This is a genomic window from Desulfogranum japonicum DSM 18378, from assembly GCF_000429945.1.
Lineage (GTDB): Bacteria > Desulfobacterota > Desulfobulbia > Desulfobulbales > Desulfobulbaceae > Desulfogranum > Desulfogranum japonicum.
Genome location: NZ_AUCV01000001.1, coordinates 1 through 57,671 on the forward strand (window position 1 = coordinate 1; position 57,671 = coordinate 57,671).

The window sequence follows — 57,671 nt, forward strand, 5'->3', positions numbered from 1 at the left end:
AAACATAAAGACTGCGAGTGGTTTCCTGTGCCTAAGTACTGTAACATAACATGTAAGACTTCGGCAAAAGACGACTGTTATTCTGGAGATCCAGGCTATAAAGAATTTGCTCTGTGCAGGATGCGCAGGCCTAAATGTGAGCTTGTAGCTGGAAGTCATCATTGCATATCTATACAACTAGTTGAGTATGAGATTGAAAAAATCAGAGCTTTGCAAGAAGAAACAGAGATTGTGTATGGTTTAGCTGTGGAAATTGAAAAGAAAACAGGAAGAAAAAATCATGTAACATATGATCATTTTCTTTTTAAAAAAACTCTTGATAATAATAGGATTGCTTTAAAGTATCTACGTAGAGCTATTAAAGTGGCTGAGTTAGGTATTAGAGATATGTCTGAAGGCTCTGGTTGTAAGGCTGAAGAGTTGCAAACTTTTTTTACAATGTGGATTCTTAGTAATGTTTCTTTTGCTCAGTTTTATCAGGATTGGTATAGGCTAGCCGCTTTAAATAATGCAAAGCAAATACATGATTTTGTTAGATCTTCTATAGGTATTCCAGATATAATAAATCCAGGAGAGTTTCCGATATGTACATACATGGGTCAATTATCTTTAAAGGAATCTACTATGGAAAAAGAATCTATAAAATTGTATAAAAAATGTTTGACGTTTCGTGGTTATGTGTATGATAAAATGTCAATGTATGGATATCATGAATTGCCTTTGGAGTAAAATAATTGAAGAAAGAGGACAGAGCTCTGTTTTAGTAGCATTAACTGCTGTTGTGCTCGTCGCATTGTTAGCTTTTGTTGCTAATATAGTGGAAGAAAGGGGGCAGAGTAAAAATAAATGGGCAGGCATTGTTCCAGAAGGGACCATCAATCTGAAAAATTCCAGGCTAATGTGGGCTACGAAAGGCTTGGAAAAGGCTGCGGCCAGTAGGGTGCGTCACACGCACCGCACAGGCTGACAGGGTTTGATCATGTAAAGTCCTCCGGTGTCTTAATAAGAGGTATGAATGCATCAAACCCAGATATTTCAAATATTTCTCTAACATGATCCTGGGCGCTGCAAATGGCAAATTTGCAACCTTGATCCTTGAGTCTGCGGGCAAAATTGAAAATTACCCTGAGGCCGGCACTTGATATGTAATCAAGTTCGGAGAAATCAATAAGCAACGATGTATCTTTCTGGAGTTCAAATGTTTCTATCCATTTATCTGCTTCCTCGGATGTTCCTGAATCAAGGCGGCCGGTTATACAAAGGGTAACATGGCCGTTACTTTCTGATGTGGTTATATGCATGGTTATTTTTTTAGGCCTGAGCGCCTCTCCTGTGAGCATTTACTAGTACGTAGTGTCAACCTGAGAATGTTTTTACTTCCCTCTCTACTGTAGATTGAACTCTCCGTAAGATGGCGAACCAGGTGTAAACCCAGTCCACCTGCACATCGTTTTTCAAAAGGAAGGTTCAGGTCGGGGGGAGTGACCCGAAGAGGGTTAAAAGGTGGGCCGCTATCCTTGTACTCAATAATAATTTCCGCGTCTTTTTTTTCCAGGGTTATTTCTACATTATCTGCTGAAGAGTATTTTATGGCGTTGGTATACAGTTCTTCGGCAATGAGAACTATTTTGCATACTATTTTAAGCGAAATATTCCAAATGTCAGCCAGTTCTTCGCATTGACAGCGAAGTTTTTCAAATGTTTCAGGTGATGAATTCAACAAAAAGTGTGTTTTCATTGTTAGTTCGCAACCTTTTGGCCCGTTATAAGCTCATGCAGCATGCCTTTGTTATTCATCAGCTCATCGTAGGTACCGTACTCCGCCAATTTGCCAGATTTCATGACGCCAACAACATCAAAAGTCTGTATGCTGTCCAGCCTGTGAACAACAGCGATCACCGTACGTTCTCCTTTCCAGCGAGTCATCAGGCGTTGAATCCTTGCCTGCGAGGCATTGTCCAGTGCAGAAGTGGCTTCATCCATCAGCAGAATTTTCGGGTCTTTCAACAGAACTCTGGCAATGGCAAGTTTTTGCTTCTGGCCACCTGAGAGTTTATCCCCCATATTGCCGACCTGATACTGCATTCCTGCTTCAGCGATATCTTCCAGGCAATCCTCCTCTATTAATACTCGAATAATTGCCTGATTGATTTGTTCATTGGCCGAGGTGGCATCGGTTTTCATGCGGCCAAAAAGAATGTTGTTAAAAATTGATTGGCCTTTTACAGGTGCATCATCACATAAAGGGCTTGATGCATCAATGTTTGCTGTCTGCAGGAAGTCCCGGCCATGGGGTCTTGTAGCCAAAATTTGTTCGGCCAGACCTGGTGGTATGGTGAAAGAAGAATGTTTTCCCGGTGTATAGAGTAGCGCGGGTATAAGCAGAAGTCTTTCCTCTTCTGTTGATAATTTGTAGCCAGGGGTTGCGTTCAACCGGCTAACCAGCGTGGCAAATTGCAGACTGCTCTCTGCAGAAAGTGGTGTGTTCAATACAGGCGTTTCATTGCGTTTCGGTGTGAGATAGTATTCCACAGACTCCTTGGCTATCGTGGTTCCAAGCCTGAGCAGAGATGCTTTAAGTTCATGTGCTGTGAGAAAATCAATGAAATGCGCACTGCTCAGCAGTGCGGGAATGGTTTGCTCGGGATGCAGCGAACGTGAAAAGGTTATATTATCCAGAAGGTTTGAGTAATACAGAAAGGCTGCCGGATCATACAGTTCAATGAAAGAATCCAGGGGGGGCATCAAGCTGTCCCTGAATTTTTTTCTCATTGTGATAATTTTGGAACTTACTTTCGGGACGGATTGTTCGTAGGGGGTCTCCAGACCGAATCGAATGACGTCCACAAAAAAGCCCGCCTGCTGGAGACTCAGTATCAGCTGATCGAGAGCAGGGGCGATATATGATTGTTGCTTTATCGTTTGCTCGTCAACGGTAGATTGTTGCGCGTAAATGAGATTGTCCTGTACTGTTCCTGAGAAAATAAACGGATTTTGAGAGATATACCCCACGTGTTGTATGAGCTCGTGGTGGGAAATATCTTTAACCTCCACGCCGTCGATTCGTATGGAGCCCGCTGTATACTCAAAGATTTTGGCAATACATTGAATAAGCGTTGATTTTCCGCTTCCTGAAAAACCGACCAAGGCCAGGTGCTCTCCCGGTTGCAGGGAGAAGTTTATCTGCTGCATGAGAGTCTTGCCTTCGGCGACTGTGTATCCGACGTTTGTCAGCTCCAGGGTTCCGTAACCGGGAATGGTAACATCTTTCTGTGCTCCGGTTGATGGCAATGAGGGCAGGGCAAAGGTCTTCATTGTTCTCTCGTAGCGAACAGAAGCATCCTGGTATACCTGATAAAAATCAATCAATTCTTTCCACGGATCGTACAGTTTTTCCTGGGCAGAGAGAAAGGCGACCATGGATCCCAGTTCCAACTGCCCATGCATGACCAGATACCCCCCGAAAATAAACACGATAAAGGGACCAAGGCCGACAAAGTAGTTGTTGGCGGTTTTGATACCGAAACGTAATAACGACCATTTGACGCGTATGGATCGAAGACGCTCGGTGAGTTGGCTGAATTTTTCTTTTTCTATGGAGTAGGCGCCATGTACATTGACTTCCTGAATGCCGGTAATTGATTCGGTTATGTGACTGGTGACAAGACGGGATTGATCCACTCGTTTTTTGTTGAACCGATTGGCTTTTTTCTGCAGATATGGAACGAGAAGGACAACGAGCGGATAAATGGACAGCGTTGAAAGGGCGAGCCGTGGGTTAAGCGAAAGCAGATATCCTGCAAATACGAGCAGAGTGAGTATGTTGGCAACAGGCACAGCCAGTGCCATGCCGGCAAAGGTACCTGCAGATGCCAGTTCTGTCATGAGGGATGCTACCACGACACCAGGCTGGGTATTGCGAAAAAAGGGCATCGGCAGGGAGATGATATGATTATAGAGTGCCTGCCGCATGGAAAGGATGGCCTGTTCACCTATTTTTGCCTGTAAAAAGTTGACTCCTAATTTACTCAGGCTGGTCAGGGAGACAGCAAAAATATAGATAGCACAGTACACAAAGAGCTGATCTAATTTTTTAAGAACTATGGCGTCGTTGATAATTCTTTTCTGCATCTCCAAGGGCACAACCCTTGTCGCGACCATCACGGCAATTACTGCCAGCAGAAGTACCTGTAAGTGCAGTGTATTGTGAAAAGCCCAGAACAGTATTCTTTTTTCAGTTACCGGACGTTCGGATTGAGAGTTCAATGCATTCACGATATATGTGTCTGTTCAGACGGTTGAAAAGTTATTGACAAAAGTCATGGGCAGTCGGTGCCAGTGCTATGATGACCAGGGTGATATCGTCAATCTGGTCGGCATTGCCTCGGAAAATGTGTATCTCTTCTGTGATTTTTCTCAGTATCTCCGAAGGCTCGAGGTGCATGTTTTCGCGAAGTATTTCTTTAACTCTTTCTTTGCCAAAAGCTTCCTGTTGTTCATTTTCCTGTTCCCAGACACCATCGCTGCCAATGAGAAGAAGATGTCTGGAATGGGTGAGAGGAAAGATGTTTTCAGTGTACTGGGTATCGCTGTCCAGCCCAAGTACCAGGCCAGTTCCCTTTAATTCCCTGAATGTGTTTTCAGCAGGGGTAAAGAGCAGGGCAGGTTCGTGTCCTGCACGAATCCAGCGGATAGCCTGCAGATCCGGTTCAACTTCCAGATAGAACAGAGTAGAAAAATTACCGTATTGCAGAGTATCCCAGCAGAGGTACCGATTAATGTCATTGATACATTCTGCAGCCGAACCAGGAGCCTGGACCCTGGCACGCACAAGGGCGCGTACGGTTGCCATGAGCAGAGCAGCACCTATGCCGTGGCCGACAACATCGCCCACTGCCACATGCAGTTTACCGGGATGTGTTTCGGATTCAATGAAGTCAAAATAATCTCCTCCTGTTTCGTCGCAATAGAGACTGATGCCGCTGGCAACTACGCCATTATCCGCATAGTCGGCCTGGGGCAAAAACGTCATTTGCACTTCTTTCGCTATTTGCATAGCTTTTTGAAGTTGCAGTCCCCGCTGAAGTTGTTTGGTCATGGTATTAAAGCTGTGAAGTAATTCTCCCACTTCATCTTTGCTGGAAACCAGAAAGGGTTGGCTGAATTCGCCGTGTGCCAGTTTTTTTGCCGCTGTTGAAACTTGTCTGATGGACTGGGTGGTTTGTTTGAAGCTTGAACGAATAAACCATAACAGTATGACGATGCAGGAGAGTGTAGTCAGGATATACGCCAGTCGGAATTTGATCAGTGGTTGAAGAACTTTTTCGCCTGGGGTTATGATAACCATGGTCCATGGGGCTTCGGACAGATGATAAAAGCCGCTTATTTCTTCAGGTGGGATTCCTTCACCAAAAACAATACCAGATGAATTTGCCAGCAATGCGGCCAATGTCTTTTTTTCAAGTTCATTGGATACCCCGAACCGCTGGGCGGAACCCTGGGCCGCCTGTTGTTTGCTATTGATGGTTTGGGTAAGGATATTGCCTTGATTATCTACGATGTAGGCTTTGTAGATATTCCACCATCGAGATTGGATGGTAGGGGCTATGAGCTGTTCAAAATCGAGTTGTACCTCTATGCTGCCTATGGAAATATCCTGCATATTCACCAGGCGGGTACTGAGAATGACATTTTGCTGATTGTATTCCACAGTATATAACGGCGGCGTCACTCCCAATGTTTTATCAGTTGAATCGTAAGTACGTTGTCCCATGTGCGAAAAATGCCGTCTCATCCGGATTTCTTGAGTTTTCATCTCACTGGGCCATTGGGTGGTAATTCCGGTGACCCCGGGAACCTGTTCCAGACGGCTTATAATGTACTGGTGGACTCCATTTTCAAAATCTTTTTTGGACATTCCGTCAAGAAGGGCAAGCAGATGTTTGGGACGATTCAACTCCATATCAATGATGTGCGCTGCTTTCTCTAATTGGGCCAGCGCAGTTTCTCCCCATTGTTCCACCAGTACCCGGCGAACTGCGAGAAAACCAAACACGCCTGTTACTGTCAGAAACAGGAAGATAGGCAGAATGATAAACACCACTGTTCGTTGATTGAGCGATTTGGGTTGGTACATGAACTCGTCTCAAATTAAGGATGGATGGAGAAACCTTGTGACCGGCGGTGCCGCACGTATTGTGTATTGCTCTCTTTTTTGTACATAGTTTATGAAGTTTTTTGCAGTTTTACCATGATCAGTTGAAAAAATGATGTCATCATCCTTACTTTGTAAACATCTTTGGCGAGGTGTGGGGGAAATACTAATCTCACCAGAATGTGCAGGATAAAATTGTGTTGAGGGGCAGGTGAGATTGGAGAAGCTGATTTTTCAGTCGCTCTTCTGACAATAAAGCATATCCATATGATGATTTTTTTTGCAAAACAATGGGTTCATGAAAAGGAGCCTGAATGTTTGAGTTGAATTTCAAGAGGTAGTGTCTGCCCATAAGTGGTTTTGAGAAGAATGAATAAAAAGAGATGTTTTCGGGAGCATAAAACATGTAAAATTATTCTGGGAATGGCGTGTGATATAGGTTGAAAAGAGGTAGCTACTCAGATGTAAGGGCCACGGGAAAAAATACATCATCCAATCTTGCTTGTCTTTCAACTCGGTAACGTCGTCGCGTCAATGTCTCAATACGGCCAGTATGGAACCATTGACGCGACGACGTTATCAAAACGATATTCTACGCAATTTTTGGATATGTATTATTTTCCGCGACCCTAAAGAAAAACAGGAATTGTTTTCTCTCAAGGATTACGAAAAAAGAAGACGTTTTTTTTATCAACGAAGAATGTTGATTGTATGGAAATTATAGAGCCAAAATACAAAAACAATGAGCTTCGTGGTCCATTCAGAAATGAAAATATGTAATCAACCTTAATGTATCGGATCAATCGTATACCATGAATGCTTTCACACATGCCGATTTACGATTACCTCCGAAAAAAGCACCTCTGAGCGCAACGTAAAAAATGCTCAAAAAACATTCAGTTCTGGATGTGCCCTGGCTCAGGGAGAAAGGTATGCAACATGGATTGAGATACGGATTGATAATTGCCCTTGTAAGTACGGTCAGTGCCTGCAGTTTAGGTACTCAACATGGCACGTACGATCCGCTTTTCTGGGATTCCGGGCTTTCTGACATGGAGGCTCGTTTTGAACTTGCCAAGCGTTCTGAGCCCGAACTTATTGCTTTTCTACGCCGTATGCCTAAAGGTTCGGATTTACACAATCACCTCAGCGGAGCCACCTATAGCGATTATTTACTTGATTCTGCAAAAGCAAACGGGCTGAACTATAATCTTGCCAATGACCGTTTTACCGACGAAAAGGTCGATGGACAGGTTATTGCGTTTGATACACTGGTTTCTAATAGTACCTACTATGCCCATTTTCTCGATACCTATAGTATGCGTGGCTGGTATTCTAATACGACCAATGGGCACGATCATTTTTTCAATACCTTTAATTATATGTCCAGCGCTCGTCGTTCAGGGGCGGAACAACTGGCAGAAGTAATACGCAGAAATCTGTATCAAAATATCGAGTACGCAGAGTTTATGACATCCACTGCTCCGCAAGAGCTCAGTGATGCCCTGGATAAAGCCATGGCCTCCTTTGATTCGGACGATTTCGGATTAGAACAACTGGAAGCCTGTTTTACCGCCACAGAGACAGTTCGCAAAGACCCTCATTGGAGCAAAGCAATCCGCGACTACATCGGAAAGCGTCAAGATGATTCGTATGCCTTGCTCGATGAGGCAACCCGACAACGGGTGACTGGTAAAAATCCAGAGTTGATCATACGCTATATACCTCAGCTTTATCGAACAGTTCCCCTTAAACGTTTTTTTCGCGACGCCGTGGCTGCAATGATGTCTGTCGAGGCAGATCCAAGGATTGTAGCGGTAAATATGGTTCAGGCAGAAGACGATCCGCATTCACGCTGGCAGTTCGATGCACAGATGAAAATTCTGGATTTTCTGTGGACACGCATGGGAAAACCGAACATAGCTCTTCACGCTGGCGAATTAGTTCTACAAGGTTCACCCGTGGAGCCTATGTGGAATAGGATACGAGACAGTATTGAAATCGGGCATGCCAAACGAATTGGACACGGAGTAGCTATTGCATGGTCTCGAGATGTTGTTGGCTTACTGGAAGAAATGCGCAGACGTCATGTTCTGGTGGAAATCTGTCTGTCAAGTAACGAATCTATATTGGGAGTAGCAGGTAAGGCCCACCCTTTTATGCTTTATCGGCGTGCTGGCGTGCCGGTGAGTCTCAATACAGATGACGAAGGTGTCTCGCGGAGCACACTCACAGAGGAATTCGTCAAAGCGGTAGAACGCTATCCTTTGAGTTACAGGGATCTTAAAGATCTGGCACGCAATAGTATTGAATATGCTTTTCTTCCCGGAACAGGCTTATATGAAAATCATGACTATACCAGATTACGACCTGAATTCCTTGATGTACGAAATCCTGAGTGGCAAAGCACTTCTTTGCAAAAGGAGTTATTAGCTGCTGATCCTAAACTTGAGCGAGAAGTCAGGCTTGAGCGGGCGTTTATTGATTTCGAGCGCAACCTTGCTCAGGGATTCCGTGAACCTGCTAATTGATATGTACCTGTAATTATTATGAAGAGTTACAGGGGGCTGTGTTTTTTCTTCTGTAACTCTTTGTATGTTGCTTTTGTTGACCAAGCTGAAATACAACTCATATCGTAGGCAATTTTATGTTGAGTTGAAATTCTCTTACATTTTTGCACCCAACAGGCCGACTGTATACCCACGTTTTTGTAGATAGGATGTTGCTTTCCCATTGATACGAAGCAGCACGAGGAGGTTTATTACCGGAATAAAAAAGAGCAACACCAGTAAGATGATTGCTGTTGTAGAATATTTCATTCCTTTTGACATTTGGATGAGCCCTGCAGTCGATAAACCAATTGCAAATAAATTTACGAGCGCGGCAATCTGTCCGATATATATCTGTAAAATATATGCAAGGATATTCACTAAAATGGCGTAGATGACCTTTTTTTGGCCCTTGGCAATTTTCAATGTTTCTTCATTGGCTGTATCTCTTGTCAGTAAGTCAGATTTTGGCGTTTGGTATGGGTTGTTTGTGTCCATGGGTTTCTCTGTTTTGAATTATGCTACAAGCTGAATCTTTGAGCATTCAGGTGCGGCTCTAAAGCATCAATGTTAATACATCCTGTGTCGAAAAAGCCAGGTCGCTGCAGTCAGAGTGAGGGCTGCGATAATGGTCATGGGCCAGAGCTGGTGGCCGAATTCTGTAAGAACTGCTCCCTCCAGATAGACCCTGCGCACAATGATCAGGAAATAACGCATTGGGTCCAGGTAGGTCATGGTTTGCATAAATTTGGGCATATTGGCAATGGGTGTGGCAAAACCGGAGAGGATGACCGCAGGAACAATGAAGAGAAACGCGCCAAGTAAGGCCTGCTGGAGCGTGGTTGACATGGAGGAGATCATCAACCCCACCCCGATGATGGCCAGAATATAGATGGTTAGCCCTGCATACAGTGCTGCAAGGCTGCCGAGTAATGGCACCTTGAACCAATAGACCGTAATCAGAATAATCAGGCTGGACTCGGCGACTCCCACAACCAGGCCGGGCATTGCCTTGCCTATGAGTATTTCCCACAGTCGCAGCGGGGTAACCAGGAGTTGATCAAAGGTACCGGCCTCACGCTCTCTGGCAACGGACAGGGAGGTGACCAGCAAGGTGACGATCATGCCAAGCAGGGCAACAATGCCGGGTACTATAAACCAGCGGCTTACCAGGTTAGGGTTGAACCTGGCACGCATTTCCAACTGAACCGGGAGAATGCGATTGGGAAGTTCTTCGAGAAGGTCTGCGTTATACGTGGAAATGATATCACGGACGTAATTTAAGGCCAGCATGGCAGTGTTTGAGTTTCTACCATCTATCAGAATCTGCACAGGGCAACTTTCTCCCTGGTGGTAGCTTTGAGAACATTGGGGACTGATATGCAAGACCAGCAAGGCCTGGGTCGTATTGATGAGTGTGGATGCCTCCTGGCCGTTGTCAACATGACCGACCAGCTCAAAGGCCGTGGAGTTGCTGAATCGAGCTGACAGCTCCCGCGATATGGGGCTGTGATCTTCATCCCAGATAGCCAGGTTGACATGTTCAAGGTCAAAAGTGGCAGCATAGCCAAAAACAAGCAGCTGGACAATGGGAGGAATGATAATGGCAAGACGACTTTTTTTGTCCCGGAAAAGGGCCAGGAATTCCTTGATGATAAGTGCATGCAGGCGGGCTGACATTACTGTTGTTCCAGGTTTCTGTTGGTTTTCAGTATTACCAGGGTGAAAAAAAGTACTCCCATAAAGAGCAGGGCGGCACTGTTTTTCAGCACGACCGGCCAGATATCTCCGGCAAGGAAAAGTGTCTGAAGAATCGCAACATAATATCTGGCTGCGATAAGATGCGTGAGTCCTTGTACAAGGGGTGGCATGGATCGGATATCAAAAATGAATCCTGAGAGAATAAAAGCCGGTAAAAAGGTGCCGATCATGGCTGCCAGGGCTGCAACGAACTGAGAACGTGCGATGGTGGAAATAAACAGGCCCATGGCCAGGGCAACCAGCAGATAGAGCACGCTGGCTGCGAGGATGATGGTCAGGGAACCCCGCATGGGAACTTCAAAAACAAACCTTCCCATGAGCAGTGAAATGGTCAAGCCTGTTATACCTAATCCAAAATAGGGGATCAGCTTGCCAAGCAACATTTCAATAACAGTCATTCTGGTTACCAGCAGGGTTTCCATGGTTCCCCGCTCCCATTCGCGGGCAATGATCAGGGCCGTGAGCAGGGAACCTATAAGAGTCATGATGACAGCAATAACCCCCGGTACCAGGAACTCCGTGGAACGTACCCCCGGATTGAACCAGATTCGCTGCTCCAGTTGCAAAGGGCTGTTCATTTTTCTGCCTGACAATCTGGCCTCCTGATTCAGCCAGTTGGCCCAGATACCCTGCACATATCCCTCTACAAGACGGGCTGTGTTGGCGTCCCCACCGTTGACAATCAGGTGTACAGGGGGAGACTGGTGAGCCAGATACTCCTGTTCAAAGGTGTGTTGTAGCCAGACAATGCCGTCGACCTCAGCGTTTTTCAGGGCATTCTCGGCCTCTTGTATGGAGCCCATATGTCTGGGAGTGAAATATGGGTTGGCCCCGAAACTGCCAATAAAACTGTCAGTAGCCTGACCATGCTGCTCCACAACAATGGCCAGGGGAACCTCTTTGGCATCCAGGGAAATACCATAACCGAAAATGAGGAGCAAAAAAATCGGCAGAAAAACTGCAATGGCGATGGCGGAAGGGTCACGGATGATCTGTAGCCACTCTTTGCGAATCATTCCTTTAAGCCTGAACAGGGATTCGATCTTCACTGTGCGGCTCCGTTGTGTTCCAGGAGGTGGATAAACGCATCTTCCATGGTGGCTCCCTCTCTGTCACTGTTGTCCGCTTTGATTTCCTCTGGTGTACCCTGAGCAAGCAGGTTGCCTTCTGCCATGATAACCAGTCGATCGCAATATTCAGCCTCTTCCATGAAATGGGTGGTGACCAGAACCGTGACTCCCTGCTCAGCCAGGCTGTTGATGTGGGTCCAGAATTCACGTCTTGCCAGGGGGTCTACCCCGGAGGTGGGTTCGTCTAAAAACAAGACGTCCGGTTCATGCATCAGGGCAACGGCCAGGGCCAGTCGTTGTTTATATCCCAGGGGAAGCATGCCGCTCTCTGTTTTGAGATATTGATCCAGATCAAAAGTTGATATCGCCCATTGCATTTGTCTTTTCTGATGTTTGCCTCGCAGGCCATAGGCACTGGCAAAGAATTTCAGATTCTGGCCAACGGTCAGGTTGCCGTACAGGGAAAATTTTTGAGCCATATAACCAATCCTCGATCTTGCCTGGGCTGATGCGGTACGCAGGTCCATGCCTGCCACCCGGCAACTGCCAGATGAGATGGGCAGTAGCCCGCAGAGCATGCGGAAGGTGGTTGTTTTTCCCGCTCCATTGGCACCAAGCAGACCGAAAATTTCACCTGTATTGACATGGAAGGAGACGTGATCCACGGCCGTAAAACTCCCGAATGTACGCACAAGATCCTGGACCTGTATAACGGCACTGTCCGATTCCTGTATTGCTGTGTGCAGGGTTATGGCCTGGCCGCCTTTCTGGTGTTTTGTTTTGAGGGTGGCTACAAAGTAGTCTTCAAAACGAGGAGGAACGGCGTGAACCTGCACGTCATGCCCGGGAAAGTCCTTGCTGTCCAGGGTTTGGCCTTTTTCGGTGACCACCCGCAGGGATTTGCCGAGTATAAGGGCGTCCTGAACCTGGTTCATCCGGGCAAGCTTTTTTTGCATGACCCGTTTATGTTCCCCTTCCGCCTGTACCTGAAAAGTACGGCCTTGTACCTGGTTGCTGAAAGAGGATGGGGTCCCCTGGCCTATAACTTTGCCCTGGTGGAGCAGGATCACTTCTCTGCACCGTTCCGCTTCATCCAGGTAGGCGGTGGACAGCATGACAGCCATGCCTTCTTCCTCAACCAGGTGATAGACGATATTCCAGAGTTCTCTTCGGCTGACCGGGTCGACACCCACCGTTGGTTCATCAAGGAGCAGGAGTTGTGGCGGGCGGATCATGGTACATACCAGACCGAGTTTTTGTTTCATACCTCCGGAAAGGTTACCGGCAAGTCGCCTGGTAAACGGAGTCAGGCCGGACATGTCCAGTAATTGTGCATAACGCTCACCCCGCTGTTGCAGCGCAACCCCCTGGAGATCGGCGTAGAGGTCCATATTCTCCTGGACCGTGAGATCCTGGTACAGCCCAAAGCGTTGGGGCATGTACCCCACTTTGGCAAGCACTGTGTTTCGGTCCCGAAGGGGATCAAAACCGAGCACGGACAGGGAGCCTGCAGATGTCTTCAGCAGCCCCATGCAGAGGCGCATGAGAGTAGTTTTACCTGCACCATCAGGCCCGATAAGGCCGGTAACCATATTTTTTTTGAGCGTGAAGGATACCTGTTCAAGGGCCTTGATACCACGTGCCTCAACAGTAAACTCTTTACTTACACCTGTACACTCCAGTGGGGCAACAGTCTGTTTTGAACTATTTTCAGCTGGCATGGAATCTGACAGCTTATTGGTGGCCACTGCAGAAAGATTGCGGATCTGTAACGACGCTATTCCCCAGTGTGACGGTGACCGGCATGCCTAAGCGAAGTTCCTGGTTGTCGTTACATGCAAAGATTCTTGTCCTGTAGACCAGCTTGGTACGCAATTCAGTGGTTTCAACGGTTTTAGGGGTGAATTCAGCTGTGGGAGATATAAAGCCAACCCATCCGGTGTAGACTTTATCGGGAAAACTGTCGCTGTGGATTCTGGCTTCCTGTCCCTGCTGTATTTTACCAAGATCAGGTTCGCTGATATACGCTCTCACCCATAAGGGATTGCTGAGGGCCAGGGTCAAAACAGGTGAACCGGCTGTGGCCATTGCGCCGGGCTGGAGTATGCGATTACGGATGATTCCGTCATCAGGGGCCACGAGTCTGGTGTCTTGCAGTTTCTGCTTTGCCAGTTCCAGGGAAGCGTTCAGGGCGCGCAGCCCAGCTTCTGCCTGGGCAATGTCTTCTTTACGCGGTCCCTCCTTGGCCAGGGAAAGTTGTTGTTCAGCTTCCTGCAGGGCAGCCCTGGCAGACTCGGCTTTGGTCTGGGCATTTTCAACTTCCTGTTCTGATATGCGGACGGTTTTGATGAGCGTACGTTTACGTGCCAGCTCGCTTTCTGCAAAACGCAGGTCTGCCCTGGCCGCTTCCACAGCAGCCTGTGCCATGCGAATTTCCTGTGGCCTGCTACCCTGGCGGAGACGCAGTACATTTTGTTCCTGGGCAGCATGTTCAGCTTCCAGTTGTCTGACAGCCAGTGCATACCGGGTAGGGTCAAGCTCTGCCAGCAGATCACCCTGTTTTACGTGGCTTCCTTCTTCCACGTTAATCCGGGCAATACGTCCTCCATCCTGGAATGCCATCTGCACTTCACGGATATCCACATTACCGTAGAGCGAAATATCTTTGTTCGCGTCATTTTTCTGCTTACATGCAGAAAGAAACAGAGGAAAGAAGAGAATACACAGGACAAATGCTGTGCGCAAGAGGTTGGCGAAAGGCAGGTATTTGCAGGGGACTTTCATAAGATATTTACCCATGGGGTGTTGTATTAGGCGATATCTGCATCTCAACTGTACGTGTTTGCAGGTGCTCCAGGACTATCCTGGGCCTATCGTTCTGATGGTTGAAGAATCTGTATGATATCCAATACCTTTTACACAGTAACACCGTTGGAAGGCAGCTGTCAAATGGAGCTTTGAGCTCTCCTGGTATTTATGGCGGCCAGCCGTATCGCCTGCAGGGTGACACGTGAATTCTCTGTAAATTCTTTATTAGTGTTGAACCCTGGATCAAATCGCTATATATCATGGGAAGTTATAGTATTGATTGAAAGTAACTACTCACAGGGGAGACGGATACAGCTTAAAAGTGTTCGTTTTTGTAACTGGTTACGATTGAAAAATATATCTGGCTGCCTAAAATCGGCTTGTTTTAACAGAAAAGGGGATTCATGGGGAAGCGAGGAGTATGCCTGGCCATTCTCGGCACAGGCTCTGACGTGGGGAAATCAATTGTGACGACAGCTGTCTGCCGTCTTCTGCTTAATAGAGGCTTGCGGGTGGCTCCGTTCAAGGCCCAGAACATGTCCAATAACTCAGGGGTCACTCCCGAAGGACTTGAGATGGGAAGGGCGCAGATTGTCCAGGCGGAGGCCTGTCGTATTCCACCGCACGTGGATATGAATCCGGTGCTTCTCAAACCTACCAGTGATGTAGGTTCCCAGGTGGTGCTGAATGGCAAGGCCTGGCTGGAAGCTTCCTCCCGTGGATACTATCAGAAAAAAGAGTACCTGTTTAAACAGAGTTGTGCCGCTCTGGACAGGCTGCGTGAGCAATACGACGTCATTGTCATGGAGGGTGCCGGATCCTGCGCAGAGGTAAACCTCATGGACAATGATATTGTGAATCTGCGTGCAGCCAAATATGCGGAGGCACCTGTTATTCTGGTGGCAGATATCGACAGGGGAGGAGTTTTTGCACAGATTGTAGGTACGCTGGCCTGTGTCAGTCCTGAGCAACAGGAGCAGATCAGTGGATTCATCATCAACCGATTCAGGGGAGATCTTTCTCTGTTCAGGAGTGGGGTGGACTGGATTGAAGAGAAAACCGGCAAAAAAGTGTACGGAGTACTCCCCTGGTTCAAGCATTTTCACATTGAAGCAGAAGATGCCGTGGTTATTGAGAAAGCTCCAGGCTATCGTCCAGCCACGGGAGGAAAACCGGCGATTGCGGTGGTAAAACTTCCTCACATATCGAATTTTACTGATTTTGATCCTCTGCTGCACTGCGACGATCTTGAACTGGTCTATCTTTCCCAGCCCCAGAGTCTGAAAAATTTTCAGGCGGTGATATTACCCGGATCCAAAAGTACCTGCAGCGACCTGGAGTGGCTTGAAAGCACAGGCTGGAAGAAAGAAATAACGACTTTTGCCGAGGCAGGAGGCCATGTGCTTGGCGTGTGTGGCGGATACCAGATGCTTGGTTCCCATGTGCATGATCCCGATGGCATAGAGGGGGCACCCGGTTCAACCAGGGGACTTGATCTGTTGCCGGTTGAAACCATTCTCAAGGCTCCCAAGACTACCACCCTAACTGATTTTAACTGGCAGGGAATCAAAGGAAGGGGGTATGAGATTCACATGGGCCAGACCCATCACAGTGGAGGTGCACCATTGGTGCAGGTCGAGCAACGCAATCAGCAGGCCTGTGAGGATACCGATGGATGCATCAGTGAGAATCACCGGGTGATCGGGACCTATATGCATGGTTTGTTCGATACACCGGCCATCACTGAAAAATGGTTGCAGTCCATTGACTTGAGCCATGTGAAAGTTGACCAGATTTACGGGCCGGTAGCCCGGGATAAAGCCTATGATCAGCTTGCCGAACATGCCGCCGCCAATCTGGATGTGGAGGCAATTTTTCAGCTGCTGGAGCAGCTCAGAAAGGAGCAGACGAAATGATTATCGGTCACGGCGGCAATAAAGTAGCTGCAGCCAGCAAACTTGGATGCAGGCCTGAGGATATTGTTGACATGAGCAGCAATATTAATCCGTTGGGTATGGTTCCGGGCCTGATGGAACATCTCGGGCAACGCCTGGAGCAGGTCATGTCCCTCCCCGAGGTCGATGCCGGAGAAGCTATTGCATCCATGGCACATCTGCTGGATATTGATCCATCCCGGATGCTCATGGGCACTGGTACCACCCAGTTCATTTATACTGTCTGTCCAGCCTTGCAACCTGAACGCGTGCTGGTCGTCGGGCCAACCTATGCCGATTACTCTTCTGCCTGCACCATGCACCAGGTGGAGCAGAAATATTTTCTGGCAGGTTCGGAGGATGGATTCAGGCTGGATTGCCAGCAATTAGCCATACAGGCCAGAGAATATGATGTGGTGTTTCTCTGCAATTCCAACAATCCCACCGGTCAATGTGTTCCCCACGATGATCTGGTCCAATTGTGCCGTTCTCTACCAGATACAACTTTTGTGATTGATGAATCGTATCTGCCTTTTGCTCCAAAACAATATGCTCGCAGTATGACTGCGTCAGGTCTGGAAAATGTAGTGGTCTTGTGGTCTATTTCCAAAATTTTCGGGATTCCCGGACTCAGGGCAGGTTTTTTGGTTGCAGAACAGCCGGTGTTGGAACGCTTCCGTGCCTTCATGCAGCCCTGGTCTGCCAATAGCCTGGCCCAGGAGGCAGCTGTTTTTCTTGGTGCGCATAAAAAGGAAACATTGGAATTCATAGAGCAAAGTGCAGATTTTGTTCGCTTGCAGGTGGATGTTTTCCAAAGCAGCCTGGAAGATCTTCCTTTGCAGATATATCCAACCCTTACCCCCTATATGCTCATTGGACTACCGGAAAACCTGCGTGCAGAATCCCTGTGTGAAGCTATGTTGCAGGAACGTCTGTTGATCCGTAACTGCAGTAATTTTTACGGGCTAAACGATCAGTATGTGCGTATTGCATTAAAAAACTCAGATATCAACGAGAAGGCTGCACAACAGTTGCGAAATGTTATGATACGCTACAGAGAAGAGGGGTAAACGGGAAATGGAATGGCAGCTGTGGCTTACTTCTATCATTATACCGCTCGGATTTCTGCTGGACCGTTTGATCGGAGACCCGCTCTGGCTGCCCCATCCCATTCGATGGATGGGGAATGCCATTATGTGGAGCGAGCCCAGGTTCAGGCGCTATATCTCCCGTGAATTGCTTGCAGGGGGATGTTTTGCTCTTTTTCTTATTTTTTCCTGCTGGCTCCTTTGTTTCCTTGCCTTAAAAATTGCAGCGACAATCTCTCCATTGCTGGCTCTTGTGCTGGAAATAGTTATGGTGTTTTACTGCCTGTCAATTCAGTCTTTGAAACAGGCTGCCATGGATATCTACAAAGAATTGCAGCGCGGAGATACTGATCAGGCCAGGGAACAGGTCGCCATGATTGTCGGGCGTGATGTGCAATCCTATCAGGGCAAGGATATTGCCCGGGCAACGGTTGAGACTGTTGCAGAGAATTTTGTGGATGGAGTGGTTTCGCCGCTTTTTTATGCAGCGCTTGGAGGCGGGCCTTTGATGCTCACCTATAAGATGGTAAATACCCTGGATTCCATGGTAGGATATAAGAACGACAAGTATCTTTATTTTGGCCGTGCTGCAGCAAAAATAGATGATCTGGCTAATTGGATTCCTGCCAGGTTGTCTGTCGGCATTATTGCCCTGGCAGCAGCTATCCCGCCTTTTACAACCAGTGGGCGTGCCTGGAAATTGGCACTGCAGGAAGGACGGGAACATGCCAGCCCCAATGCAGGTTATCCTGAGGCTGCCTTTGCCGGTGCCTTGGGGGTGAGGTTGAATGGACCTAATTATTATGGCGGTATCCTGGTGGAAAAACCTTATATCGGGAGACAGTTTGAGCCGCCAAAAGTCGAACATATCGAGTTGGCCTGCAATCTTATGGTACGTTCTGCCCAGTTGGCAGTTTTTCTGGCCTGGGTGGTGTGCTTGATACTTCTTTTTTGTAAGTTATTGTAAATATTGAATAACTGTTAACTTTAATCATTTCTCCACGAGCAGGTGCTTTGTGAAAAGCTATCACTGAAAACCATGTTTTTTGTAGGAAAGCTTGCACGTCTGCTGTGGATAATTTATGTAATATGAGTTGGTTATCTGAATTTTGATCTTGATTCTATACTGATTCAGGTCATAACATGCAAGGTGACATATGCGTAAGGTACCCTGTGAACTGACCCTGGGAAATGGTGGGGATGTTATTGCCATGGTTGAACTGGATGATGACGGAACTCTAAAAGTGCCGAGAAAAGGTATGTATGGAACTTTTCAGGAAGGGGTTATCTCCTATAGGGTAATGAAGCCGGAGGATCAGAAAGATGTGGTTCGTGAGGTGTGGGTGGATGTAGATTAGTCCGTGCCTGCCCTACATTGTCTGTTCGGAGTTTTTGTTGCCCTGCTCTCGAGTGTAACTTTTCATATATGGACTGACTCTATCCCGCATTTCCAGTGATTTTTTAAAGCAATGTTTATCCACTGAAATAATAGGGTACCTTGAAAAAATAAAAGATTTGTTCAAGTTCGAGGCGCACGATACATTTTGCCGCAGGTATTTAATATTCCAAGGATAAAATTTGAATGCAACGATGAAGTTGAACAACTTAGCAAATTTTCAAGGTGGCCGGTAGTTTATCGTCGAGCATACATACCATAAGGAGCCTGCCATGTTTAAAAAAAGTATTTTGTTGGTTTTGACAGTTGTTTGTCTGATTACTGCTGAACAGGGGTGGGCATCGGTTCGATCGCCAATAAGTCGAGACAGTGTAACTGCTCCTGTTGTGATACAAAATCAGGGACTGTACAACCTGGTTATAGGCATACAGTTTCTTGACGCTCCTTCAGGGGCCATGGTCTATCATTCTGAAGAATATGAAGATCTTATGCAGAGGTTGAAGGTGGAATGGGCTGGTTTGGCCAGTGGGATGGTGCTGCAGAGCAAGGAACATAGCATCAGTGATCTTGCAGCCCTGAAAAATAAAATGGAAAAGGCGATACAGGCGTTGGCGGAAAACCTGAAGCCACAATATGGCTTGGACGCAAATGTTGATGTCGTATTTTCCCTCACAGATTTTTTCCTTCTTGATCCCCATGAAGAGGATTGAGAAGGGCTGCTGTTCCACATGTGCTTGCGTTTTTGCCAAAAAGGAAAAAATATGAATATTGCGTTGTCATCCACTGATTCAAGTCTTGATAGTTCTGTTTATCATGAGTTTGCCCAAACCCCCTGGTTGCTGATTGTTAATTTTGAGAACATGGAATGTCTGCCCATTGCCCATACCTGTGCTCCGGAATCTGATCAGGAACTTGCCCGTATCATTGTGGAACACCGGTGTGAAGCGGTCATAACAGGAAAGTTGGCTGAAAAAGCCTTTGATATTTTGGCTGATGATGGAATTACCCGCTATGCAGGCCCGGATATGGGGATCCGGGAGGCTCTGGATGCCATGGACAAGAAACTGCTGCAGGTTATTCGTAATCCTGAAGGCTCGGACACCTGTTCAGGGGACCATCATCATTGATTTGAATGCCAAAAGAAATGAAAAAACGTTTCCGAAAGGTAACAGCTGTTAACCTGTTATAAAGGTAGTGTGACGTTCCTTATTATTTCCTTTTTTTTGAGTAGCTCGATGACTTCATCTGCAAGTATATCAGGGCTTTTTTCTCCTCCTGAAAGGGTCAGTTCCGGAGACAAAGGAGGTTCGTAGGGAGCGTCAATACCGGTAAAACTTTTAAGTTCACCTGCTCTTGCCTTTTTATACAAACCCTTTGGATCTCTTTCTTCACATACTTCTAATGGGGTATCCACAAAGACTTCTATGAATTCTTCCGGGAGAAGTGTCTCCCGAACACGCTCCCGGTCCCTGCGATAGGGACTGATACATGCCGTAATAGCTATGATTCCATTCTGCGAGAATAATCGGGCAACCGTGCCTATGCGTCTAATATTCTCTTCGCGCTCAATTGCAGAAAAGCCCAATCCGAAACGATGGGCAAAATCATCACCGTGCGTTTTTCGAAGTATCTGAGGACTTGCATTGAGTCCATGACGGATGTTATCACCGTCCAAAACAGCAATGTGGGCACTGTATTTGTGATAAAGCTTGTGATCAAGTAGGGCTGCAATGGTGCTCTTTCCCGATGCGCTTAATCCGGTAAACCAAATCACGCAACCTTTATGTCCGGTTAATGACTCCCTTTGTGCACGTGATACTATATGATCGTGCCAGTATACATGTATCTCTTTCTGCATCTTTTTCTCCCTGTTCCTGTTTGATGGGGTGAACAATTTTTTGGGTTCAATGTCACCCAGGGGAGGCTGTCCGAGAAAACCCTTTTTCCCCAGTTCACTGGTATTTCGGCGAAATAATACTCGTGATGTTAGGTATATGACGGTGTTCATATTCTCTGGAATATCTTGACCTGAGAAAAAATGTCTATGTTCGGAGATCTTCCTGGGTTTTCTTTTGAATAACGGTCACCTAAAAGGTTTAGGAATATAGGTCTATTATATAAATAAAAGTGAACATTTTAAACAATTTTATTTATAAATTGGTGTGCAGTTTTTTAGCCTAGGGGGCGTAGCAGGTTTTGCAGGTGCTGAAACTATGGAATATCTTTGAACCTGAATGAAAATGCCGGCTTGTATATTGTCAAAAGCCGTGACGAGGTACATTGGGAAAATTGTTTTTAGAGGTCCGTATTTGCAGGGTAGCTTTGTAGCTATTTATTTTATCATGGTATTTCAAGACAAACAGTAGGAGTTCGTATGATTTATACAATTCATCCATTGGTTGTGGGTACCAAAGTGTTTGACAAAAGCATGATGACATATCAGCACGGAGGGGGGCAGACCTATACCATCCCAATATATTGCTGGTATATCAAAGGTGGAGATAAGAACATCCTCGTTGATACCGGGGAATTGAGCCCTATTCAATCTGAGGCACGGGAAAAGGCAATTGGTGGTAAGATTTATACATTTGAACAGGGATTGAATACGTACGGCTTGACACCCGAAGATATTGATATCGTCATCCATACCCATTTACATAATGATCACTGCGAGAATGATTTCAAGTGCAGTAATGCCAAGATCTATGTTCACGAAAAAGAATTACAGCGAATTCACAACCCCCATCCCCTAGATTTTCGATACTTGGCTGATTTTATTGAGGAGGTGGAACAGAATGGCCAGATTACCATAATGACTGACGATACAGAGATTGTTCCTGGAATTACCTGTATTCATACCCCTGCACATACCGATGGAGGGATGAGTGTGGCCATTGCGACGGAGAAAGGAACAGCCGTGATCACCGGATTCTGTGTAATCAGAGAAAATTTTGAACCGTCCATTGAAGTTCGGGCTATGGAAATGGAGGTTATTCCACCTGGAACAGTGGTTAATACCTTTGACGCCTATGATATCATGCTGAAAATCCGAGATATGGCAGATATTCTTTTGCCTCTTCATGAGCCGGAGTTTGCGTCAATAGATTGCATTCCATGATATAAGGGGTATTGCTTACAGGTGCCAGATCAACCTCGGTGCACTTCTCAGGTTCACTGGGTTTGATCGTACCTGATGAACCTGAGAGACGATATACTTAAGAGAGTATAAATGGAGTAACTTTTCATCCCGCCGCACACATTTTTTCTATGTCTAATGATAATACAATGAGGAGCTGTCCTGCTACGCAGGATCAGGTCTCTATTTCAACACCATAACACAATATCTCTTCCCATCTCTGCTCCAGGACATACAAAGGTGGGAAGCTTAAAAAAAGTTTTACCTTGCAGGCATACGAGCACAGGGCTTGTGCTATAATGCATTATAACTTGATATTTCTTGATCATATATCCCCTGTGTCTGCACGATTGAAGTTTGGCTCGAAGTGTATTCTCATTTTGTTGAGAACGGTTTCTGTCTGCAGATTCTTGAAAGAAGAGACTGTTACCTATGAATACCGTATCCCTGTTTTCCATAGGCATCATACTTGGCGGTGCCGTTGTCATGGTGTACAGCCTGACCTACAGTATCAAGTCCTATCGTATTTTTAACGAATTCACCAGGGATGAACTGACAACACTTAATCGATTCAAGAATGTCCATAACGTATTGATGGTGTTTTTTCTCCTTGGATATCTGAGTGTTGCCTGGGCGATATATGAACAGATAGATTTTGTCAGTGATCTTTTTGTCAGTCTTATTTTTTTCTTTGGTGCCATTTTTGTTCTCCTTGGACTTCGTCTGCAGAATGCCATGAATAACATGCTTCGAGATCGCTATTATATAGCACGTGAAGCCGCTGATGCCCTGGTAAACGAACAACAGGAACTTCTGACAACCAATACACTTCTTGCCGCAGAGGTCAAAGATCGCGAACAGGCTGAAATTCTAGCCAGTGAGCGGGAGAAAAATCTCCAGCAGATTTTAGGTAATCTTCCCATTGGAGTACTCATTGTTGATGGGGAGTCTCTGCGGATTAAAGAGATCAATTCCATGGCGGAAGTCATGATCGGAGCGTCAAAAGGAGATATCGTCCACTGTCCATGCCAGAAGTTTATCTGTGGTTCAAGCAGGGAAACATGTCCCATGTTGTTGGAGCCAGGAAAACAACGTCATCAGGGAGAACATGTTCTCATGCGTGGAGATGGTACTGAATTACCGATTTTAAAAACCGTCAGTCGAATAGAGTTGGAAGGCAGGCCGCATTTTCTGGAGGCTTTCCTGGATGTGAGTGAGAAAAAACGGCTTGAGGAACAGTTGTTGCGGTCTCAAAGCATGGAGGCAATAGGTATTTTAGCAGGTGGAGTAGCCCATGATCTGAATAATATTCTGGCAGGACTTTTAAGTTATCCTGAACTGATTCTTATGAAAGTGGATGAGTCTGATCCGCTGCGTAAGCCCCTGGAGACGATTAAACGTTCCGGTGAGAAGGCCGCTGTAATAGTGCAGGATCTCCTGACTCTGGCCAGGCAGAATGTCGCTTCAAAAGAGACTCTCAACCTTCGTGTAATTGTGGAGGAGTTTTTAGAGAGTCCTGAATTCGAACGATTACATGCCAGTTATCCGGATGTCAAATTAACCACATTGTATGAAAAAAATCTCAAACTCATTGAGGGGGCACCTGTTCATTTAAGCAAAGTAGTGATGAATCTGGTATCAAATGCCGTCGAAGCCGTTTCTGGAACAGGGCTTGTGCAGGTCACCATTGAAAATGCATATGTGGACACCCCCATCGCCGGGTATGAAAGCTTTGTTGAGGGTGAATATGTGGTGCTTTCCATTCAGGATGATGGCTCAGGCATATCCCCTGAGGACATTACTCGAATATTTGAGCCGTTTTATTCTCAAAAATCTCTGGGCCATAGTGGGTCTGGGTTGGGGATGGCCATAGTCTGGAATACAGTCAAAAGCCATAATGGATATATACAGGTTGAAAGCACTTTGGGAACAGGTACCCTGTTTAAGGTATATTTCCCGGCAACCAGAAGGCAACTCCGTCAGATCGAGAAACACAAGCAGGCTGATTATTCAAAGGGTCACGGTGAACGGGTACTGGTTGTGGATGATATTGAAGAACAACGGGAAATTGCCGGTTCAATGCTGGAATACCTGAATTATATCCCTGAAATTGCAGCAAGTGGAGAAGCTGCCATCGATATATTGCAGCGCAGGCAATTTGATCTTGTCATCCTGGACATGATCATGGAACCGGGAATGGATGGTTTGGAAACGTTTACTAAAATTATGAAAATAGACCAGAAGCAAAAGGTGATTATTGCTTCTGGGTATACAGATCCAGATCGTCTGGATGCTCTTGAAGAACAAGGCGTGGAGAATTATATAAAGAAACCATATACCTTGAATACTCTTTCAGAAAAGGTATTTCTTGCCCTGAATACATAATTCTGATTATCTTTGGATGATACATTCGGTAACTGATCACGGGGTCAACAATACTGATATTACAATTGGTTCTGAGTAGTAACTGATCAACGTTACTACATTCGTGTTAAATCTGAGCAAATGAAAAACGCACATGATACAAACGAAGAATACTCCCCCTGTTATAGCTGGAATTGGCGAAATTTTATGGGATATAGTGGAAGATTCTGAGGAATTGGGTGGTGCTCCGGTCAATTTTGCCTACCATGCCGGTGCATTGGGTGCTGAAGCGTATGCCATCTCCAGCATCGGTGACGATGAAAGAGGGACTGCCACTCTGAAAGAGCTTGCAAAACGTGGCATGTCGACAGCTCATATTTCAATACTTCCCGGTGCCGTGACAGGGTACGTGAAAGCGGAGGTCGACGTACAGGGGATTGCCACGTATACATTCCCCGATAATGTTGCCTGGGATACCCTGTCTGTAAGCCGGGAAACCATGACCTTTGGCCAACAGCTCGATGCCGTCTGCTTTGGCAGCCTGGCTCAGAGAGCGGAAAAATCCCGGGAAACCATATTGGATTTTTTACAGAACAGAGCTCCTGATGCCTTGAAGGTCTTTGACGTGAACATCCGTCAGCAATTTTATACCAAAGAGATTATTCGTACATCCCTGGAATGTGCGGATGTGCTGAAATTAAATGATGAAGAAATTGTGTTGCTGGCAGAAATGGAAAATCTGAGTGGCCCAAATGAAGAGCAATTAAAGGCATTGGTCAATCGGTATCAACTGAATCTCGCTGTTCTTACATGCGGTGACAAAGGCAGTATTCTGGTCACTGCCAACGAAGTCTCAAGGCACCCAGGATATGCAAGCCAGGTTGTTACCACCATCGGTGCAGGTGATTCCTTTACTGCAACTACTGTTCTCGGATTGCTTGGAGGACACAGTCTTGATTCCATCAACGAACATGCAAACCGGGTGGCGGCTTATGTGTGCTCCCAACAAGGCGCCATGCCGCCATTGCCAGAGAATGTATCCCCAGGATTTTTTTGATGTATCGTTGAAAAGCCTGCGTAATACATTTTACCGCGTATATCGTGACTATTGCATGTTACAGGTGCCCACCCATGTCTGAAATACGAACAGGCCGGCAGCGGTATTATACGATTTTTTCTCATTTTTATGATTTTTTTATAAAAATCCACTCAGGCAGTCATGGTGCTGAAACGCGTCAATTTCTGGTAGACGCAGCCCAGACGGTTCGAGGTCGCCACATCAGGATATTGGATATTTGTTGTGGGACAGGGTCTGTTATTCTCGCTTTTGCCAAAAAGTATCCGGAAGCATTGGTAACCGGCTATGATTTTTCCGGAGGTATGTTACGCAAGGCAAAGCAAAAAGACGGAGAAAACAGGGTCGCTTTTGTTTTAGGTGATGCTGCCCGCTTGTCCTATGCTGATGATTGTTTTGATATTGTCTGTTGTTCCCACGCTTTGTACGAATTGAAAGGGCAGGTGCGGATACAAGCTCTCGCTGAGATGAAGCGGGTGGTCAAGCCAGACGGCCTGGTATTCATTATGGAGCATGAAGTACCCCGACATCCCCTTATAAAAATATTATTTCACATAAGGATGCTCATGATGGGCTCATCCGATGCCCGTGAATTTGTGGAACAGGATCTCCAGCCATATGAAAAACTCTTTACCAAGGTAGCGTTATCGCATACCCCTTCAGGAAAAAGTAAACTGATTACGTGTCAAAAGAGCTGAAAATTATACTTTAATACAGGCGATTGGTTACATTTCCTGTGATCAGTTACCCTCTGCCTTGGTAGTGTCTGCATTTTGTTTGCAGTATTCCTGCAATAGATGCACGTTTTTGCTATGTGTTATAAGAACGATCTCGTCACCAGCACGAAAGAGTGTTTCTCCATCTGCAAGGGAAAATTTACCTTCTCGATAGTAGCAGACAACCCTGGATTCCGCTGGAAGTTGTAAATCTCTGGGCAGGACAGGGGTGTTTTTCTGAAAGACAAAGGAAAAGAGACGTGCTTCATCTTTGATTATTCCTGAAAGTTCAACGCTTTCGCCCACATCAACCATATCTGCCAGATAACGGCTGATGGTCTGGAAGGGAATAATGGTGTCTTTGAGTCCAAGTTCGTGGCAGATACTTTCATACTGGGGATCAGCAATGCTGGTTACGATGCGGGTAAATCCCAGTGAACGACCGACAAGACTTGCGATGACATTTGCCTGGTCGCTGTCGGTCAGGCAGAAAAGAAAATCTGTTTTAGGCGGATTCACCTCATTGAGCAGTTTCGGGTGACTGCCATCACCAAGCAGAAAGCTGCAATCCATGTCTTTGGACAATTCATCTATTTTGAGCTTGTTACGTTCGATAATGATTACCTCGTGGCCTTTGTTGATGAGCTCGCGTGCTGTGCCGATGCTCACTTTTCCGGCTCCGATAAACACAATCCTCATGTGCCCTCCATTCTTCTGCCAATCCAGGTTTTCGGATAGAGTAAAACCAACCAGGCAATTATTTCAAGCCTTCCCATCAGCATATCAATACATAATACCCCCTTGAGCAGCGAGGGGAGAGTAGAACTCGTAATTCCTGTGGACAGCCCCACCGTTCCAGTTGCAGAGGCAACTTCAAACAGAGAATCAATGGGGTCAAAACCCATGGCCACAAAAGGTATCCAGGAGACTGCTACAATACCAATGAACAAGACAATGAGCAAAAATGCGTTGCGGATTTCCTCTTCGTGAAGTGGATGGTCAGCCAGTCTGTGATCAATGACTGCATGTTTTGGCAGACTGCTTCGCAGGAGCAGCAGTTGAAAAACATGGGCAGCTATCAACAGGCGCAGAAGTTTGAATCCGCCGGCTGTTGATTCCATATCTCCACCAATGAGCATGGAAAAGGTGAGTAAAAGTTTTGAAGTTGAGTCAAGTTCTGCAGGTGACAAAGATGAAAATCCCGCTGTTGTCTGGGCTGAAAATGCAAGCAATGGAGCGTGATGCAATATCTGAGACCATGCCATTCCTCCGCAGATGCGCATGGAGGTGGCCACTGCCAGGGAAACAACAACGCAGGCAATGATAATGGCTTTCAGTTGGAAAATTCCCAACCCTGCTTTATTTCTTTTTGAAAATATTCGGGAATAGAAGGTCAGGGGGACTGCTGCTGTCAGGCTGGCAAGGGTAATCCAGCCTTGGGCAGGTACTCCTAAGTTGGCAATACTGGAATCATATGGGGCAAATCCACCGGTTGAGACAGCTGATAGGGAGAACAGCAAGGATTCGAAAAAAGATACCCCAGCCAGCAGTGATCCGATAATGCCAAGAAAAGTCAATATACAATAAATACGAAAGACTTTTCGGGCACGTGCACGTGTGCCTCCAACCAGATCATCTGTTTCTACTCCGCTACCCGCCAGGCTTTTGGCTGCCAGTCCAGGCCGCAGGACGAACGCCAGAGAGAGAACTACGATACCCAGTCCTCCGTACCATTGCATCCAGGCACGCGCAAAAAGAAAATTTACAGATGCGTTGTTCAGCGTTTCTCTGGTGCTCAATCCCGTGGTTGTTATCCCTGAAACAGCTTCAAAAAACGCATCCAGAAATCCTGATCCTGGATACATCATTGGATAGGCCATGACAAGGGGGGTGAATAAAAAGATAAGGGCAGCCAGAACCAGACCTTCGTTATTCTGCATATCAGCAGGAGCACGTACTCGGATTGTGCTGAACCAGAAGATCAGAAGGGCGCAGAGCACGATGCAATACCGCAGAGATGCCAAAAACTCCCCAAACAGCAGTGATACGCCTAAGGGGGCTATGGTTAAAATGGCGAGTATGAGATTCAATTGCCCGAAGTACTTCAGAAGTACGTTGGGCCGCACGGCATATCTAAGTCCGCTTGCCTGGAGAGCCACAATAAAAACCTTTTGTTTGGTATATGTTGGCTATTGTCTGTTCAAAAGGCCACCTTGAGTAATTGCTTTTTTGTTCAATTTCGGCGTTATGCTCAAAAAAATATCATCGAAATATCAACGATATGTCTGCGGTAATTTTTCTCACATGCCTTGACCTTGAACGAAAAATCTCATTATGCAAGATACCCCAAAAGTATTATACGGCAGTCTCAATTGTTCGCTGGAATATTTTATTCAGGAAACGTAGGTGTTTTTCAATATTTTTTTAGATTTCATTACATTGTGGGAGTAAAGTGATCCATCACGATTGTTTTTCTTTATCAATTTACCGTAATTGTTTTTTTATAGGGGAGAAAACCTATGAGTTGTGTAGCAACCTTTGCAATTTTTCCGTTGAAACAGAGTGGGGAAGACAGTCTCGCTCCCTATGTTGCCCGGGCCCTGCAGATAGTCAAGGATTCCGGGGTTCCGTATCAGTTGGGTCCCATGGGGACAGCTCTGGAGGGCGACTATGTTGAAATCATGGACGTGATCAGGCAATGTCATGATGAGTTGCGAAAGGATTGTGACCGGGTCTATCTGACCGTTGCCATAGACTCCAAAGCCGGAGAAGGCGGAAGAATACAGCAAAAAGTGAGTCATGTCGGAGAATTGTTGAAATGAACAGTAACAGAGAAGTGACGGCGCAGATCTGGCAGGACATACTCATGCTACGACAGGAAGCACCATTGATCATCAATATAACCAACTATGTGGTGACCAATAATACTGCCAACGCCCTCCTTGCCCTTGGCGCCTCTCCAGCCATGAGTCATGTTGCGGAGGATCTCCCAGGTATGATTGAGTTGGGTGGCGCCCTGGTTGTTAACCTGGGAACACTTGCTGATGATTATATTGAGGGTATGCGTGTGGCCATGACCAGGGCAAACGAACTGGGGCGGCCCATTGTCCTGGACCCGGTGGCTGCCGGGGTCAACAGGCTCCGTACCGAGCTCGCGCGTGAGTTCCTTGAAAAATACCGGCCTTTTATCCTGCGTGGTAATGCTTCTGAAATCATGGCAGTGGCAGGAGAAGCTGGAAAACCCAAAGGTGTGGACACTGCGAACAGTGTGGAGGAAGCCGGAGCTGCGGCAAGGTTGCTCTGTGATCGGTACGGCTGCAGTGTTCTTATCAGCGGTGCTACGGATCTGGTTATTTCCGGAGGCCGTGAAGCTCGTTTGCAAGGCGGCTCGGAAATGATGCCCCGGGTAACCGGTCTTGGCTGCACCAGCACAGCCCTTGCTGGAGCCTTTGCCGCTGTGCAGAAAGATTCATTCCAGGCGGCAGTGGATACGGCAGCTGTAATGAATGTTGCAGGAGAACTTGCTGCCCGGCAGTCTCCCGGGCCGGGGAGTTTGCAGATGCATTTTCTTGATGCTCTGTATACTCTTGACGAAGCGACTGTATGGGATCTGTGTAACTGTAAATGCTGATTACAGCATAATTCCTGCACACTTGGTTTCCAGGTATTCCATGATACCTTCACGGGCACCTTCTCTTCCCAGGCCACTGTTTTTCATACCCCCAAAAGGGACGGCTGCGCTGGTAGGGTTGATGTCGTTGATGCCAATTATTCCGAAATGGAGCAGGTCAAAAGTCTTCATGGCCCGGCTCAGGGACTGGGTATAGATATATGCCGCCAGCCCGTATTCTGTGTCATTGGCCATGGAGATGATGTCATCCTGGTCGTTAAAAGTAATGATAGGTGCCACCGGGCCAAAGGTTTCTTCTTTGTATATGAGCATATCAGGTGTTACCTCTGTAAGCAGAGTGGGCGCATAAAAATATCCTTTGTCCATCCCTGCTTCCATGAGCCGTTGCCCACCGCAAAGACATTTCGCTCCACGGGAAACCGCGTCTTCTACCTGTTGCTGCACCTTGTCGAGAGCTTCAGCATTGACAAGGGGGCCTATGTTCACACCTGGCTTCAGGCCATTTCCTGGCTGCATTGTTTCAATGCGCTGTTTCAGGGTATCTATAAATGGCTGAGCAATGGTTTCGTGTACAAAAATACGGTTAGGGCTGATACATGCCTGGCCGGTATTGAGGAATTTAACCAGGCTGACTCCTTTGGCAGCGCGCACCGGATCTGCATCTTCAAAGACAAGAAAGGGCGCGTGTCCGCCCAGTTCCATGGATACCCGTTTAAATGACGGTGCTGCATCTGTGGCCAATAATCTTCCTGTTGCAGTGGAACCGGTGAATGTCAGTTTGTTCACCTGGGGATTTGTGCAGAATTCTTTTCCCGTTGGTCGTGGATTCTGTACAGTAATCAGGTTCACCACTCCAGCGGGGATCCCGACCTGTTCGAAAATTTTGAACAGGGCTATGGCACACAGCGGGGTTGCTTCGGCCGGTTTGAGGACAATGGTGCATCCCGCCGCAAGAGCAGGAGCTATTTTTCTGGTAATCATGGAGATGGGGTAATTCCAGGGGGTAATAGCTGCTACTACACCAACGGGTTGGTACTGAACCAGAAAGCGATGGTCAGGACGTGCTGAGGGAATGGTTTCACCATAGATGCGTTTGCCTTCTTCAGCAAACCAGAGAAGAAAATCAGCTGCGTATTGCACTTCATTTTTCGCTGCAGCAAGTGGCTTTCCCTGTTCTCTGGTCATGAGTATGGCCAGTTCCTCTTTCTGTTGCAGTACGCATTCATGTGCGGCATGCAGCAACCCGGAACGTTGATATGCCGTGGTGGAAGACCATGCTGGAAGCGCATCGCTGGCGGCATGAATAGCTGATTGTACATCCTGTAAACTGGCATTGCAGACATTGCCAAGATGTTCTCCGGTGGCAGGATTATATACGGGAAACTGTTCGCAATATGAAAGCCAACGACCATTGATGAACATGGATAACCTCCTGGGGACTTGTGGCATAGTATGGGAAGAAAGCGTGTTTTTTCTCTATCCATTCGTTACTATGAATACTCTGGAAAGGCTACAGGTGACAGGAAAAAGAGGAATATTCGACAAATAGTATTATTTCAGTCAGTTAATTATGTATTCAAACAAATCATGAGAAATGCGGGGTAGGGGGATACATGTGGGTAATTATGGTGCAGTTTGTTCGATATAAGGATTTCCCATGAGAATTTTTCAGAGTTTCAGAAAAACAATCACTGTAAGTATGCTTGGTGTCGCCATACTTGCGGTGCTTCTTGTGGGAACGATTTGGGTTTGTCAGGAGTATTTACGATTTGATGCCATGTCAACCTCGCTGAAAGATGAGTATATGCAGCGCCAGCGAGACCTGATAAAGGACGAAGTTGATCGTGTTTTGCAATACATAAGCTATAAGCGTGCTCAGACCGAGAGCCAGCTGCGGGCCAATCTGCAGTCAAAAGTGCGGGAGGCCATAGCCATAGCTACACATATGTATGAGATCCATCAAGGCAAAGCCAGTGAAGAGGAGATATCCCGATTGATAGTAGAGGCTCTGCGGCCTATACGTTTTAATGAAGATCGTGGATATTACTTCATTTATCGTACTGACGGAACCAACGTGATGCTACCGTTCTCTCCTGAGCTGGAGGGAACTAACCTGCTGCATTTACAGGACAGCAAGGGCAACTATACCCTCAAACGTGCACAGAAAATCATTGAAGAGAGCGGCGAAGGCTTTTTGACCTGGTATTGGTATAAGCCCGAAGATGAGTTGCAGATGCGAAAGAAAGTGGGTTTTATCCAGGAGTTTAAGCCGTTGGGCTGGTGGATTGGAACAGGAGAGTATGTGGATGATTTTGAAAAGACCATCCAAAATGAAATCCTGGGCTGGATAAACAATATCCACTATGGGGAAGATGGGTATATTTTTGTGTACGATTACCAGGCTAACACGCTGGCTCATTATAAAAAGGAGAGAATCGGTCAGAATCAGTGGCAATTTCGCGATACCAATAATATGGCTGTGGTTCAGGAATTGATCGAAATAGCCAGAGAAGACAAAGGGCAGTATCTCGAATATGTGGGAACCGTCCGTCCCTCCACGGGCATGCCTGCCGAAAAAATTGGCTATGCCAGAGGAATACAGGATTGGCAATGGATGATCGGGACAGGTGTTTATGTAGACTCCATCACTGACCAGCTCGCTATCATGCGTGTCGATCTGGAACGAAAGATACGAAAAAATGTGTTGATCATCTGTCTGGTCCTACTTGCTTGTGTGGTCATCATTGGGGTGCTGTCCAGGGTTCTGGCCCGTAAGATATCAAACGATCTGGTGCTGTTTACCAACTTTTTTAAGGATGCCGCCAGCTCTGGCAGAAAGATCCGCACCAGGGATATCTATTTCACCGAGCTTCAGGGATTGGCAGAAGCTGCAAACAATATGGTGGATGAAAGAACGCGAATAGAAACCGAGCTTGGCAAGGTGCAGAATCAGTTGCTGCAGAGCAGGAAGATGGAGGCGCTCGGATTACTCGCCGGAGGAGTGGCCCATGACTTAAATAATGTCCTTTCTGCCATGGTCGGCTATCCGGATCTTCTACTCAATGCATTGCCTGAAGAGAGCAGGCAGCGGAAATTTATAGAAATAATCAAGGAATCCGGCCAAAAAGCGGCAAATATTGTGGATGACTTGCTCACATTGGCCAGGCGGGGAGTGGCGCAACGCCATGTATTGGACCTGAACGCCTTGATTGAGCATTACCTGCTGTCTCCGGAATATGAGCGGACCTTTGAAGAATACCCCAACATTACAGTGGAAACCCAACTCGATCCTAACTTATTGAAGATCAAGGGATCGCAGGTGCATCTTCAAAAAACCATCATGAACCTGGTGAATAACGGAGCCGAAGCACAGCCCCGTGGAGGCCACATTCTCATCGCTACGGAAAATGCCTATGTGGATACACCGATTATGGGGTATCAGAAAATTGAACAGGGAGAGTATGTGCTGCTTACTGTGAGCGATAATGGTGTGGGGATTGCCCGAGAAGATTTAGATCGTATTTTTGAACCATTTTTTTCCAAGAAAAAACTGGGAAGGAGCGGCACAGGATTGGGCATGGCTGTAGTCTGGGGCACCGTGCAGGACCACGAAGGTTTTGTGAATGTCACTACAAGTGAAGGAGGGGGAACGACTTTTGAGCTGTATTTCCCTGCTACAAGGGAGAATATACTTGAAGAGGTGAAACGGAGGGACCAGATTGAATATCTCGGTCAAGGTGAGCATATTCTGATTGTGGATGATATTGCTGAGCAGCGGGAACTCGCCGGAGCGATCCTGCAACGTCTCGGATATACAACCACCAGCGTTAAAAGCGGCCATGAAGCAGTCGTTTACCTCAAGAGCAATCATACGGACCTGGTTATGCTCGATATGGTCATGGATGATACTGATATGGATGGACTGGAAACGTATAAGCAGATTATCCGTTTCCGACCGCAGCAGAAAGCTGTAATTGCCAGTGGCTATGCGGAAACCGACAGGGTTAAGGCTGCCTTGCTGCTCGGTGTTGGCCAATACGTGAAGAAACCATATACGGTTGAAAAGATTGGGGTGGCAATACGCCAGGTGTTGGACGGCGATAATGGCTGAAAGGAGTCTCTGGAAATCCCCTGCACGGGGTAACTTACCGTGCAGGGAGATTCCATGAAAAAGGCTATTGATCCTCTGTTCTCGGCTTTTCCCAGAGTATTACAAAAGAGAGCAGAGACGGGATAACAAAAAGAGTAAACAGGGTGGATATCGCCAGTCCTCCAAGAAGGATGGAGCCCAGCCCCCTGTATAATTCACTGCCTGCTCCTGTGGCAATTACCAGGGGAGACATGGCCAGAACACTGGTGGTGGCGCTCATGAAAATAGGACGGATTCTGGTTCGTACAGCATCGGAGATGGCCTCCAGTCCTATAAGATTGTTATAGCGGACATTATTCAACGACTGGTGAACGATGAGAATGGCATTGTTCACCACTGTACCGATAAGGATGATAAAACCCAGCATACTGAGTATATCCAGAGGCTGTTGCGCAATGAGTGCGTCAACGGAGCGCAGTCCTATCAGTCCACCGGCAGCCGCCAGTGGTACGGTGAAAAGAATGATCAGAGGATAGAAAAAATTCTCAAACAATGCTGCCATGAGCAGGTAGGTGATGACCACAGCCAGCAGCATGTTCCACTGCAGTGCCTGTCTGGTTTCTGTGAGTTTATCAGCATTACCGCCCACGCGTACGGAGAGCCCTGCCAGCTTACCTGCCTGCTGCATAGGCGCAATGATTTCCTGTTGAATGGTATCCATGGCTGTCTGCAGGGCCACTTCGCGGGGAGGTGTAACCTGCAGGGTGATGGTCCTGTTGCGCTCCAGGTGATTGATCTGGGGCATTCCCTGGGTATAGACCAGTTCTGCCACATCCCCGATTCGTATCAGGTCGTTGTTGCCGGAAACAATGGTGGCATTGAGGATATCTTCCGGAGATGTGAATACCGCCTCATCCCCTTTGATTATCAGATCGACCTGCTTGGTTCCTTCCGGACGATAGTCATCTATTTTACGCCCGTCCATGAGAATATCCACATACACGCCCAGGTCGGACTCTGTGAGTCCGTTGGCCCGCAATTTTTCTTTGTCCGGGATAATTTTCACCTCAGGATAACTGGTTTCAAGGGAAGGTACCGGCCTGATTTGACTGCCTGCTATTTTTTGACTGGTGACGCCATACAGGGTACGTGCCGTGTCAACAATGGCATTGATATCATTGCCAGAGATGTTGATCTCAACAGTTCGGCCTTCGCCAATGCCTGATTCAAAAATACCTGCCTGGGTGCTGACGCCGAAAATACCAGGGATGGAGTGCATAATCCGGCTGAACATGGGCATCATCTCCCTGGCTCTTGTTTCATGGGTACTGATACCGCCGAACAGCGTGATGCGATCCGCACCAACATAAAACATCTGTTTCACCTGGGGTATGCCGTCTTTATTGTCCTCTTTAATGTATGGTTCAGCCTGGGCATATATGTACCGGCCCATTTCCTTTTGTTTTTCCACAGAATAACCAGGTGGTGGAATAATAATATTGAGGATCAGGTTTCTGTTACCTTGGGGCAGGTATTCGGCACTGGGCATCAGTGCAAATACGAGCACTACGGCAAGACTTGTAAAAGCAACTACTGAAACTATCCTGGAGACCACGGTTTTCATGCATACGTCTGAAAAGTTCATGATCAGGTCAGCCAGTTTGGGTCCGATGACAGACTTTTGAAATCGTCCGGTTTCTTTTTTCCCTTTGGAGTTGCGGTACAACAGGTTGATCAGGGTTGGGATGACTGTAATGGAGACAATCAGACTGAGAACAATGGAAGAGGTGATGGCTATGGCGATATCCCGGAAGAGCTGACCAGCTTCCTCCTGGATGAAAACCACGGGCAAAAATACAGCTACGGTGGTTGCAGTTGATGCGAGAACTGCTCCCCACACTTCCCTGGTTCCCTCGTAGGCGGCTTTGAAGGCTGTTTTGCCCATGGCACGGTGCCTGTCGATATTTTCCAGAACAACGATGGAGTTATCCACCAGCATGCCCACAGCAAAAGAGATACCTGCCAGGCTGACAACATTCAGGTTGCGGTTGGTGAGCCATAGCAGGATAAAGGCACCGATGGCGGAAATAGGGATGGCCAGGGCAACCGTAGCAGTGGAGCGAGCACTACGCAGAAAAAGCAGCAGGACGATAATAGCCAGTATCCCACCCACCAGTACATTTTGTTTTACCAGTGATATGGAGGTGTTGATGTAAGGGCGCTGGTCATACACCCAGTCAATGAACAACCCCTGGCTGGCAAGCAGATCTGTATTCAAGCGATTTACTTCCTGTTCCAGTTCATCGCTCATTTTCAGAACATTGGCACCCTGTTCCCGGCGTACGCCGATAACGATAACCTGTTTGCCATTGTGCAGCACCGACACATCTTCCTTGGCATGACCAAGATTGACCGTAGCCACATCTCGCAGATAGACGCGTCGAAGACCGTCATCAAAAATGACCACGGATAATGCGTCTTCAGGTTTCTGGAACTGACTGACAGTCCGGATTCGATAATTCTTCCGGTCAATGCCCAAAACCCCGGCAGAAATATTACTGTTAGCCTGTTGCACGGCACCTACAATCTGATTGATGGAAACATCAAATCTTGCCATTTTTTGGGGATCAATGATAATTTCCAGCTGGTCTTCAGTGCCACCGAAGACAAACAGCGATCCCACCCCATTCACCCGCTCAATGTGTTGGCGCACATTGTCCTCAAAGTAGGTCTTGTAATGATTGATGGGTGTGGTGTTCTCAGGTTTGGGCCTGAGCATCATCCAGATTACAGGTGAACTCTGGGCACCCGCCGCCTCAATGACGGGTTCGTCTGCAGTGTCAGGATAATCAGCGACTTCATTGAGCTTGTTGGATACGCGAAGCAGTGCGTCTTCCAGGTCAGTGCCGACCTGAAAGGAAAGAGTGATCTCTCCCAGGGAGTTATAGCTTGAGCTTTCCATTTCTGTAAGCCCTTGTAGCCCTTTGAGTGTATCTTCCTGCTTCTCAATGATTTCTTTTTCTACCTCATAGGGAGTTGCTCCGTTCCAACGTGTGCTGACCGTAATCTGCGGGGTTTCCACATCCGGGGTCAATTGAACCGGAAGCTTATTGAGGCCTATGAGGCCGAAAATGATAACCAGAATAACACCAACAGCAATGCTGACAGGTTTGGTAAGGGCGTAGCGGATAATATCCATGATCTTTACTCTTGACCTAAGGTGACTGGTTGGTCGGGCCGTAACCGTTCGTTACCCTCAATGATTACTGGCATGCCCGGGGCAAGGTAGGGGTTATCTGCGGCGATTTTGTCTCCAAGGTATGTGACAATATTTACCGGCAGGATGGTTGCCTTGCCATCTTTGATGGTATAAACAAAATCCTTGCCCTGATGTTTGATCAGTGCAGCTCTGGGAAGAATGGAAAGTTTTTGTTTTTTGCTAATGGGCAGATAGACTGTGGCGCTCATGTTTTCGGCAACGTTTTCCTGTGCCGGAACGCGTATTTTAATAAAAATGTTTTTAGTCCGCTCGTCGGCACGAGGGTCAATGGTAGCAACGGTGCCCGTAATTTCTTTGTTAAAGGCGGTGATAACGATATTGACCTGCTGGCCTTCAGCGATAAACTGGAGCAAGGTCTCTCCCACAGGCACTTTGATAAAGAGATCATTGGTGGAGCCCACTGTCATTACAGGATTTCCCTGTTGTACCCAGTCGCCTACCTCCACTTGTTTTTCCAGTACTATCCCGTCAAAAGGCGCAGTGATGGTGCTTTTTTCCTTTTGCAGGTTGAGCTTTGCCAGTGTCTGTCGCGACGCCTGTTTTTCCATGCGTGCGTTACTGAGACTAAAGGAGGCGTCATCATAGTTTTTCTGACTGGCGCCGCGCTTTTTGAGAAGGCTTTCCTGACGTTCAAAGTCCTTTGCAGCCAGTTCTGCTTCCAGGTCACTCTGTTTGATCCGGGTGTGAGCCAGTTGGATATCTGTCTCAAGTAAATCTGTATTGAGACGAACCAGAGGCTGTCCTTTTTGAATGCGGTCTCCGAGCTGTGCTTCAATGGTCGCAGCCAGACCTGCAACCTCGCTGGAGACCTGACTGACCCTGTCATAGTAAAACAGCCCGATAAAGGGTTTGTTTTTGGCAACATCCTCCTGAATGATCTGGGTGGTTTTTACCAGAGCAGGAGGTTGATCTTGGGCAAAGGCCTGGGAAAAAATGAGAAAGATGAACGCGAAAACAACAGGTAGTGCACGCATTGTGTACCTCAACAGGTTATTCGTGACCTTCCGGGGAGAGATTGGCTGTGCTTGCTTCGCAACGAGGACGTTCGCCCATGCAAGCTGAAGCCTTATTTCCGGATAGATACGGATTGCAGGGAATAGGTTATTGTTGAGTTGCTGTGAAAGATACTTTTCAGTCGGATTGTGTATCAGGATCCGTAAAGAAGTGAAACACTAATATGGCAGTGAAACAATCTCAATTGTTTTTTCTGAAAAATAGGGCTGATGATAAAAAATGGTTCTTTGTCATAGGTGGCGGAAGAATTTTCCCAAAAGTAGAATTGAGTTCAGCCGTTTGTTCTACGCTCAACCTCTTCTCGTGATTAAGCATGAAAGATTGAGCGATAAACAATCTAGTCAGAGAATACACTCTTGGGCAAATACGGAAACTATATAGCCTCAACTTTGATTCTTATCTGTTTGTAAATACCAATAAAGGCGCTGGCTGGTTAGTCCATACCTGTCCATAAATGGATTTTTCGGAGTTTCGTTCCTCCCTTACCTGCCCAATTTTTGCGTTATCCTCGAAGGAAAGCGAAGACGCCGATATTACCTTTATGTTTGTGGTAAAAGTTATCGCATGTCTCGTGATGAAGTATGTTTTTTTCAATCTTGATCAGGGGGTGAAACTTGCTTACTTGACAATCATTCCTAAAAAGTATTATGTTTAAGTTTCCTGAGATTGATATTTGGGTATTTAATGTGTTTTATATCTATGTTATTAATATACTATCTGTTTTAGTAGTAATGAGGTCCAATGTATGAAGAAAATTTTGTCAACAGTATTTTTTGCTGTAATGATAGGGGTATTTGATACAGCATCTGCTGATGTTATCTTATATGATCAAGACTTTGAAAACCCTAACGGCTTTGTCAACAATGGTCATGATGTTAATATTTACAACACTGTAAATAGTCTTTATGGTAACCAACCTGTTGGATTTAGTTTTGCACAGGCATATACAGTGGAAACTCTTCTTGTAACAGGTTCCGAGGCCTTTGGTACAGGCTATTCTGATCCTGCAGGAACAGCAGGTAATTATAGTTTGGGTATGTTGGGCAGCAGACAGAATGATTTGCTTGGCCTGTCTTTCAATGTCGGGGACTATGATTATTTTAATGTCAGTATAGACATTTCAAGTATTGACCTTAGTTCCTATGGGGGGACATTTATAAGTGATGGTGAAGTACCCACCTTTAAATTCACACTCTATGATAACCCCACAGGAACTGTAAATACAGGATATGGAACAATTCTAGATTCTTTTGAACTGCAGGGTACTGCATCAGCACAATCTGTGTTTGATTGGTTAACTGGGGAGTTTTCACTTAATACAGCAGGAAACACAAATGGAAGTGTGACACTGCAAATAGATCTGTTGGTAGGCTCATATGCTGCCCTGGACAATCTTCTTATAGTAGCGTCAAACAATCAGGTAGGCTCTACTCCCGCTCCTGTTCCTGAACCAACTACTATGGTTCTTTTCGGCTGCGGCATCGCTGGTCTCGCTGCAGTACACAGAAGAAGAAAATAATTGTCATTAACGGGAGCACGTGGCGGACATGATTTTTTGTAACCGTTTTTTTTCAAGAGGAGACGGTAGAAAAAGGATTGCTACTTTCTCGTGACTCCCGATTTCTTCAACGTAACTGATCATGGAGCATGTGGCACCTTGCTTCAGTTTTCATTATATCTGTAACTGATCACAGACTCCCCATGGAGTTTCCCACTGGTCGCTTACCTGCTTACAATCGCGCTTGTTCGGATATGAAGCACCAGTGATCAGTTACAGTCCGGAAGTGAGTGAAACCAAGAATATACAGACCCGTGATGAGCTACAAAGAATGTATAATATACATGCTATGCTAATCTTCAATAGTATTCGGCTAGGCCTTCTCGCATATATTCAAAATCGAGCATTTTCTCAGGCAAATCAACCGTTTCTAACGACTGTAAAGCGTGATTATTACCGGGAGCCATAATTACGGACAAGAGGAACGCAATTTGCTCAGGAGAAAGGTCAAAACGGTATGGAGAGGTTTCCCGTTCAATAACGATGCTCATTTTGTTGGAAATAGCAACTTTAGAAAACGGATTGCGATACCCGGATGACTGGCGTTGATATGCAGAACTGTAGAAAACCTGTAAACCGATGTTCGCGAAATCAATGTGCGGCAAAAGGTCAAGGTGGATATACAGTTTTTCTGGACCGTTCATATTCCACAGGGTTGCATTGAAACCTGCGCGTTCAAAAGCTGTGAGGTACTGTGCCAGTACTTCATGGTTTCCGATAAGCAGCAAGGTCCTGATAAAACCGTTCTCTGTCAGCGATTCGTAACTTTTCAGGATAAATGAAGCATTACGACGACGTGCTGCCAGGGCTTGGAATTGGTTTTTGTACGGAAAAGAGCAGTAATTGATTGGAAGTTTTATATTATTTTTTTTGCCATGCAGGAGAAGTTCAAGGGCGGTTAATTCAGAGTCAAGCACAGTTACTTTCTTCCCATGCAGGAACCGATAATTACGGATGACCATCTTTTCAAAATTATATGGTGTGAGCCGCAATTGATGAAGATTAAGATGCTGGACTCCGCAATCATACAGGGTTGGCAGCAAACATTTCATTCGCTCGTTTTCTTCTGGAACGGCGGGGATTTCCACCGTTACTGTAGGGATAACCCCTACTGCATGCTCTAGGTGCCGCATACTGTAGCCTGTGGCTCCAATATCGAAACGTATTTCATCCAAACCGGCACCAGCCAATCTTTTCATGATATCCCTGGTAGCAAGAATTCCATTCGTGTACAGCCAGACGTAGATATTCTCGCCAAAATGTTTTTTGATCGATCGGATAAAACGAACAGATTTATCAAGCGTCAGCAGTGGTTCGCCACCGCTGATACTTGCCCCCTTGAACCCGAAAAGACGCAGGTAGGCAATATAATCTTTGGAATCTTGGAAAGATACGGTGTTTGTCGTTGGCGACCCGACTTCGTCCTGACTGGTAGGACAATAAAAACAATTACCGTTACATTTGCCATTTATAAAGAGGCAGGACCATAGCCCCTCGACGCAGAGCCGACACCCAGGGGAAAGATTTGTCATATCGAGTTTGGTGCCAAGGCAACCGATGGATACGCTTGTGCCCAAATCCAGCAAAATATCTTGGCGTCGTTTGTCCGCCTCAAGCAGTGCTTTTTCATCTGGAAAAAAAAGCCGTTCATAACGATCTTTAAATTCCTGCCTGTTGCCGCTCGTGAAATTGTTTTTTTGTTGTAACGACAGCGCCATGATGAAGAGTCCCGATAATATGAGGTGAAGGGTAAAAGACACTGATGCACAGAAAAGCGGCGCAATGTACAATGAAATTTTGCAAAAGAAAATCTTTTCCTGTCAGGGGGGAGGTACAAAACAAAGAAAAATGGTTAACTGCTCACAGGGCACCTGATCTTTCCGCGATCAGCCTGGTTTACGTATGACTCAATACGCTGCACCAGCCTGCTTGCGAAAACCTCAGGCGCCCTGTAACCAGTTTAAATATGGGAGATATTTAAGCTTGTCCGTCTCTCCTGTGAGTAGTTGCAAAAATGGTTAGCTAGTTGATTTTATTGAAAAAACAGGAGATTATGTCCAATTTTGATATTAGGGATAAATGTGTCCTGGTGCCGGCAAACCCATAAGGCTGAAGAGCCGGATGCGGTTTAATGAATGTATCCGGCTTCACTTCAATTTTGCTACTGGTTTGGGATTTCCCGAGGGTCGGTCATGTTTTCAGGTTTCAGCATTTCATCCAGTTGTTCTTTTGAGAGCAAGCCTTTCTCAAGGACGAGTTCGTAAACACTTCCCCCTGTTTGCAATGCTTCTTTGGCTATGGCTGCTGATTGTTCATACCCTATAACAGGAACGAGTGCCGTGACCAGACCGATACTGTTTTCCACATAGCCTCGGCAAATATCGCGATTTGCCTGGATATCGACGATGCAGCGTGAGGTCAGCGTTACGCAGGCATTTTTCAGGATCATCATACCGTGCAGAAGATCGTAGGCGATAATGGGTTCAGCCATGCAGAGTTCAAGCTCACTTGCCTCTGCCGCCATTGAGACTACGGCGTCGTACCCCATGACCTGGTAGCAGACCTGGTTGACGAGTTCCGGAATTACTGGGTTCACTTTTCCCGGCATGATGGATGAACCAGGCTGCATTGGAGGCAGGTTAATCTCATTGAGGCCGCAACGTGGCCCTGAAGACATCCAGCGAAGATCATTGCAAATTTTGGAGATTTGTACAGCAGCTCTTTTCAGGGTTGCCGACATATGGACGAAGGTCCCTGCATTCTGCGTCGCTTCGACGAGATTTTTAGCTCGACGCAACTCAAGACCGCTTACTTCAGATAGCTTTTTCGTTACCAGGTTGGCATAACCTGCAGGACTATTGATTCCTGTGCCGATGGCTGTTGCTCCCATGTTGATATCACCGAAGTCGTATGCTGCTCGCTCAATGGCCTTGATTGCACTGTCAATCATCATCGCATAAGCGCTGAATTCTTGGCCAAGTGTCATGGGAACCGCATCCTGGTTTTCAGTACGTCCCATTTTCAAAACGTCGGCAAACTCAGCTCCTTTTTTTTCCAACGATACCTTAAGATCTTCCATGGCACGAACAAGATTTTTGGAAGAAATGAGAACAGAGAGTTTGATTGCTGTCGGGTATGCGTCGTTAGTGGATTGCGAACAGTTTACATGATCATTGGGATGGAGATGCTCGTATTCTCCCTTGCTGTACCCCATCAGCTCCAGACCACGGTTGGCGATTACTTCATTGGCGTTCATATTTGTGGATGTGCCTGCGCCTCCTTGAAACATATCAACCGTAAAATTTTCATGAAGGTTACCTGCCAGGAGTTCATCACAGGCCTTGCAGATCGCGTCTTTTTTGTCTGTGGCCAGTCTGCCGAGCTCACAGTTTGCAAGTGCCGCAGCCTTTTTTACCATGGCAAGGCCCTGGATAAGGTGCTCGAAGTTGCTTACAAATATGCCGGATATCGCAAAATTTTCCATGGCCCGCTGGGTTTGCACACCATAATATACGTGATCAGATATTTCACGCTGGCCAAGTGAGTCGTGCTCAAGACGAAAACCGCTCACATCTACTTTTGCCTGTTCATGTGTTCTGTGCAGTTCTTTAGAGAGAACCCTGAGGCGCCTGTTAATCCCGACGGCAATCCTTGAGACTATCCTGTAGAAAATATCTGGTTGGTTTTCCCTGTATGCGTTGATTTTTTCTTTGGAAATCTGCCAGATTGTGGTGCCGTTTTTGGTGTATGCACCGTTTGAGTGTGAATCACCATCAAGAAAGGCGCCTTCACTTATTAACGCGCCGGCTGACATCGTCCCAATATGACGTGAAGATCCATGGAGTCCGCGCACGAGCTCCACATCACCTTTGAGGATGATACCCGCCCACTGTCGTGGCATTGATTGCTGAAATAACCATTCGTTGGGTTTATACGTTTTCTGCTCTCCCTGTTCGAAGAAAGCCGTCAGATCATTGATACTTATCCCTGAGGCTTTTGACGCCTGCTTGAGAATGGTGTGCCATGATATTCATGGGGTTTCCTCTTGATGGGCTTTTTTAAAGAATACTACCGCTAGAAAACCGAACACTACTGGAGCTGCAATGCTTAGAGATATGGTTATCGATTATAGCCGATTGAGTGCCACGAATTCGATGTAACTGGTCTCTGAGGATGTATGTCTTTGATTTCGTTTGCTTATGGATGGTGATTCACTACAGCCTTTTCTGCTTTTCGTAAGCATAATTATTCTGTACATGGACGGGCATTCTTTTCTAAATACTTCATAATACTGCCGGATGTTAGCTTAAATACAGGTTGAATTTCCAAACCAGCACTTTTCAACGCTTTTGCAATCCATTTATTACATGTGTTGAGAAGATAATAGCGTCCTTGGGCTGTATAAAATTGACTATTCCCATAAATACCGGTTCTTAGTGGAACTGTTGAATGTGTTGGTGTGTAAAGGAAGCTTGATTGAAGAAATATTTTCAGCGAGTCAAGTTCGTTGTCTGAGAGACATGTTGAAATAACAGGCTCACCGTTAAAATATTGTGCAGGCAGGGTAGAAATAGCAACGAGATGAAGCACAGCACCTTCGGACCAGAACATGGCCTGTAATGTGAGACCAGTCGTGATTTGCTGAGCCTGGTAAAATCCTTTATCTCCCCAGCCAATCTCATAAAAATCTGGCATCCCGAAACGTCTTTCCAGTCCCGGAACAGCTTCATTGAGAATTGCTCCGGAAATAATAAGTCCGGTATGCCAACCATGACTTACAATATAAACAAGGTGCGATCTAACAGGCTGGGCTTCTGGTATTGGCTGTACGGCGTATGGCTTTGCCGAGCATGCGGATAGCAACGCGGTTAAACATGTATAAAGTAAAAACAGTCGTAACTGGTTACTTGCAACCAGCTTTGTTTTCATTGGCAACTATAATGTTCATATGTGGTTTCATTCATCAGGCAGCTGTTGACTGGCAATGGGTCACTGTGCGGGTAACCAGTTGCTTTCACTTGTAATTAGTTAGGCAGACTGTGCCTTTGCTTCCTCAATCGGGATAGATATCGTAAAGGTGGAACCCTTGCCAACTGTACTTTTTACATCTACATGACCCTTGTGGGCATTGGCAATATGCTTGACGATGGACAAACCTAAGCCTGTGCCCCCCTGATCACGCCCTCGACCCTTGTCGCAGCGATAAAAACGCTCAAACAGTCTTGAAAGATGTTCTCTGGCAATTCCCGGCCCTTGATCGACAACACTGATATTGGCATATTTTCTTCCTTCCATGGTTTCACTGCAGTAGGAACGCAATGTTACAGGGGTATTCTCAGAACTGTAGCGAATGGCATTGATTAGCAGGTTGATAAGAGCCTGCTCCAGCAGCGGCTGGTTTAAAGGTGCTTCCAGTTCCGGATCATCCTCAATGTTGACAGCGATCTGTTTCTTCTCTGCAGCTTCTTTGCAGCGCTGTTTTACCGATGTCAATAACTCGGTAATGGAGACCGGAGTGAGGTCTATACTTTCTGTATTCACAGGGTTTTCAACCCTGGAAAGCACCAGAAGATCATCAATAATGTCATCGAGCTTGTTGCTTTGCTTGGCTACCACCTGCAGGAATTTGAGTGACTGTTCCTTGTCTTCCAGGCCGTCATCGAGAATAGTTTCCACATACCCTTTAATTGCCGTAATCGGGGTTTTCAGTTCATGGCTGACATTGGCTACAAAATCCTGGCGTATGTTTTCCAGACGATTGAGTTTGGTTAAATCGTGCATAACCAGCAATGCGCCGATGGTCTCATTTTCAGCGCACAGGGGAACTGCGTGAGTCTGTAACTCAAGGCGTGTACTTTTATCATATATGGATACCTGTTCTTTTTGCAGGTTATTCTCCGTCAGCGCCCGGTCAAGCAGTTCCAGAAGCTGCTGGTTGCGTATGATACCTTGCACCATCTTTCCTTGTACCGATTCAGCAGAAAGAGAAAACATATCAGAAGCAGCCTTGTTCATGCGCAGGATTTTTTTATCTTTGTCTATGGCAACCACGGCATCTGCCATACTGGAAAACACAGCTTCAAGTTCATTACGTTGCTGTATAATCACCCGCACCCGACGGTTGATCTCTTCCACCATCTTATTGAGCGCGCCTGCCAGGCCCGCAAGTTCAACAGACATATAATCACTGTTGATTTTTACCATCTGATCAATGCGGCCTTTGGTAAGCTGCTCGGCACCTCGCTTCATTTCCTCAATGGGACGGCTGATCATACGGGCCAGCTGATACGCAAGAAGTGCAGCTATGATCATAATAGCAATACCCACCCAAATCATTTTTTTAAATGCCTTGTTAAGCATGGCGTTATAAGGCGTGGTGGGCAAGGATAAGCGAAGAACAGCATTTCCGCTTTTTCCAAGTTGTGTCGGGATAGCCACATAGAGCATTGATTGGCCAAGGGTGTTGCTGTATCTCTGCGATGCTCCTATCCTCCCTTTAAGTGCCTCTGCCACTTCAGGTCGAGTGGCATGGTTCTCCATAACTCTGTAATCTTCATTGGAATCGCTGAGTACAACGCCTTTTGTATCTATCAGTGTGATTCGAGTCCCTGCGCTACGACCTGCCTGTCTGACATATTGATGTAATGTTTCGCGATCATGCTGGTACAGATATTTAATGGGAGGTTCAATGAGACGGGTTCTCGATTCTATTCCGGCCTGCAGCCGTTCAATATAGAATTCCCTTCCCTGCTCAGTGGAATACCAGCCGATAAAGAGGATAGCAACCAGGGTGATGAGCACAGTGCCGGGGAAGATCTGCCAGAAAATTTTTGTATTACGCATGTGCTATGTTATATGTGAAGGTTCAGGATGCACACAGACTTCAGAATATGCGCAAGGTGTTACCGCAGGTATGAAGATGGTCGTGTAGCTCAGAGACGATGACAGGATAGAGTGTATAGGTCTGTCAGAAGTTTCAGTCAGTTTCTTTCATTCTATATCCAATGCCACGAACTGTTTCTATGTAATCGCCTGTATCTTCGAGTTTTTTACGTAGCCCAAAAATCTGTACATCCACAGCTCGAGGTGTGATCATGTAGTCATATCCACGCACATGGTCAATGATCTGTTGTCTGGAAAACACCCAGCCAGGTCTGGCTGCAAGCAGGGAGAGGATAGTAAACTCAGTAATGGTTAAGTGGACTTTTTCGCCATTGACCCGGACTTCATGTCTGCCTGGATGAATTTCCATGCCATGCAGACGAATGATTCCGTGCTGGTCTTCGGTTGCCTGATCAGTTGAAGGGGCAGGTTTCCTTCTCAGAATAGCCTCTATACGGGCAAGCAGGACCCGGGGGCTGAAAGGTTTGGTGACATAGTCATCGGCACCGGATCCCAGACCGCCTACAATATCGTCTTCTTCACTTTTCGCCGTCAGCATGACGATGGGGATGGAACAAATTTTTTCCTGACTGCGTATTATGTTACATATTTCAACGCCATCTTTGCCCGGTAGCATCAAATCCAGTACAATGGCATCAATAGGTTCTTTATCAAGGTACTGGAGTGCTTCTTCTCCACTGTCAGCACAACTGACGTTGTAACCGGCCTTAATCAGGTTGTAACTTACTAATTGTTGAATATCTGCATCATCCTCAACAACCAGGATGCGATTCTTTCCCACTTTTTTCTCCTTATTACAGGGTGATTATTTCATAGAACAGATTACCCTGTGGTCAGGCTGTTGCAACAAAAAAGAAATAGATTAATGATATCCTAACGTAAAACTAACGGCGGGGCAATGGATTACGGCTTATATATATGCTGCGATAGTATCTTTAATGATTCAGCTAAAGGAGGCTGTGCGTGAGTCGGCATATGTTTTTCCACAGGGAAATCGACAAACTGAAAAAGGGAATACTCAACCTTGGCGGAATGGTTGAAGTACAGGTGCGTAACGCCTGTGCATTGCTTGGAAAATATGATGAACAGGCAGCCCGGGAGCTGATGAATTCCGATTGGAAGATTGATGATGCGGAAATTGCAGTAGAAGAAGAATGTCTGAAAGTTCTTGCGCTCCATCAACCTGTTGCCCGTGATCTGCGTCTGATTATTGCCATTATTAAAATCAACAATGAGCTGGAGCGGATAGCTGATATTGCCATTAATATTACCAAGCGTTTAATCACCATTCAGAAACATACCCCTGTCAATTTCAGTTTTGATTATCAGCCAATGGCTGAGCAAGTCCTGGAAATGCTAAAAATCAGCCTTGACGCGCTGGTGACAGAGGATGCCACCCTGGCTCGCAAATTATTTGTAATGGATGAAGAGGTAGACAGTATGCGTAATATGGTATACCGGGAGGTTATTGCAGAAATTCAAGGCGGAAATACTGCAGGTGCAACAGGCCTGGTCAACCTCTACCTTATTGCCCGGCATTTGGAGCGTATAGGGGACAGAACCAATAACATTGCGGAAGAGATAATTTACCTGGTGGAGGGAGAAATTGTTCGTGGAGGGGGAGAAGCTGTTTAAGGGTCGCTGAAAATAATAAATATCCAAAAAATGCGTGGGATAATGGTTTGGTAACGTCGTCGCGTCAATGGTTCCATGCTGCCGTATTGAGCCATTGATGCGACGACGTTAGTACAGGGCGGTTTATTTTGTTTCCTGACCGAGACAGGTACCTGTCTCCAGTGCTGATTTGACCCAGGGATGATTCTGGGGAATGAGTTTACGAACTCCAACTACTTTCTCCAGAGGAACCAGCTGTGTTGTTTCCCCGCGAACTGCGACCATGCAGCCAAATTTTTTTGCTGCAATGGCATCCACACAAGCTGTCCCCAGACGTGTAGCCAGAATACGATCTGCGGCTGTTGGCGTGCCTCCTCTCTGCAGGTGTCCCAGTATGGTGAGCCGGCTTTCCAGGCCCGTCAACTCTTCCAGCATGCTTGTCAGACGCAGGGTGTTGTTGGTTTGTGAGGATTTGAACTGTTGGAGTAATTCTGCTATTTTACCGAGTTTTTTTTCATCCTGATTCTTTTTGGCTTTTTGTTTCTTTTCAAGCAGTTCATTGTATTTATTGGCGTTTTCTTTTGAGAGCGCTCCTTCTGAAACAGCCACAATGGAAAAGTTTTTACCACGATGGCGGCGTCGACGGATTGCTTCAGCCACTACATTGATATCATAGGGGATTTCCGGAATCAGGATAACGTCTGCCCCACTGGCCAGTCCGGCACCGAGTCCCAGCCAGCCCGTGTTGTGCCCCATGATTTCAACAACGATGATGCGATGATGGCTGTGTGCTGTTGAATGAAGCCTGTCAATGGCGTCCGTAGCAATTGACAGGGCAGTATCAAAACCAAATGTGATATCGGTTTGTGCGACATCATTGTCAATGGTTTTGGGCAGGGTAATAATGTTCATGCCTGACTTGGACAATCGGTAGGCATTTTTTTGAGTTCCTCCACCGCCAATGCAGATGAGTGCATCCAGGTGATGACGTTCGTAATTATCCATCATCACTTCGGTCATATCCTGCATTTTTGAGCCCACGGGCATTTTGTGAGGCTTATCTCTGCTGGTACCGAGTATTGTTCCGCCAAGGGTCAGAATGCCGGAAAGAATGTCGCCTTCAAGTTGGACTGTCCTGTTCTCCATAAGACCACGAAAGCCGTCGCGAAAACCTATCACCCTCATACCGTATGTGCTGAGGGCACTTTTTCCTATGGCTCGAATGGCTGCATTTAAACCAGGGCTGTCACCGCCGGCTGTGAGAACACCAATACATTTTCCCATAACTTTCTCTCCGCACTATGCATATTTGTTTTCCAGGGTATGCGCATGGCATACATCCTGATATAATCATTTTTTTGTTTCTTACTATGCAGTGTATCATAACTCTATACAATACAGAAAAGAGCATATGTGTTTCCTGTAGCATGAAGCACCAGGCATTCCAGATAAGGGGCTCGGAAAAAAGATATTCTCCAACCTTGTTGGTTTGTTATCTAATTCTCATGACTGTCTCCGCGGATCAATACGGTCAGTGCGGAACCAATGAGAAAGTCATGAGAATGGGTCTGTATCCTGCGCAATTTTGGGAGAGGTGTTATTTCCCGCGACCTTAACGAATGTCTGTCCATCAATGGTCTTTTCCGAGCCTCGTTCCTCGCTTACCTAAACTTGAGCAAAAATCCTCATTTCTGGACAGACACTAACCACTGTTCATAATGCCAGAGGCATCGCTCAGTTATGGATTCGGGGCAAGGCCGGTCTATTCATTCATGCTGTCACTGATGTTGTAGGTGCTGTTAACACTCTGTACAGAAATAATACAATAAGCATATTCTTTCCGGGCTGACAACCGGTCTAATGAAATCCTAACTTCTTTCGAATAGTCGTTTAATACTGGCTCCATACTATGTAGTTTCATTAAGACACCATGCATGGAGAGTTTATTATGTCACCAAACCTGTTCTTAGTCGTTTTGCTGGGGATATCAGCCCTGGCCTATAGGCAGGGAAAGAAAAAGGCCTTTGCCTCTGTTACCGAAAAGAGTCAGAGACTCCACTCGCTTCCCAATTATTATGGAGTTCTCACAGCATTGTGGTGTTTTATACCGGCTATTCTCATTTTTTTGCTGTGGCAGTTATTTTCCGATTTCATTCTTACTGGCATTGCCATGCAGGATGTTTTTGCCAATACTCCCCATCTCAGTCCTGCAGAACAGAATTTGTTGATTAATGACATGCGCAATATGGTGGCGGGTGTCGTTAGTCGTGTTGATGCAAACCCGTTGGTTGAGCAGGCTGTTGAGCGCTATCTGAATATACGTGTCATAAGCCATATGGCTCTGGGGGTAATCATGCTGATTGCTGCCCTGATCCCCGGATGTTGGATTTATACCCGCATTAAACCTGAGTTTCGGGCGAGAAACCACGTAGAACAAATTGTGGAAATTCTTCTTATTCTTTGCTCCACCGTTGCCATACTGACCACTGTAGGCATTGTCCTGTCCGTACTGTTTGAATCCATTCGTTTTTTTCAGCAGGTTCCTTTGTGGGATTTTCTGTTCGGCTTGAAATGGAGTCCGCAGATGGCTATCAGGGCTGATCAGGCTGGAAGTTCCGGCAGCTTCGGCGCTGTGCCTGTCTTTGCCGGGACATTTATGATATCAGGTATTGCCCTGGCCGTAGCCGTTCCCATTGGGCTGATGTCTGCTATATACCTTTCCGAATATGCAGGCAAGAAGCTGCGGGCTGTTGTCAAACCTCTGCTTGAGATCCTTGCCGGTGTTCCCACCGTTGTCTATGGCTTTTTTGCAGCATTGGTTGTAGCTCCTCTTATCCGGGATATGGGCCTAACCATGGGAATGTCTGTGTCTTCAGAAAGCGCACTGGCCGCAGGTCTGGTTATGGGCATCATGATTATTCCCTTTGTCTCTTCCCTTTCAGATGATGTGATCAATGCCGTACCACAGTCTTTACGTGATGGTTCGTATGGTCTCGGTGCAACAAAAAGTGAAACTATTAAAAACGTTATCATACCCGCCGCACTGCCCGGAATAGTAGGTTCCATTCTCCTGGCAGCTTCCCGGGCCATCGGTGAGACTATGATCGTGGTTATGGCAGCAGGTCTGTCTGCAAATCTTACGGCCAATCCTCTGGAGGCTGTGACCACGGTAACCGTACAGATCGTAACCTTGCTGGTAGGGGATCAGGAGTTTGACAGTCCCAAGACACTGGCGGCCTTTGCTCTTGGTCTATTGCTTTTTGTCACTACTCTCATGTTGAATGTGGTCGCCCTGTATGTTGTACGCAAGTACCGCGAAGAATACGAATAACCTTCATGGGAAACGGAATAGAATCATGAAAACAGAAAATACTTCAACCATGCAGGTGGTGAACAGCGGGCTGGCCAAACGATACGCCAAAGAAAAGCGCTTCAGGATGCTTGGTATCGGAGCGGTAGTCATCAGCCTCCTGTTTTTGGTAATCCTGTTCAGTTCCATTGTGGGGAATGGTTATACTGCATTTCGTCAGTCAGTTATTGTGCTTGATATTCATTTTGATAAACAGATTCTGGATGTCAGTAATCTGCGCTCTGCAAATTATGCCAAACTGGTCAAGGATGCCATGTCCGGTTTGTTCCCCGATGTTACAGGCCGAAGCGACAAACGTATGCTGCATCGTCTTGTGAGTTCAGGGGCGGCGTTTCAACTGCAGAAAATGATTATTAAGGACCCCAGCCTTATTGGCCGGACCGTAGAGGTGCGAGTGCCGGCAGACGATGAAGTTGACATGTTTATCAAGGGATATATTCCTAGAAATGTGCCGGAATCCGAGCGCAGGATATCCGATCAGCAGATGGCCTGGATTGATCGCCTGGTGGACTCAGATCGTCTGGAGCGAAGGTTTAACACGACCTTTTTCACTGCTGGTGATTCCAGAGAGCCTGAGCTATCCGGCATCAAAGGTGCTGTGACCGGATCTTTTTTTACCTTGTTGGTCACCCTTGTTCTTTCATTTCCCATCGGGGTTGCAGCAGCTGTCTATCTTGAAGAGTTTGCCCCTGTAAACAGATGGACAGATTTTGTGGAAGTAAATATCAACAATCTGGCAGCTGTACCTTCCATTGTTTTTGGACTCCTTGGCCTGGCAGTGTTTTTAAACTTTTTCGGATTTCCCAGGTCAGCACCTTTGGTCGGCGGCATGGTTCTTACCCTCATGACATTGCCCACCATAATTATTGCCAGCCGGGCTTCCTTAAAATCTGTACCGCCATCCATCCGTGAAGCTGCACTGGGGATTGGAGCGTCAAAATTGCAAACAATAACCCACCATGTGCTCCCTTTGGCAATGCCCGGCATGATGACAGGAACCATTATCGGCATGGCCCAGGCCTTGGGTGAGACGGCTCCTCTGCTGATGATTGGTATGGTGGCATTTATCGTTGATATACCTGGTGGAATAACTGATCCGGCCACAGTACTTCCCGTACAGATTTATTTATGGGCAGATTCTCCTGAACGGGCCTTTGTGGAGAGGACATCCGCTGCCATCATGATTTTGCTTGCCTTTCTTATTTTGATGAATGGTACTGCTGTGCTTCTGCGTAGAAAGTTTGAGCGTCGTTGGTAGTTGTTGGAGATTATTGGAAAACAATAATCATACCTATTCTTAACATTGTTCAAATAGAGCCGGGCTATACATTGTATCTTGTTATGATCAATTGTATCTCTATTTATCTTTACAGGAGCGAGTTATGTTGAAGAAAACATGTATTTTTGCAGTGGCAACTCTACTGGTTGGTACTGCAGCGGGTAGTTCTATGGCTGCCGGACGTGATTACATTTCCATTGTTGGATCTTCCACCGTCTATCCTTTTGCCACCACCGTTGCCGAACAGTTTGGTAAAACGAGCAAGTTTAAAACGCCTAAAATTGAGTCTACAGGATCAGGCGGTGGTATGAAACTTTTTTGCGCCGGTGTGGGGGTAGATACTCCGGATATCACCAACGCTTCGCGAAGGATTAAAAAATCCGAGTTTGAGAGCTGTCAGAAGAATGGTGTGAAGGACATTGTTGAGATTAAGGTCGGATATGACGGCATTGTTGTGGCCAACGCAAAGAGTGCTCCCCAGTTGAAACTGACCAGAAAGGAATTGTTCCTGGCCCTCGCCAAACAGGTTCCTGATCCACAAGGTGGAGAGCAGCTGGTTGCAAATCCTTACAAGACCTGGAAGGAAGTCAACAGCGAACTGCCTGATACCGCTATCGAGGTACTTGGTCCTCCGCCAACTTCCGGTACTCGCGATGCCTTTGTGGAACTCGTTATGGAGAAAGGGTGTTCCGAATATGGGTTTATCAAATCTCTTAAAAAGTCTGATAAGAGTGAATTCAAGGCAGTGTGTCACACTGTACGGGAAGATGGAGCGTATATAGAAGCTGGTGAAAACGATAACCTGATCGTACAGAAGCTTGAGGCAAATCCTGCAAGCCTTGGTATCTTCGGTTTCAGTTTTCTGGATCAGAATACGGACAAAATCCAAGGGTCTCTGGTTGAAGGTGAAGCACCGACTTTTGAAAATATTGCAGATGGCAAATATCCCGTCTCCCGGCCATTGTATTTTTATGTAAAAAAGGCCCATGTTGGTGTGATTCCCGGGATGGAAGAGTATCTTGCTGAATTCACGGCAGATCGCGCCTGGGGTGAAGACGGATATCTTGCAGAAAAAGGATTGATTCCTGCACCTGCTGAAGAACGGAAATCTTTTGCTGAAGCAGCAAAAGAACTGGCTCCGTTGAACATGTAATAACTTTCTACTGATGATGTGATCAACCTGCGTTATAGTAGATATTGATAATATGCCGGATCCTTCCGTACAGGAAAGATCCGGCGATGCATATGGCAAGGTTTGAAAATGGCGATGGATACGGTAATTGATATGGCAGATACCTTTGGAGTTGGCAAACAGGTACATGAGCAGGAAGTGACAAAGGCTCTCTCCCGTGAGGATGATAGTCAGACCGTTGGCGCTCCGTTTGTCGATGCCCCCCGTATGGTTTGCCGCGATGTCAATGTATACTATGGTGAGAAACAGGCCATCAGCAACGTCTCTCTGGATGTGGCTGAACATGAAGTCCTTGCCATGATTGGGCCATCAGGTTGCGGCAAATCCACTTTTCTTCGCTGTTTGAACAGAATGAATGATACTGTAGATATCTGCCGGGTAACCGGAGAAATTCTGCTGGATGGACGAAATATATACGATAAAAGTGTAGATGTCGTGCCGTTGCGAGCACAGGTCGGCATGGTGTTTCAAAAACCTAATCCTTTTCCCAAGTCAATTTTTGAAAATGTTGCCTATGGACCTAAAATCCACGGACTGACCAACAGCAGGTTTGAGCTGCAGGATATTGTGGAAGATTCTTTGAAAAAAGCGGGTTTATGGGATGAGGTCAGTGACCGCCTGGATCAGCCGGGGACAGGACTGTCAGGAGGGCAGCAGCAACGTCTGTGCATCGCACGGGCAGTGGCTGTCCGGCCTGAGGTGATTCTTATGGATGAGCCCTGTTCTGCGCTGGATCCCATTGCCACTGCAACAGTTGAGGATTTGATAACTGAACTACGGGAACATTACACAATTGTGATTGTAACTCACAATATGCAACAGGCTGCACGCATTTCCCAGCGCACAGCGTATTTTCATTTGGGAAGGTTAATAGAAGTGAACCCGACTGACCAGGTTTTCACCAATCCAAGGCATCGGTTGACGGAAGATTATATTACCGGGCGTTTCGGTTGAATATGCCTATTTTTAAGGTGTTGCGCGCTCTGTGAGCGGCATGAGCGGCAAGGATGGGTGCAAGGCATTTCCCGGATGTGCTGTCGTCTCTCAGCCAGTGAAGGACCGGTAATACCTCGTGTGTCACCGGTCCTTTGTTCTTATGCATAGGTGTCAATTCGCTGGGTCCCCACACCGGTTACCCTCTCTGTCTCAGGACGCTCCGGGCTTTTCCCCTGCTCACGTGACATATCAGCTTTTTCCTCGGTTCTCTGGAGGTTTTGCTGGCTGTCTTCAGCTCTATTCATGATAATTTCACGTCCTGCTGACGTTGCACTGTTTATTTCCATCAGGTACCTCCATGTATCCTTCTTGCTCCATACCCGAATCCGTGACTACCCGGTGCGCGAATGTTGGTAAGTATTTCTTCTTACCCCTAATTTTTGCATGAGGTGCAGCCTCAGAACTTTCGAACCGCCCCAATGGACGTTCAGGTATATATATAGAATATCGCATGAAAGGAGGCTGGTCAATGGGTGATTCTGCTTTATGTGTAGCATGCCGATGGCTTGATAATGAAGGAATCGTAGTGATTTCTGTTACATGTTCTCCCTTTGTGCAAAAACATATCGCCTGGTGCAAATTGTAAAAAAATATTTACCCCAGGCAGGTTGTCAGCCGGAATTTTTCATGTGTCAATTCTAATGTATCTTTACGCTGCCCCTTATCAAAAAGCAGTGACTTTCCGAATACCCACTGTGTCTCGCTGTACAGTGCGATGATACTTGACAGCCGGTTTGCCAAACAGCATGACATATCCGAGCATGTGGTCATCGGGTATACCCAGTTTTGCAGGGGTTTCCGGAAGAATTGAAGTAAAAGCCCACTTGGCAAGGCCGTCCCACAGCGTTCCAACGCCCATTGAGGCCGCCATAATTTCAAAATACGTCAGGGCTATGTAACAGTCCGCCTCAGGAGAAGGACCGTTTTTTGGGGAAGAAATAATCAACATGTGCGGGGCCTTACGGAAGAGAATGTCATTGCCACTGTCCCATGCCCGGATAATACCTGCGAAAAATTCCAACCCCTGGGGGAGTTGTTCTGCTTCCGCCTGTTTACGAATTCCTGCAATGGTCTGCTGTCTGATCTGTTCCATCACAGCCTGATCCTCGACCAGAGTAAACAGAAACTGGCGGTTATTGACTCCTGTGGGGGCATTGCCTGCCACTGTCAGGAGTTTTTGTATTGTTGCCTGTGACAGTGGACGGGAAGAGTACCTGCGAACCGATCGTCTGCCCCGAAGCAAGGTTTCAACCTGCATGGGTGTTGGCAGGTTGTTGTGAAGATCTATGGAATCGTCAGGGGATATACCAAAGACAGATAACGCACCAGTAGGACAGATGGCAAGGCAGTGCTGGCACCTGATACATTGATCAGCCTTCTCCTCATCCACACAGGGTTGTTCATTCATCATCTGTAATATGGCATAGGGACAGTCGTCAACACACATGCCACACCCTGTACAACGATCTTGGTCGATTTGCAGTTGTAAATCCATGGCAACTCCTGAAAAAAATGAATAATAAAATAGCGTTGAAATACAAGTTACTCTATAGTACTACGTATCATATAACGGCATGACACCCAATGAATATTGATTTGACCATTCAAGAGCTCAAAGAATTCGATGGAGGAGTCGTGGACACATCCAGTCTTATTTATCTGCAAAGATTGTTCTTGTTAGCGCTCACAGCTTCTCGAACGAAGTTGTATGTCCTCCCGCAGGTATGTAAAGAGTTTTTCCTTCCACTTCCTGTAGCAGTACGTAGATTGGACGTTGTCGCTGCAGATACTGACAATGCTGTTCTAATCGCAGCACAAACTCATGGTCTGGCTGTTATCTCAGAAGATAAGTATATTCTACGTCAGGCTAAAAAAACGCACATACCCCATTTCAACACATTGATGCTGGTGTTGTTTCTACGCTTCAAGAATGCCATAAACGAACAACAATACCTTGAATCTGTCGAAAAGCTTCGAGAATTTGCACATTATGGTGCTCCTGTATTCGCTTTTGCCGAATCCGTCTTTACAACAATGAAATCACATGGTGAACTCTCCGCCTGTTTTACAGGTATTGTGGAGAAATCGGAACACCACTTGCATGGCAGTATAGAGAGAAGAAAATAACTATCTTTTACCTGGAATGCCGAATATAACGGTATTTCCGCTAAAAAGCCTGTTGCAACAGTATATATTTGTTTTTGTAAGCTATCTGTTTTGTATTTTTAATGTGTCACGTGGTGGTTTTGTATAACAGATACGACATGTTCATATAAGAGGTGTTATCAGATGGAAAAGCCTATATCGCAAAGAGTCCGCTATACCAGACGTACTTTTTTACAGATTGCTGCAGTGGCAGGGACTGCCGGTGCAGTATGCGGCTGGACATTTATACCGCATGACGCCAGGGCGCATGTTGTCAGAGAAGTCAGAACATTAATGGGAACGCAAATCAGCCTGATAGTCTGCGGACCTGACCGGGATGCCTGTTATAATGGCATTGAAAAGACGCTTGATCGCATGGAGCAGATAGAGGGCTTTCTTAGCCGGTTCATGGATGGCAGCGATTTATCACGGTTAAATAGTTCTGGAGTTATTGACCATCCTGGCATGGACCTGCGAGAAGTACTCTCCCTGGCGGCGGATATTTCAGGGCTTACCGAAGGTGCTTTTGACGTAACCGTACTCCCACT

At 46.4% G+C, this 57,671-nt stretch carries 46 protein-coding genes (1 of these 46 running past the window's edge); 23 read left to right on the plus strand and 23 right to left on the minus strand.

The features are described 5' to 3' along the window. A partial coding sequence (locus tag G493_RS27080; RefSeq protein WP_035272753.1) for a hypothetical protein occupies positions 1-729 on the plus strand: 729 nt, incomplete at its 5' end. Between the two features lie 248 nt (positions 730-977). On the opposite strand, the gene G493_RS0100015 is transcribed toward G493_RS27080, so the two are convergent. Genes G493_RS0100015 through G493_RS31615 form a run of 4 tightly spaced genes read right to left on the minus strand, consistent with a single transcriptional unit; the run spans position 978 to position 6,136 of the window. Beyond that, the gene (locus tag G493_RS0100015) at positions 978-1,301 is read right to left on the minus strand and encodes an STAS domain-containing protein (RefSeq protein ID WP_028578709.1); all 324 of its coding nucleotides are present in this window, start codon (positions 1,299-1,301) and stop codon (positions 978-980) included. A gap of 2 nt (positions 1,302-1,303) precedes the next feature. Next, a complete protein-coding gene (locus G493_RS27085; RefSeq protein WP_051308889.1) occupies positions 1,304-1,738 on the minus strand; it encodes an ATP-binding protein in 435 nt (144 codons plus the stop codon). 2 nt (positions 1,739-1,740) lie between these two features. Continuing rightward, complete coding sequence (locus G493_RS0100025; RefSeq protein ID WP_028578710.1) at positions 1,741-4,275, minus strand: ABC transporter ATP-binding protein/permease; 2,535 nt, start codon at positions 4,273-4,275, stop codon at positions 1,741-1,743. Between the two features lie 31 nt (positions 4,276-4,306). Beyond that, entirely contained in the window at positions 4,307-6,136 is a 1,830-nt protein-coding gene (locus tag G493_RS31615; protein ID WP_051308890.1) for a SpoIIE family protein phosphatase, read from the minus strand. 950 nt (positions 6,137-7,086) lie between these two features. On the opposite strand from G493_RS31615, the gene G493_RS0100040 reads away from it, so the two are divergent. Then, positions 7,087-8,685: an amidohydrolase family protein gene (locus tag G493_RS0100040; RefSeq protein WP_161629768.1), complete on the plus strand. Its 1,599-nt coding sequence runs from the start codon at positions 7,087-7,089 to the stop codon at positions 8,683-8,685. A gap of 135 nt (positions 8,686-8,820) precedes the next feature. On the opposite strand, the gene G493_RS0100045 is transcribed toward G493_RS0100040, so the two are convergent. From G493_RS0100045 to G493_RS27095, 5 genes are all read right to left on the minus strand, one after another. Then, the gene (locus G493_RS0100045; RefSeq protein ID WP_028578713.1) at positions 8,821-9,201 is read right to left on the minus strand and encodes a hypothetical protein; all 381 of its coding nucleotides are present in this window, start codon (positions 9,199-9,201) and stop codon (positions 8,821-8,823) included. A 72-nt stretch (positions 9,202-9,273) separates the two neighbouring features. Beyond that, the gene (locus G493_RS0100050; RefSeq protein WP_028578714.1) at positions 9,274-10,383 is read right to left on the minus strand and encodes an ABC transporter permease; all 1,110 of its coding nucleotides are present in this window, start codon (positions 10,381-10,383) and stop codon (positions 9,274-9,276) included. Continuing rightward, on the minus strand, positions 10,383-11,480 hold the full coding sequence (locus G493_RS0100055) for an ABC transporter permease (protein WP_035273034.1): 1,098 nt from the start codon (positions 11,478-11,480) through the stop codon (positions 10,383-10,385). Before G493_RS0100055 ends, G493_RS0100050 begins: the two co-directional genes overlap by 1 nt. A gap of 29 nt (positions 11,481-11,509) precedes the next feature. Beyond that, on the minus strand, positions 11,510-13,255 hold the full coding sequence (locus tag G493_RS0100060) for an ATP-binding cassette domain-containing protein (protein ID WP_028578716.1): 1,746 nt from the start codon (positions 13,253-13,255) through the stop codon (positions 11,510-11,512). Between the two features lie 13 nt (positions 13,256-13,268). Then, a complete protein-coding gene (locus G493_RS27095) occupies positions 13,269-14,318 on the minus strand; it encodes an efflux RND transporter periplasmic adaptor subunit (RefSeq protein ID WP_232363687.1) in 1,050 nt (349 codons plus the stop codon). A gap of 428 nt (positions 14,319-14,746) precedes the next feature. Between G493_RS27095 and G493_RS0100070 the strand changes: the two genes are divergently transcribed. The 6 genes from G493_RS0100070 to G493_RS0100095 all read left to right on the plus strand — a co-directional run bounded on the left by G493_RS0100070 (position 14,747) and on the right by G493_RS0100095 (position 19,887). Further along, positions 14,747-16,258 carry a cobyric acid synthase gene (locus tag G493_RS0100070; RefSeq protein WP_028578717.1) on the plus strand — a complete coding sequence of 504 codons (1,512 nt, stop codon included), beginning with the start codon at positions 14,747-14,749 and terminating at the stop codon, positions 16,256-16,258. Further along, complete coding sequence (locus G493_RS0100075) at positions 16,255-17,346, plus strand: pyridoxal phosphate-dependent aminotransferase (RefSeq protein WP_028578718.1); 1,092 nt, start codon at positions 16,255-16,257, stop codon at positions 17,344-17,346. Before G493_RS0100070 ends, G493_RS0100075 begins: the two co-directional genes overlap by 4 nt. A 7-nt stretch (positions 17,347-17,353) precedes the next feature. Next, a complete protein-coding gene (gene cbiB / locus G493_RS0100080) occupies positions 17,354-18,331 on the plus strand; it encodes an adenosylcobinamide-phosphate synthase CbiB (protein ID WP_028578719.1) in 978 nt (325 codons plus the stop codon). Positions 18,332-18,521: 190 nt separating this feature from the next. Further along, positions 18,522-18,722: a hypothetical protein gene (locus G493_RS0100085; RefSeq protein ID WP_028578720.1), complete on the plus strand. Its 201-nt coding sequence runs from the start codon at positions 18,522-18,524 to the stop codon at positions 18,720-18,722. A gap of 310 nt (positions 18,723-19,032) precedes the next feature. Further along, positions 19,033-19,470 (plus strand): hypothetical protein, encoded by a 438-nt coding sequence (locus G493_RS0100090; RefSeq protein ID WP_028578721.1) that lies wholly within the window; start codon positions 19,033-19,035, stop codon positions 19,468-19,470. Between the two features lie 51 nt (positions 19,471-19,521). Then, positions 19,522-19,887: a NifB/NifX family molybdenum-iron cluster-binding protein gene (locus G493_RS0100095; protein WP_028578722.1), complete on the plus strand. Its 366-nt coding sequence runs from the start codon at positions 19,522-19,524 to the stop codon at positions 19,885-19,887. Between the two features lie 56 nt (positions 19,888-19,943). Here the strand turns inward: G493_RS0100095 and cysC are convergent, their stop codons facing one another. Beyond that, positions 19,944-20,618, minus strand: a complete 675-nt coding sequence (gene cysC, locus G493_RS0100100) for an adenylyl-sulfate kinase (protein ID WP_028578723.1) — start codon at positions 20,616-20,618, stop codon at positions 19,944-19,946. Between the two features lie 516 nt (positions 20,619-21,134). On the opposite strand from cysC, the gene G493_RS0100110 reads away from it, so the two are divergent. From G493_RS0100110 to G493_RS0100125, 4 genes are all read left to right on the plus strand, one after another. Next, positions 21,135-21,878 carry an N-acyl homoserine lactonase family protein gene (locus G493_RS0100110; protein ID WP_028578724.1) on the plus strand — a complete coding sequence of 248 codons (744 nt, stop codon included), beginning with the start codon at positions 21,135-21,137 and terminating at the stop codon, positions 21,876-21,878. 450 nt (positions 21,879-22,328) lie between these two features. Then, positions 22,329-24,281: a PAS domain-containing hybrid sensor histidine kinase/response regulator gene (locus G493_RS0100115; RefSeq protein ID WP_028578725.1), complete on the plus strand. Its 1,953-nt coding sequence runs from the start codon at positions 22,329-22,331 to the stop codon at positions 24,279-24,281. Between the two features lie 133 nt (positions 24,282-24,414). Beyond that, the gene (locus G493_RS0100120; RefSeq protein ID WP_035272765.1) at positions 24,415-25,317 is read left to right on the plus strand and encodes a carbohydrate kinase family protein; all 903 of its coding nucleotides are present in this window, start codon (positions 24,415-24,417) and stop codon (positions 25,315-25,317) included. Positions 25,318-25,391: 74 nt separating this feature from the next. Continuing rightward, a complete protein-coding gene (locus G493_RS0100125; RefSeq protein WP_028578727.1) occupies positions 25,392-26,033 on the plus strand; it encodes a class I SAM-dependent methyltransferase in 642 nt (213 codons plus the stop codon). Positions 26,034-26,075: 42 nt separating this feature from the next. Here the strand turns inward: G493_RS0100125 and G493_RS0100130 are convergent, their stop codons facing one another. Both G493_RS0100130 and G493_RS0100135 read right to left on the minus strand, forming a co-directional pair. Beyond that, on the minus strand, positions 26,076-26,750 hold the full coding sequence (locus G493_RS0100130; RefSeq protein WP_028578728.1) for a potassium channel family protein: 675 nt from the start codon (positions 26,748-26,750) through the stop codon (positions 26,076-26,078). Next, entirely contained in the window at positions 26,747-28,210 is a 1,464-nt protein-coding gene (locus tag G493_RS0100135) for a TrkH family potassium uptake protein (RefSeq protein ID WP_028578729.1), read from the minus strand. Before G493_RS0100135 ends, G493_RS0100130 begins: the two co-directional genes overlap by 4 nt. A 360-nt stretch (positions 28,211-28,570) precedes the next feature. Between G493_RS0100135 and G493_RS0100140 the strand changes: the two genes are divergently transcribed. Further along, positions 28,571-28,873, plus strand: a complete 303-nt coding sequence (locus G493_RS0100140; protein WP_028578730.1) for an MTH1187 family thiamine-binding protein — start codon at positions 28,571-28,573, stop codon at positions 28,871-28,873. Next, complete coding sequence (thiM, locus tag G493_RS0100145; RefSeq protein WP_028578731.1) at positions 28,870-29,682, plus strand: hydroxyethylthiazole kinase; 813 nt, start codon at positions 28,870-28,872, stop codon at positions 29,680-29,682. Before G493_RS0100140 ends, thiM begins: the two co-directional genes overlap by 4 nt. Here thiM and G493_RS0100150 read toward each other — a convergent pair whose 3' ends face one another. Then, on the minus strand, positions 29,683-31,104 hold the full coding sequence (locus G493_RS0100150; protein WP_028578732.1) for an NAD-dependent succinate-semialdehyde dehydrogenase: 1,422 nt from the start codon (positions 31,102-31,104) through the stop codon (positions 29,683-29,685). A gap of 235 nt (positions 31,105-31,339) precedes the next feature. Here G493_RS0100150 and G493_RS31620 point away from each other — a divergent pair, with 235 nt between their 5' ends. Then, positions 31,340-33,793: a cache domain-containing protein gene (locus G493_RS31620; protein ID WP_028578733.1), complete on the plus strand. Its 2,454-nt coding sequence runs from the start codon at positions 31,340-31,342 to the stop codon at positions 33,791-33,793. Positions 33,794-33,857: 64 nt separating this feature from the next. Here the strand turns inward: G493_RS31620 and G493_RS0100165 are convergent, their stop codons facing one another. Continuing rightward, on the minus strand, positions 33,858-36,971 hold the full coding sequence (locus G493_RS0100165) for an efflux RND transporter permease subunit (RefSeq protein ID WP_028578734.1): 3,114 nt from the start codon (positions 36,969-36,971) through the stop codon (positions 33,858-33,860). A gap of 5 nt (positions 36,972-36,976) precedes the next feature. Next, positions 36,977-38,026 (minus strand): efflux RND transporter periplasmic adaptor subunit, encoded by a 1,050-nt coding sequence (locus G493_RS0100170; protein ID WP_028578735.1) that lies wholly within the window; start codon positions 38,024-38,026, stop codon positions 36,977-36,979. A gap of 785 nt (positions 38,027-38,811) precedes the next feature. On the opposite strand from G493_RS0100170, the gene G493_RS33915 reads away from it, so the two are divergent. After that, positions 38,812-39,585 (plus strand): PEP-CTERM sorting domain-containing protein, encoded by a 774-nt coding sequence (locus G493_RS33915; RefSeq protein WP_028578737.1) that lies wholly within the window; start codon positions 38,812-38,814, stop codon positions 39,583-39,585. 338 nt (positions 39,586-39,923) lie between these two features. On the opposite strand, the gene G493_RS27105 is transcribed toward G493_RS33915, so the two are convergent. The 5 genes from G493_RS27105 to G493_RS0100210 all read right to left on the minus strand — a co-directional run bounded on the left by G493_RS27105 (position 39,924) and on the right by G493_RS0100210 (position 47,308). Then, positions 39,924-41,342, minus strand: coding sequence for a radical SAM protein (locus tag G493_RS27105; protein WP_153306397.1), 1,419 nt, complete (start codon positions 41,340-41,342; stop codon positions 39,924-39,926). Between the two features lie 443 nt (positions 41,343-41,785). Continuing rightward, positions 41,786-43,654 carry an aspartate ammonia-lyase gene (gene aspA, locus G493_RS0100195; RefSeq protein WP_084813347.1) on the minus strand — a complete coding sequence of 623 codons (1,869 nt, stop codon included), beginning with the start codon at positions 43,652-43,654 and terminating at the stop codon, positions 41,786-41,788. Positions 43,655-43,869: 215 nt separating this feature from the next. Then, positions 43,870-44,553, minus strand: a complete 684-nt coding sequence (locus G493_RS0100200) for a TIGR02117 family protein (RefSeq protein WP_051308893.1) — start codon at positions 44,551-44,553, stop codon at positions 43,870-43,872. A gap of 99 nt (positions 44,554-44,652) precedes the next feature. After that, positions 44,653-46,467 (minus strand): sensor histidine kinase, encoded by a 1,815-nt coding sequence (locus G493_RS0100205; RefSeq protein ID WP_028578740.1) that lies wholly within the window; start codon positions 46,465-46,467, stop codon positions 44,653-44,655. 133 nt (positions 46,468-46,600) lie between these two features. Then, positions 46,601-47,308 carry a response regulator transcription factor gene (locus G493_RS0100210; protein ID WP_028578741.1) on the minus strand — a complete coding sequence of 236 codons (708 nt, stop codon included), beginning with the start codon at positions 47,306-47,308 and terminating at the stop codon, positions 46,601-46,603. Between the two features lie 182 nt (positions 47,309-47,490). Here G493_RS0100210 and phoU point away from each other — a divergent pair, with 182 nt between their 5' ends. Then, positions 47,491-48,162 carry a phosphate signaling complex protein PhoU gene (gene phoU / locus G493_RS0100215; RefSeq protein ID WP_028578742.1) on the plus strand — a complete coding sequence of 224 codons (672 nt, stop codon included), beginning with the start codon at positions 47,491-47,493 and terminating at the stop codon, positions 48,160-48,162. Between the two features lie 123 nt (positions 48,163-48,285). Here the strand turns inward: phoU and G493_RS0100220 are convergent, their stop codons facing one another. After that, on the minus strand, positions 48,286-49,425 hold the full coding sequence (locus G493_RS0100220) for a 6-phosphofructokinase (protein ID WP_028578743.1): 1,140 nt from the start codon (positions 49,423-49,425) through the stop codon (positions 48,286-48,288). Positions 49,426-50,089: 664 nt separating this feature from the next. Between G493_RS0100220 and pstC the strand changes: the two genes are divergently transcribed. The 4 genes from pstC (at position 50,090) to pstB (ending at position 54,936) form a co-directional block, all read left to right on the plus strand. Further along, entirely contained in the window at positions 50,090-51,472 is a 1,383-nt protein-coding gene (pstC, locus tag G493_RS0100225; protein WP_028578744.1) for a phosphate ABC transporter permease subunit PstC, read from the plus strand. A 25-nt stretch (positions 51,473-51,497) separates the two neighbouring features. Beyond that, positions 51,498-52,769, plus strand: coding sequence for a phosphate ABC transporter permease PstA (gene pstA / locus G493_RS0100230; protein WP_028578745.1), 1,272 nt, complete (start codon positions 51,498-51,500; stop codon positions 52,767-52,769). 124 nt (positions 52,770-52,893) lie between these two features. Beyond that, on the plus strand, positions 52,894-53,943 hold the full coding sequence (locus G493_RS0100235; RefSeq protein ID WP_028578746.1) for a PstS family phosphate ABC transporter substrate-binding protein: 1,050 nt from the start codon (positions 52,894-52,896) through the stop codon (positions 53,941-53,943). Between the two features lie 246 nt (positions 53,944-54,189). After that, on the plus strand, positions 54,190-54,936 hold the full coding sequence (pstB, locus tag G493_RS0100240; RefSeq protein ID WP_232363698.1) for a phosphate ABC transporter ATP-binding protein PstB: 747 nt from the start codon (positions 54,190-54,192) through the stop codon (positions 54,934-54,936). Between the two features lie 140 nt (positions 54,937-55,076). On the opposite strand, the gene G493_RS0100245 is transcribed toward pstB, so the two are convergent. Beyond that, positions 55,077-55,265: a hypothetical protein gene (locus G493_RS0100245; RefSeq protein WP_028578748.1), complete on the minus strand. Its 189-nt coding sequence runs from the start codon at positions 55,263-55,265 to the stop codon at positions 55,077-55,079. A 377-nt stretch (positions 55,266-55,642) separates the two neighbouring features. Next, positions 55,643-56,473, minus strand: coding sequence for a nitroreductase family protein (locus G493_RS0100255; protein WP_028578749.1), 831 nt, complete (start codon positions 56,471-56,473; stop codon positions 55,643-55,645). Positions 56,474-56,562: 89 nt separating this feature from the next. On the opposite strand from G493_RS0100255, the gene G493_RS0100260 reads away from it, so the two are divergent. Beyond that, complete coding sequence (locus G493_RS0100260; RefSeq protein ID WP_028578750.1) at positions 56,563-57,105, plus strand: hypothetical protein; 543 nt, start codon at positions 56,563-56,565, stop codon at positions 57,103-57,105. Positions 57,106-57,267: 162 nt separating this feature from the next. After that, positions 57,268-57,671: the beginning of an FAD:protein FMN transferase gene (locus tag G493_RS0100265; RefSeq protein WP_051308894.1), read on the plus strand. Its footprint extends 613 nt past the window's final position; 404 of the gene's 1,017 nt are visible here — the first part of the coding sequence; it begins with the start codon at positions 57,268-57,270; its stop codon lies beyond the right edge, outside the window.

Coding starts and splice junctions, on each gene's coding strand:
- G493_RS0100015 (WP_028578709.1), bottom strand. CDS start 1,301: ATGCATATAACCACATCAGAAAGTAACGGCCATGTTACCCTTTGTATA.
- G493_RS27085 (WP_051308889.1), bottom strand. CDS start 1,738: ATGAAAACACACTTTTTGTTGAATTCATCACCTGAAACATTTGAAAAA.
- G493_RS31615 (WP_051308890.1), bottom strand. CDS start 6,136: ATGTACCAACCCAAATCGCTCAATCAACGAACAGTGGTGTTTATCATT.
- G493_RS0100040 (WP_161629768.1), top strand. CDS start 7,087: ATGCAACATGGATTGAGATACGGATTGATAATTGCCCTTGTAAGTACG.
- G493_RS0100045 (WP_028578713.1), bottom strand. CDS start 9,201: ATGGACACAAACAACCCATACCAAACGCCAAAATCTGACTTACTGACA.
- G493_RS0100050 (WP_028578714.1), bottom strand. CDS start 10,383: ATGTCAGCCCGCCTGCATGCACTTATCATCAAGGAATTCCTGGCCCTT.
- G493_RS0100055 (WP_035273034.1), bottom strand. CDS start 11,480: ATGATTCGCAAAGAGTGGCTACAGATCATCCGTGACCCTTCCGCCATC.
- G493_RS0100060 (WP_028578716.1), bottom strand. CDS start 13,255: ATGCCAGCTGAAAATAGTTCAAAACAGACTGTTGCCCCACTGGAGTGT.
- G493_RS27095 (WP_232363687.1), bottom strand. CDS start 14,318: ATGAAAGTCCCCTGCAAATACCTGCCTTTCGCCAACCTCTTGCGCACA.
- G493_RS0100070 (WP_028578717.1), top strand. CDS start 14,747: ATGGGGAAGCGAGGAGTATGCCTGGCCATTCTCGGCACAGGCTCTGAC.
- G493_RS0100075 (WP_028578718.1), top strand. CDS start 16,255: ATGATTATCGGTCACGGCGGCAATAAAGTAGCTGCAGCCAGCAAACTT.
- cbiB (WP_028578719.1), top strand. CDS start 17,354: ATGGAATGGCAGCTGTGGCTTACTTCTATCATTATACCGCTCGGATTT.
- G493_RS0100085 (WP_028578720.1), top strand. CDS start 18,522: ATGCGTAAGGTACCCTGTGAACTGACCCTGGGAAATGGTGGGGATGTT.
- G493_RS0100090 (WP_028578721.1), top strand. CDS start 19,033: ATGTTTAAAAAAAGTATTTTGTTGGTTTTGACAGTTGTTTGTCTGATT.
- G493_RS0100095 (WP_028578722.1), top strand. CDS start 19,522: ATGAATATTGCGTTGTCATCCACTGATTCAAGTCTTGATAGTTCTGTT.
- cysC (WP_028578723.1), bottom strand. CDS start 20,618: ATGCAGAAAGAGATACATGTATACTGGCACGATCATATAGTATCACGT.
- G493_RS0100110 (WP_028578724.1), top strand. CDS start 21,135: ATGATTTATACAATTCATCCATTGGTTGTGGGTACCAAAGTGTTTGAC.
- G493_RS0100115 (WP_028578725.1), top strand. CDS start 22,329: ATGAATACCGTATCCCTGTTTTCCATAGGCATCATACTTGGCGGTGCC.
- G493_RS0100120 (WP_035272765.1), top strand. CDS start 24,415: ATGATACAAACGAAGAATACTCCCCCTGTTATAGCTGGAATTGGCGAA.
- G493_RS0100125 (WP_028578727.1), top strand. CDS start 25,392: ATGTCTGAAATACGAACAGGCCGGCAGCGGTATTATACGATTTTTTCT.
- G493_RS0100130 (WP_028578728.1), bottom strand. CDS start 26,750: ATGAGGATTGTGTTTATCGGAGCCGGAAAAGTGAGCATCGGCACAGCA.
- G493_RS0100140 (WP_028578730.1), top strand. CDS start 28,571: ATGAGTTGTGTAGCAACCTTTGCAATTTTTCCGTTGAAACAGAGTGGG.
- thiM (WP_028578731.1), top strand. CDS start 28,870: ATGAACAGTAACAGAGAAGTGACGGCGCAGATCTGGCAGGACATACTC.
- G493_RS0100150 (WP_028578732.1), bottom strand. CDS start 31,104: ATGTTCATCAATGGTCGTTGGCTTTCATATTGCGAACAGTTTCCCGTA.
- G493_RS31620 (WP_028578733.1), top strand. CDS start 31,340: ATGAGAATTTTTCAGAGTTTCAGAAAAACAATCACTGTAAGTATGCTT.
- G493_RS0100165 (WP_028578734.1), bottom strand. CDS start 36,971: ATGGATATTATCCGCTACGCCCTTACCAAACCTGTCAGCATTGCTGTT.
- G493_RS0100170 (WP_028578735.1), bottom strand. CDS start 38,026: ATGCGTGCACTACCTGTTGTTTTCGCGTTCATCTTTCTCATTTTTTCC.
- G493_RS33915 (WP_028578737.1), top strand. CDS start 38,812: ATGAAGAAAATTTTGTCAACAGTATTTTTTGCTGTAATGATAGGGGTA.
- G493_RS27105 (WP_153306397.1), bottom strand. CDS start 41,342: ATGGCGCTGTCGTTACAACAAAAAAACAATTTCACGAGCGGCAACAGG.
- G493_RS0100200 (WP_051308893.1), bottom strand. CDS start 44,553: ATGAAAACAAAGCTGGTTGCAAGTAACCAGTTACGACTGTTTTTACTT.
- G493_RS0100205 (WP_028578740.1), bottom strand. CDS start 46,467: ATGCGTAATACAAAAATTTTCTGGCAGATCTTCCCCGGCACTGTGCTC.
- G493_RS0100220 (WP_028578743.1), bottom strand. CDS start 49,425: ATGGGAAAATGTATTGGTGTTCTCACAGCCGGCGGTGACAGCCCTGGT.
- pstC (WP_028578744.1), top strand. CDS start 50,090: ATGTCACCAAACCTGTTCTTAGTCGTTTTGCTGGGGATATCAGCCCTG.
- pstA (WP_028578745.1), top strand. CDS start 51,498: ATGAAAACAGAAAATACTTCAACCATGCAGGTGGTGAACAGCGGGCTG.
- G493_RS0100235 (WP_028578746.1), top strand. CDS start 52,894: ATGTTGAAGAAAACATGTATTTTTGCAGTGGCAACTCTACTGGTTGGT.
- pstB (WP_232363698.1), top strand. CDS start 54,190: ATGGTTTGCCGCGATGTCAATGTATACTATGGTGAGAAACAGGCCATC.
- G493_RS0100245 (WP_028578748.1), bottom strand. CDS start 55,265: ATGGAAATAAACAGTGCAACGTCAGCAGGACGTGAAATTATCATGAAT.
- G493_RS0100255 (WP_028578749.1), bottom strand. CDS start 56,473: ATGGATTTACAACTGCAAATCGACCAAGATCGTTGTACAGGGTGTGGC.
- G493_RS0100260 (WP_028578750.1), top strand. CDS start 56,563: ATGAATATTGATTTGACCATTCAAGAGCTCAAAGAATTCGATGGAGGA.